The sequence below is a fragment of the Bacteroidales bacterium genome (genome assembly GCA_035342335.1).
Taxonomy (GTDB): Bacteria; Bacteroidota; Bacteroidia; order Bacteroidales; family JAGONC01; genus JAGONC01.
In genome coordinates this window covers 1-57,671 of the sequence record DAOQWY010000016.1, presented here as the reverse complement: position 1 = coordinate 57,671, position 57,671 = coordinate 1, and the positions used below count along the sequence as shown (strand labels likewise).

The following is a 57,671-nucleotide window of genomic DNA, read 5'->3' as shown; positions in this document are numbered from 1 at the left end:
GCTTCTGCTTTGAAAGTGAGATTGATGGATATGATCAGGAAGAAGATGGAAACGACCGAGGCCAGGCCAAGGATGATGGCGAACCGTCTGGCTCTGGCAAGCTCTCTTTTCTGGTGTTCCTCTTTGCGTGCAACGGCCAGCTCCGCTTCTTTCTGGCTGTAGTTCAGAAACTGGATGGCCCTGTCGAAAGCAGGATCGTACCGGCTGGCCCATGCCTGGTTCGGCTTGATGTTCTCTTTCCATTTAACGGCAAGGTGCAGCTCAGGATCCACCCAGAGCCCTGTTTTGCCCTGCTGGTAAAGTTCGGCGGACTTGGAAAGCCGCTGATAGAGCTGAGCTGACTGAGTCTCCTCTTCAACCCACACCCGGAGCCTTTTCCAGATGCGCATCAGGCTCTCGTGGGTGATGTCGATGATCGAGTCCTCATTTAAGGAGACTCCCGGGGGTGGCATCAGGAACGATCGGCCAGGACTGCGGAAGCTTTCGACCACCTCAATGACCTCCTGGGATTTGACGCCGGCAATGCTGCATATTTCCCCCAGCTGTGTCGGCCTGCGTGTGCCCCTGTTGTCTTCTCCCACCACCACCAGCGCCTTGAAGAGTTTTTCCGCCAGAACCTGCTGCCTTGCATCACTCATTGACAGGAAGATCTCCTCGGCATGAAGCGATAGGGCATCCTGCATCGTCCCGATGGATTCGTAATGATGTTCATCGATCACGGGCTCACTGGTGCGTTTCTGGAGCCATTTTTCCCAGGTCCTCATCAGCGCGTGCTGCAGGATGGGAAGTTGGTCTGGTTCAGTGCTGACCTCTTCCAGCAAACGGCCGACAAGCTTTTCGGATATCTGTGCACCACCCACGCCGACAGGACCGGTTATGGCCTGGCGGATATCCTCCCGGGTCATTCGGGGGATCAGGTAATATCCGTGGTTGATCTTTTCTGTCAGACCCGGGTAATCTGTGCACCGGTCAATGAAATCGGACCGGAGCGACAGGATGACGTAGACCGGAAAACCCTTCTGTTCCAGCGCATAAAGTAACAATTCAACCAAATGGTCAGCGTCAGCAGTGACAACTGAATCCGTGAAATTGCTTTTGAACCGGAACAACTCCTCAAACTGATCAATGACAAGAAGCAGGTTACTGTTTCGAAAAAATGTGTGCATCTTTTCAAATACGTCAACGAACCCTTCCCTGCCCGAGCGCAGGATCTTCTCAATCTCTTGTGCTTCTTTGTAAGGACTTTCATTCCCTGTCCCTTTTCTCACCGTTGTAAACAATGCATCAGCCATTTGTCCGATAGGATCATCCCCGGGCCTGAAAATGGCATATTCCCACCGGCCGGTGTCTTCACCGGCCGTTTGCTTCACCAGTGCGGGGATCAGACCTGCTTTGATCAGGGAAGATTTCCCGCTTCCGGAAGCCCCGGTGAGTGCAATAAAATGCGTGTCAGACAACATGGTGACCAATTCCCTGATAAGATGATCCCTTCCGAAGAATAGAAAGTCTTCCTCTATTTCGTAGCTGCGGATGCCTGGAAAGGGATTTAAGGGTATTCTGCTCTCATTCATGCTGGTGAAATTTACAAAATTTGAACATACACAATGAAGAGAATCTTCACAAGATCACCTTCTGGCCTAAATAATTCCATCTTTTGGTAAATATCCACCTAATTTATTTACTTTACCCATAAAATCTAAAAAAACCTTACAAAACTTATTAACTTTACCGGATGAATAACGTATACACGTGCGGAATCATTGGGCTATCATGACAGCGGCTGATCTTATCATACATAATGATATACAGGAACTTGAGAGGATACGTGCGTTTGTTGAGAAGCAGGGAGAGGCATGGGATCTGACTTCCAGGGATATTTTTTCGTTGAACCTGGTACTGGAGGAACTGATCACCAATATTATCTTTTATGGGTTTGAAGACGATCTCGGCCATAATATCATGATTCGGATGTATCTCCGGAACGACTGGATTTTTCTGCAGATTGAAGATGATGGTAAAGCTTTTGATCCCTTCAGTGTCGATGTACCCGGTGACCTGAACAAATCGCCGGAGGAGAGAAAAATCGGAGGACTGGGGATCCATTTCGTTCGTGAGATCATGGATACCTATGCTTATGAGCGCGCCGGGAATCATAACAGACTGCTTTTATCGAAACAAGTCAAACAATAACTTCAATGGAAATAACCGACATTTTACAGGATGGTGTCATCATCCTTGAACTGAAAGGCAGATTAGACACCACCAACTACAGTTTTCTTGAGGAGAAAATCATGAAGCTGATCGATGACAACCAGCATAACCTTCTGGTAGATTGCAACGATTTGTCCTACATCAGCAGTTCCGGGCTGCGGATCATGCTGATGGGCCTCAAAAAGATCAATTCCGTCAAGGGAATGTTCGTCCTTTGCTGCCTGCAGGAAAACATCCGTGAGATTTTTGAGATTTCCGGATTCACCAGCATTTTTTCAATTTACCCCACGCGTGAGGAAGCCCTGAAACAATTCTGATGCATGGCTCAATGGATTCATGACAAGGATCCCCGGTCCGCCGGGATTGAACGGGTGCTTCAGGACGTGCCCAAATGCCCTGGAGTTTGCCTTTTCATTGATATTGTCGACTCTACCTGGATCAAATACCGTGAGCCCTTTACCAGGTGGGGGCAAAAACTGAACAACACGTTTAACTTCATCTCGCTTCTCAACGACTTCCCGGATAACATTGTCAAAGGAATCGGCGACGAGATCATGCTTTTTATCCCTGACCAGGAGCTTCACCGCAAGTCAACCTTTCATACGTGCTTTGCGTTACTGGAGGAAATTTATGCAACCCTCGACAACATAAAGAATTTTCCGGTAGAAGATCTCTTTCTCCCCTGTAAGGTGGCCATACATTATTGTACTGAGGTGTACAATGTGACCTTTCTGGAAGGATACAATGATTATTACGGAAAGGACGTGGACCTTTCGGCAAGGCTGATGTCGAAGGCCAAACCGTACCGGATTGTGATCAGCGAGAAATTTTTTCAAAAAGTCCAGGAAGATGTCACCTCAGAAAAGATTTCCCTGGACCAGGGCTGTCTGAAATTCGTTTCCGGTAAGTACCTTGAGGACTTCAAGGGGGTTCCCCGTCCTGTTGAGTACAGGATCATTCAGGTTTGACAGGTTATCTCTTTTTCGTCAACCGTACTGTGAGAAAAATCACCACCAGGCAAAAAATGATCGTCGCCCCGGAGGGGATATTCAGGTAATACGACAGGATCAATCCCCCGATGGTCCCTGAGAGCGCCAGCAGGATGGAATAGAGGATGATCCGGTCAAACCGTCTGGTCAGCAGGTTGGCCGCAGTCTGTGGGATCGTCAGCAATGAAATGACCAGGATGATGCCGACAATGCGGATGCTAAATACGATTGTTAGTGCTATAAGACTGATCATCAGGTACTTAATGAGTTGTACGGGAATCATGCGCGTCCGGGCAAATTCCTCATCGAATGCAACATAAAGAATCGGACGATAAAACACTGAAAAAATGACCCCGGTCAGAAGGGTCACACCCAGCAAAGCGATCAATTCGGCTGTTGATATGGTCAGGATGCTTCCGAACAGGTAACTCATCAGATTGGGCGCATATCCCGGTGTCAGATAGATGAAGGTGATCCCCACAGCCATTCCCAGCGCCCAAAAGATGGCGATCATGGAATCATGCCGGATATCGCCCTTTCGCGAAAAATATTCAATGCCAACGGCCGAGAGCAGACTGAAGACTGCGGCGCCGATCATGGGTTGTATGCCAAGAAAATACCCGATCCCTATCCCGCCGAAGGATGTGTGGGTAATGCCCCCGCTGATGAAGACCATTCTTTTGGAAACGATGTATGTCCCGATCATGCCGCAGAGTATGCTTGTCAGGACTGCAGCTGCCAGTGCATGTACAAAGAACCGGTAGGATAGGAGATCAAGGAATATCAGTTCCATGGGTCATGCTTTTTCAATACGGTGTGCGGCACATTCCCGTGCGTGATCAGCTGTATCGGACAATCATAGGCTGCCAGCTGCTGTTCGGTGATCATGTTCGAGGGGTGATAATGCAGGTTACGGTTCACGCAGGCGATCGTCTTGACATTAGCCGAGATGGTTCCCAGGTCGTGTGAGACCATGATTACAGCCATGCGGTCATTCAGTTCCCGGAGGATCCCGTAAAGATCATGCTCAAACCTGTTGTCGACAAACGTATCGGGCTCGTCAAGGATCAGCAGGCGGGGATTGGAAATGATCGACCGGCACAGGAACAACCGCTGCCTTTCTCCCCCCGACAGTTCACCAATGACCTTTTTCCGCAGATGAACTACACCCATCTGTTCCATCAGGTCCGTGGCCAGTTTTTTGTCATCCCCGGTGATTTTTTTAGCCAGCCGGTTTCCCGCCAGGATGCCTGATAAGACCACCTCCAGGGCAGTGATCGGGAATTTGTCATCATACTGCATGAGCTGGGGCAGATAACCCAGGAAGTTACACCGGTCCTTCCCCCCGGGAAAATACCGTACCGATCCTGACAAAGGGGCAAGCAGTCCGATGATCACCTTCAGCAGCGTCGTTTTTCCGCCGCCGTTCGGTCCGATCACCCCAATGAAATCCCGGTCAAGGATGGTAAGGCTGACATCCGCCAGGACCACCTGATTGCCGTAGCCTGCCGTTATTTTATTCAGCTCGACGAGTTTGTCCATAGATTGTCAGGATTGAAAAATACGGTTCAGTTTACGCGCAATCTCCCGGAGGTTATCCACCCACTGATAAGCCAGCGGATCAAGTACTTCGATCTTTCCGCCAATTTCGCCTGCCACGCCCTGAGCCATCGATCTGTCGAATTGTTGCTGGATAAAGATAGTTCTTATATTCATTTGCCTGGCAAGATCAATGATTTCTTTCATGTGATGGGCCGATGGACTTTTACCCCCTTCCTCCAGGGCTGCCTGGGAAAAACCATAATCCCGTGCAAGATAAGCCAGGATGGGGTGGTAGATGATCACGGTTTTCCCGTTTACCGATGCCAGCGTTTGTGCTAAAAAAGCCTCCAGCGTATCCAGCTCCTGCAGGAACCGGTCGCAGTTTTCCCGGTAAAGGTCCTCGTGTCCGGGATCCAGCCGGATGATCGGCTGAAGCATGCTTTTGATGATCTTCCGCACCTCAGCTACCGATAACCAGAAATGCGGGTCAACCCCGTTGTGACCGTCATCATCCTGGATCAGGGTGATATCTTCCGGCAATCCGATGATGTTCATCCGGGGATTGACCGATTGGAATTTATGAAGGTAACTCTGTTCAAAGTCAATGTATTCCAGGCTGAAATAGAGCGATGATTCCGAAAGTTGCTGCACATCTTTCGGTGAAGGTTCATACGTATGGGAGTCGGCCCCGGGCGGCACCATCACCCGTACGTCGAACCGGTCACCCGCAATCCGCTCCACCCAGTACTTCTGCGGCAAAATGCTGACAGTGATCGTTGATTTTTCAGGCTGTTTCCAGTCTGAACACCCCATCAGGGCCAACAGGATGATCACACTCAAAACCCAAACACCCCACCCTCCATCTCTCCTTTCTCCTCTCTCCTCTCTCCTCTCTCCTCTCATATCCCCGACGTATTAAGGTTCCCCAGGCTGGCTGTGATCGTCCGCATCTGCTTCCGGTCATCATCATTGTAAAGGTTGAGCGTGACCTGCAAATGCAGGTTGTAGATGTTCATCTCCGCTTCCTTCGACCGGATCTTGCCTATCTCAAGCACGTCCGAGTTGATGATCCCATACCTTCGCGAGGGTTCTCTCTCAAAGATCTCATCCTGACGTTTGGACAGAAAGTCCTTGTCATAATATTTATTGAACTCATATATATTGGCTACATCCTGTATGGTCAGGATCTGCAGGTTCTCAAGCCCATCGATGTTCAGGGTGAACCAGCGGAAGACGTTTTCGTCGATCAAACAGCGGTTGAGGTTGTCTTTCTGAAGAATGCGGGCATTGTTGATCACAGCCCTGCCATAATAATTGTCCTCAAAGGAATTGATCTTGTCATAGGTAATGGCATACCGTAAATTGATGGCCCCTATGATCCTTCTTAATTTGGGGTAATAATGGAACGAGTTGTAGATACGCAATATGACCGCAAGATTGCAGGCAAATACGAGTGAATGAAACGGTGTGTCAAAGATGAGAAATCCTCCGTCGCCTGTGCTGATAAAACTTTTTTCAATGTCTTCCTGGTTGTATTTCTGAAAGATATAGGGATGATTTTCCAGGCATAACTGGATGGTGCTTTTGAAGATGGTTTTAAATACGAAGGGGAGAAGGGTCTGTTCAAATTCACCGAAACCGCTGTACTGGAAAATGTCGATTCCCAGCACGGATTTGAATCCTATCCTGTCGTACTTTACATAGGACCGGAGCCGTTCATAGAGGTCATGGGATTCGGGGATGATGTTGGTCTTTTCGAACACCACGCGCCTGTCCAGTTCGGCAAGGATATTCTCTATTTCCTGGTCTTCAAGGATTTTAATTGACTTCAGCATAGCTATGGTTTATTGGTTAATGGATGGATTCAGGAGAAAGTTTTTGCCGCAGATAAAGGGCTGTATGGGTTCCGTTGGCAGTAACCATGTCTTCCGGAGTGCCCGTGAAGACAACGGTCCCGCCTTCATCGCCACCCTCCGGCCCGAGGTCAATGATCCAGTCGGCACATTTGATGACCTCCAGGTTATGTTCGATGACCAGAATGGTATGCCCGCGTTCGATCAATGCGTGAAATGCGTCCAGAAGTTTGTGGATGTCGTGAAAGTGAAGCCCGGTGGTGGGTTCATCAAAAATGAAAAAGGTGGGTACTTCGGTCGCTCCCTTTGCCAGGAAATAGGCCAGTTTTGTTCGTTGCGCCTCGCCTCCGCTCAACGTGCTGGAAGATTGCCCCAGCTTGAGATAACCCAGTCCGACATCTTCAAGTGGTTGCAGTTTGCCCACGATCCTGCTTTCGATCGAATTTTTCTTTTTATGGCTTCCGAAGAGATGGATCGCCTGGGAAACAGTCAGATCCAGAACGTCACTGATGGTATTGTCCCTGTACCTGACATCCAGCACTTCCTCGCGGAACCGTTTGCCATCACAGCTCTCACATTTCAGGTAAATGTCGGCCATGAACTGCATTTCGATCTTTACGGTGCCTTCACCCTCGCATTCTTCACAGCGCCCACCGGGGACATTGAACGAGAAGAAACCGGGTTTGTATCCCCTGATCCTGGCCAGTTGCTGATCAGCAAACAACTGGCGGATATCATCGTAGGCTTTCACGTACGTGGCCGGATTGGAACGCGTGGATCTTCCGATGGGATTCTGGTCCACCAGTTCAATGTTTCCTATGCGCTGAATGTCACCGTCAAGTTTATCGAATTTGCCCGTTTTTTCTGCATATCCGCCGTGGATTTTCTTCAATGCTGCAAAGAGGATTTTTTTGACCAGCGTTGTCTTTCCTGACCCGCTGACGCCGGTAACACAGGTAAATACCTGCAAGGGAAAACGGACCGAAATACCTTTCAGGTTATGTTCCCTGGCACCGGAAACCTCAATGAAATCTTTCCACGTTCTCCTGATCGCAGGCAACGGGATCATTTGCTTGTGGGAAAGGTATTGCCCGGTGAGGCTGCTGTTGTCGTGGAGGAGCTCATCGTAATCACCCTGAAACACGAGCTCACCTCCGTGGCTTCCGGCCATCGGGCCAATATCGATGATCTGGTCCGCTGCGCGGATGATGTCTTCATCATGTTCCACCACGATCACCGTGTTGCCAAGATCGCGCAGTTGCAGCAGAACGCGTATCAAACGATAGGTGTCACGCGGATGCAGGCCGATGCTGGGTTCGTCCAGGATGTACATGGAGCCTACCAGGTTGCTGCCCAGCGAGGTCGCCAGGTTGATACGCTGCGATTCCCCCCCTGACAGACTGGAGGCAAGGCGGTTCAGTGTCAGGTATCCAAGCCCCACATCCTCCAGGTATTGCAACCGGTTGGTGATCTCTGTCAGCAGGCGGTTTGCAGCAACCCTGTGGGTTGAGGCGAGCTTCAGGTTCCTGAAAAAGGAAAGTGCCTGGCTCACCGGCATCAATACGGTATCCGAGATGGATTTTCCTCCAACCTTCACATAGTTGGCATCCATCCTCAACCGGGTTCCCTTGCACTCGGGGCAGACCGTCTTTCCCCGGTAACGGCTCAGCATGACACGGTACTGGATCTTGTAGGTCTGTTCTTCCACATAGTTGAAAAAATCATTCAAACCGCTGAAATATTCATTCCCTGTCCACAAGAGTTCTTTCTGTTCATCGGTCAGCTCGTAGAAGGGTTTGTAGATAGGGAATCCGAACCGGTAGGCATTCATCACGAGAACATCCTTCCACTCACTCATCTTTTCTCCCCTCCAGCAGGCAATGGCATCCTCATAAACCGACAGGCTCTTGTTGGGAATGACCAGGTCCTCATCGATGCCGATGATGCTTCCGAATCCCTCGCACCGTTTGCAGGCTCCATAGGGATTGTTGAAACTGAACAGGTTGGGGCTGGGTTCTTCAAACGTCATTCCGTCCAGCTCAAAACGATTCGTGAAAACAACCACCTTCCTTTCATCTTCACCGATGGACTCCACCACGCAGCATCCATCCCCTTCATAGAATGCCAGCTCTGCCGAGTCAGCAATGCGGGCCAGCAGATCTTCTTTACCATGCTGGCATACCATCCTGTCGATCACCAGGTAGCAAGTGTCAGGCACCGGCCCGGCGTAGGAATCCGAAAGAAAATCTTCAATCCTGATCATTTCCTGCTGGATGGAAATCTTGTTGAATCCCTGCTGCAATAAGACAGACAGCTGTTCTTTGAGCGTCCTCTTCGCTTTGATGATCAGCGGGCATTGGATCAAAAACCTTGTTCCAGGCTCAAGGGTCTGAACATGATCAACGACATCCGTAACCGTATGTCGTTTGACCTGGTTGCCGGAAACCGGGGAGAACGTTGTTCCGATACGGGCATACAACAGCTTGAGGTATTCATAGATTTCCGTGGATGTTCCAACCGTTGAGCGGGGATTCCGGTTATTGACTTTCTGTTCGATGGCTATGGCCGGGGCGATCCCCCTGATGAAATCCACCTCCGGTTTGCTCATCCTGCCCAGAAACTGCCGGGCGTAGGAGCTCAGACTTTCTACATAGCGTCGCTGTCCATCGGCGTAGAGGGTGTCGAAGGCGAGTGATGATTTGCCTGAACCGGAGAGACCCGTTATGACAATAAGCTTATTGCGTGGAAGAGCAACAGAGAGGTTTTTCAGGTTATGAACCCGTGCTCCCTTGATGAGGATAAAATCATGCGGATCAAGGTTTTCCAGTGAATCGAACAACATTTTTTAAAAATAATTTGCAAAATTACAAAATCTATTTGCAATTTTGCCAACAGAGGCCTATATTTGCGGGGCTTTTAGCTTTGAAACCTTTCATCATTCATCACGTAAAACCCGGGAAACCGGGCAATCAAAAATAGGAGGAACATTATCGGATAAAATCTACCCTTAACCAAAAACAAGGGTGCTTATGCAAACTAGCGAAATTAGCGATCAGGAGCTAATCGGCGCGTATTTATCCGGTAATGAGACCAGCCTCGAAATCCTTATCCACCGTCACAAGAAGCGTGTTTACGCCTATATCCTGATGGTAGTCAAGGATCCGGAACTTGCCGATGATATTTTCCAGGATACCTTCATTAAAGTGATCAACACCCTCCGGACGGGAACCTACAAGGAGGAGGGGAAATTTATCCAGTGGGTGATGCGGATTGCCCATAACCTGGTCATCGATCATTTTAGAAAATCCAGGCGGATACCGGTTGTTGACAATTGCCATGATGATTTTGACATCTTTGATACGCTGCGTTATGGTGATGCTTCCGTGGAGGAGAGGATCATCACCGAACAGGTGCATGCCGATCTCCGGAAACTCGTCGACTGCCTACCAAAAGAACAGCGGGAAGTGCTGATCATGCGTCATTATGCCGACATGAGCTTCAAGGACATTGCCGAGCAGACCGACGTCAGTATCAACACAGCACTGGGCAGGATGCGCTATGCACTGATCAACCTGCGGAAAATGATCAGGGAAAAAGATCTCATCAGCTAATTTTTGCACTTCAAAATCAAATCCAACGGTATTTTTATAATTTAGCAGAGAAAAAACAGGCTCTTCGCTTTCAAGGTGATGAATCCAGGTGAGCTAATTTGCTTTTTGCCAGTTGCTAGTTGATTTTTACTATTTGAACCATGCCCGCCGGAAGACCGAAGAATGAAATAAGAACGCAGCCCAGGCAGAAAATGACCAAAAAGGAAGCCCGCCGGCAGATGCTTCGGCAGTTCCTGCCCCTTTTTTACGCCATTTTGTCGTGGGCCGCCGTGATGTTCATCCTCCATCTGCCCTCCATCCAGTATGACATCATCGGTTTTTTCGTTCGGTTTACCATCCAGAGCGCTGTTCTGTTTGGCAAGATCTTTTTCATTCCTATTGAAAGCCCTGAATTCCCTCTGTTGAGGGTCGGTGGTTTTCAAATGGCCGTCATCATGGAATGTACCGCCTACAATTTTTATATTTTTACGATCTTCCTGAGTCTTTTTTCACCAGTCAGCTGGAAACAACGATTGATCACCCTGGCCATCTTTATGCCCTCGATCTTTGTGATCAATAACCTCAGGTTTGTCAGCATGGGATACATCGGAAAGTATTACCCGGCCCAGTTTGATCAGGTACACGATTATATATGGAATATTCTTTTTGGATTCCTGATTTTTCTGATCTGGTTATGGCGATATTACCGTAACCTTCCGGGAGGCAGCCAGGTTGCCCGCAAACCTTCAGATGGCGTTACTGACCCAGCCTCGTCAGGAACATCCTGATCATTCTTCATTAATGATTGCTTGATCATGAGATTATTGAATTCAAACAGAAATAAGATCATTTTTCTGCTGATCATCACACTGCTGATTTTCATCGGTTGGCAGATCGGATATGAGGCAATTCATGCCCGGATCCTCGCCTGGTTCACCAATGGTTTATTGAAAATATCAGGCAGCCATAAAATCATAAAATACGAGATCAGTGACCGTGTACCCATTTTTATGGTTTATGAACTGATCAGGGGCAAAGGGACTCGCTTTCCCCAGGAGATTGGCCCTATACTGCAACCAACGGTCATTTTACTTGCCTGGCAGTTATTTCTTTTTTTTGTTCTATCACTGAAACAGGCATTCCGGTTGGTGCTGATCAATTTCGGGATCTTTTTGGCGCTGCAGGTCTTTTTCCTTGTTCAGCTGACCGGTTATCATGCTTCCTCCGTCCACAAGTTTCTGTATTCACTCATGGTGGATAGTTTTTATATCATCGCACTCATCCTGGTGATTAAGGACACCCTGTTTTACCCGGTGTTCAGGAAGAAATAGAGCGAAGAGCTTCCTGGTAGATTATTATAGTTCAATACATTGCAATTCCATGACGGTATATGGAAATTCATTATCTTTGTGCAGGTATTTTGTTTTTACAAGCCACACAGGCATCCAGGGGATTATTTTTGACCTTTACTGTATAAAATGCTGACCCAGGAGAATTTAATCGTTTCTCTCTATGCCTTGCCTGTCTATCAGTCACTGTTCTATACGTTGCAGCTGATCACCTTCAAGAGAGCTTTCCCATCCCGCAAGTATATCGGTTTGGTGCTTCTGATCATGTCGGTCGTTTTAATCCTGAATGCCGTTCACAATCTGGGCTATGTCCATCTGACGACAGTCCTTTCTGTTTTTTTTACCCCCCTTCTGTTAAGCATACTGCCAGTTTTTTTCCTCTATATTTACTCGCTAACGAATGAGAATCAAGAAGTCACGGGCTGGTCGCGCCATATCCTTTTCATTTTTCCTGTTTTGGGGTTATTGGTGAACATTTCAGCATTCGGACTGCTTCCGGTGAATGAAAGGATTCTGATCATCACAGGGAAAGTTCCTATGGCAGGCGAAGCAATCACGGATACCTTTTGGATGGCCAGGGCGATCTGTCGTTGGGCAGGACCGGTGCTCATCGTTCTGCAGGGAATTGTGGCGTTTATGAACGCGAGGTCACTCATTAGGTCTGAAAAACTGGCCCGGCAAAAGGATCCTGGCCGCTCTGCCTACCTTCAACCCGCCTGGATCAGGATGGAGACCATCAGCATTGTTCTGTTCATACTGGCGATTGCAATACCCTTGCTTTTGACTAAAGTCGATCCTATGGCAAAAGCGATTTTTTCAAACATCCTGTTGCTTACGGGTGGCGGACTGACCGGTTACTATGCATTGCGACAGGATACCCTTCTGGTTCAGGTCACTGCCCTTGAGAAGGCCATTTCCATCCCGGGGGGTGGACGGACTGCTGCGTCCGGCGGAGTTGATGCGGATCAATACGCTCAGCATTCCCGCTCCAAACCGGTGATTGCCCCCGGAGAATCCGAAAGGATCATTCATCAGATCGGTGAGTTGATGTCGAAGGATAAACCGTATTTGAATGCGAACTATTCAATGAGCGACCTGTGCCATCAGTTGCATATCCCGCGGCGCCAGCTTACCTACGTACTCAATGAGGTCATGGGGAAGAATTTTTACGGTGTTGTGAACGAGTACAGGATGAAGGAAGCCATCAGGATCATGGAAGAAAGCGTAAAGAAATACACCATGGAAGCCATCGCTGAAATGGCCGGATTCCAATCCAAATCATCCTTCTATGCTTGTTTTAAAAAATATACGGGTACTTCGCCCAAGGAGTACCTGGAGACTAAATCATAATTTGCGTTCGTTAAGTTTCTTCCGGAAAAATTTTTCATCCTTCCATAATAATTGACTTCTGATCTCCGTTTGACTTGTAAATTAACTCATTTTTAATCAACTAGAATGCGTATGATGAAATCCTTTACGTTTGAAGATTTTTTTAACCACACGTTCGATGAGCTTAAAGCTGACGGTCTGTTTGATGCAGAATTGGAATGTAAAATGTCCCAGCCAAAGCCCTCTGTGATCAGCCTGATCATGAACTACTCGCGGGCGCTTTCGGTTCAAAACACGAAAACCATTGGTAGCATCCGCTTTATGCTGAACTGACCTCATCCCTATGACGAGGAAGGAACGATTTGAGGGGGTGATCGGGTATTTCACCGTGCATCAGCCCGTTGCAGAGACCGAGCTCATCTACACAAGTCCCTATGAACTGATGGTGGCTGTCATCCTGTCGGGCCAGTGTACTGATAAGAGGGTGAACCTGATCACACCCTTATTCTTCAGGCGGTTCCCTTCCATCGAATCCCTTGCAGAGGGGGAGGTGAGCGATGTTTTTGAGCTGATCCGGAGCTGTTCATATCCTAACAATAAATCCCGCCACCTGGTTGGCATGGCAAGGAAACTGCGTGACGAGTATGCCTGCCAGGTGCCTTCCGAACCGGAGGAGCTTCAGAAGCTACCAGGCATAGGACGCAAGAGTGCCAACGTCATTGCTTCCGTTGTTTTCCATAAACCGGCCCTGGCCGTCGACACTCATGTTTTCCGTGTGTCTGCCCGTCTGGGACTCACGTATCATGCAAAAAACCCTCTTGAAGCGGAAAAACAACTCGTGCAGCATATTCCGGAAGCGCTGATCCCGATCGCCCACCACTGGCTGATCCTGCATGGCAGATACATCTGCCAGGCGCGGAGGCCCCGGTGCGAAGCGTGCGGTTTGACGCAGTGGTGCCGATATTACAACAGATTCTTGCTTACGCCGGGATGACGCATGGTTTACAAAGGGAAAAAGATCCCGGCTTACGCCGGGATGACGCATGGTTTACAAAGGGAAAAAGATCCCGGCTTACGCCGGGATGACGCATGGTTTACAAAGGGAAAAAGATCCCGGCTTACGCCGGGATGACGCATGCCAAGGGGAGAGAATGAGTGGGCGATAAAATTGGTAAGCCAATTTTATCGCCCACTCCCTTAACTCCACAGCGATCGTCATCCCTGCGAAAGCAGGGATCTCAAAGAAAGAGACACGCTTTAAAATGAAATTTTAATCAAAGATCAAAGAGCAAAAATCAAAAATATTTATGATCTTTGATCTTTACTATTTGCTTTTTGATCTTATAAAGAATCATATGATGACAACACTGAAAACCGGTGACAAGGCTCCAGCCTTCACCGCCACAGACCAGAACGGCAACAGGGTGGCACTTGAGGATTTCAAGGGAAAGAAGGTCGTTCTTTATTTCTACCCCAAGGACGACACACCCGGTTGTACGGCGGAAGCCTGCAACCTGCGCGACAATCATCAGCAACTGCTCGGCCAGGGGTACCAGGTCATCGGGGTGAGCGCCGATCCTCTCAAGTCGCACCAGAAATTCAGTGCCAAATTCAACCTCCCTTTCCCCCTCATCCCTGACACTGAACGAACCATCATCAACGCCTACGGTGTCTGGGGCCCGAAAAAATTCATGGGCAGATCCTACGATGGCATTCACCGGGTGACCTTTGTGATCGATAAGGATGGCACCATCGAACAAATCATCACAAAGGTCGATACGCAAAACCATACCGAGCAGATCCTGTCCCGGGGATAAGTTCAAAGAGCAAAGAGCAAAAAGCAAGATCAAAAGTAAGCGTCCATCGACCTTTACCTGCAATCTGCAACCTGTAACCTGTGACAAAAACAACATTTGATTTTTGCTCTTTGCTCTGTGAAATTTGATTTTGCGTACTTTTATGCAGATTTTTTTTTAAACCGGGTAACATTTTACCCCATTTCCGGATTAACTGGAAAGGACCGTTTTGAACATTTAAACTACCTGGATCTATGGCATCAGATGAAAACGTGAACAACAGGGAAAAGCTGAAGGCTCTGCAGCTGGTTATTGATAAGATGGAAAAGGAATATGGCAAAGGTACCATCATGAAGCTGGGTGACAATGTAGTCGTTCAGGTGGGCATAATTTCCACCGGCTCCATTGCCCTGGATAATGCACTGGGGATCGGAGGGTTGCCCCGGGGGAGGGTCATCGAGATCTACGGACCCGAATCCTCCGGCAAGACGACCCTGGCACTCCACGCCATCGCCGAGGCTCAAAAAGCCGGTGGCATTGCTGCCTTCATCGATGCCGAACATGCCTTCGACCGTTTTTATGCCCAAAAACTGGGTGTGGATATTGAAAACCTGTTGATCTCCCAGCCGGATAACGGTGAACAGGCCCTGGAGATCACCGAGAACCTGATACGGAGCGGCGCCATCGATATCATTGTCATCGATTCTGTGGCTGCCCTTACCCCAAAAAGTGAGATCGAAGGCGAAATGGGCGACTCAAAACTGGGCCTGCAGGCCCGTCTGATGTCACAAGCCCTTCGGAAACTAACGGCCACCATCAGCAAGACCCATACAAGCTGCGTTTTTATCAATCAGTTACGCGAAAAGATCGGGGTGATGTTCGGTAACCCGGAAACGACAACAGGAGGGAATGCCCTGAAATTTTATGCCTCTGTCCGTCTCGACATCCGAAAGACCACCCAGATCAAGGATGGGGAGAACATCACCGGTAACCGGGCCAGGGTGAAGGTCGTCAAGAATAAACTGGCCCCTCCTTTCCGTATCGCTGAGTTCGATATCATCTACGGAGAAGGGATCTCAAAAATGGGCGAGATCATCGACCTTGGTACCGACCACAATATCATCAAGAAAAGCGGTACCTGGTTCAGCTACGGGGAAACCAGGCTCGGCCAGGGAAGAGACACCGTGAAGAAACTGCTGATGGACAATCCCGAACTGGCACAGGAACTTGAAAAAAAGGTCAGGGAGGCCCTCACAGCCACTGCCTGACAGGAACTCACCAATGGCCCTGCCCTAAGATGAAAGATCTTTTCCTGGCGCTCCTTTTACCGCTTGTCGTGCTGTCAGCCTGTCATAACCGGACTCCACCCGATGACATCCCTCACCAGGCAACGGCATCCGTTTCCCTGACTGCCGGGTCCCTCAACGACAGCGCCCGTTTATTGCTGGCGGAGGATCGGATCAACGAAGCCCTGAGCACCATCAGCCAGGCTCTGACACTTGACCCGGACAATCCCGGGCTTTTTGTTACACTATCGGATATCTATCTGGGAATGAACAATCCAGTCAAGGCAAAAGATGCACTGAACAAGGCAACCGATCTGGATCCTCTTCATCCGGTAGCTTGCTTCAAAATGGGTTATCTGCACCTGGTGCTTCAGGACCACGGCCTGGCCAGGGAATATTTTAAAAAGGCAGCGGCACTCCGGCCAGTGTATCCCGAGGCCTGTTTTCACCTGGGCCTCTCGTACCTTGAAACCGGTGACACAAGCCTTGCCATTGAGTCCTTTCAGAAGGCCGTCCAGCAGGATCAGTATTACAGGGATGCTTATGTCATGCTTGGCTCCCTCCTTGCGCCGAAAAGTACCGAGATTGCCGCCGGCTACTACCAGAACGCGATCAGGATCGATTCAACAAACACCCAGGTGCTTTACAACCTGGGGATGCTTATGCAGGAATCTGGAAACGATCAACGGGCGGAGGAAATGTACCACCGGATCCTGGCCCTGGATTCAAGTTACTTCCTGGCTTCCTATAATCTTGGATACATCTGTCTTGTCAGACGGGAGGACTACCGCATGGCCATTCATTTTTTTGACCTTACGCTACGGATGAATCCCTCCTACGTGGATGCATTATACAACAGGGGGCTGTGTCATGAAATCCTGAATGAGAAGGTCAAAGCCAGGCTGGATTACCAGGAGGCACTGCGCCTGTCACCAAATTATCCCCGCGCAGTGGAGGGATTGAACCGCCTGGACGAATGACGATCGGGATTTATAGAATGATTGAGCCGATCTGATGGATCAGGAATGCCATCAGCCAGGCAAGTGAAGTGGAATACACCACGGTAAATGCACCCCATTTCCACGAACCGGCTACCTTTGAGATCGTAGCAATGGTTCCGATGCAGGGAAAATAGATCAGGATGAAGACCATGAATCCAAAAGCCACCAGGGGAGTGAATACCGGCTGCCCGGTCCTGGATCCCGTCGGGTAAACCTGGTTTTGCAATTTTTCAACCAGGGAAGAAGATGAACGATCGCTCTGATCCTGACCGGCCTGGTATAATACCCCCATGGTGCTCACGACAATTTCCTTGGCAGGGATTCCCGATAGCAGGCTGATCCCCATCTTCCAGTCGAATCCCAGGGGGCGCAGCGCCGGTTCGATCCACTTACCGATCTGTCCAATATAGGATTTTTCGTGTTGTTCAGCATTCTGCTGAAGCGAAAGTTGCCTTGTCTGCTCCTCACGGCTTCTCCGCAGTTCTTTCAGCCGGTCCCGATCGTTCGGATCAGTCAGCCGGATTTCTGATTCATATTTTTTATTCAATTCGGCCAGCTGAGTCCCATAATCCGCTGAATGGTCCCTGTTTCTTGGAAAGTAACCCAGTGCCCAAATCACCATGGTGGCGATCAGGATCACACCGCTGATCTTTTTCAGGTACGCCACGCCGTTGTCCCACATACTTTGCAGTGTTCGCTTCAGTCCAGGTACACGGAAGGGGGGGAGATCCTTTTGATATGGCAGGTGCTCCGACGTGAAAAGGGTTCGCTTCAGGATTAGTGCCGTGATGATGGCAAGTACGATTCCGATTAGATAGATCAGGAACAGCATGGTCCCGGCGCGAGAAGGGAAAAAGGCACTGATGAGCAACACGTAAACAGGTAAGCGTGCACTGCAGGAAAAAAACGGATTGATCAGCACGGTGATCAGGCGGCTATCCCGGTTCTCAACGGAACGTGCGGCAAGGATCGCCGGTACGTTGCACCCGAAGCCCATGATCATGGGAATGAAGGAACGGCCGTGCAGCCCTAACTGGTGCATGATCGGATCCATGATGTACACCGACCGGGCCATGTAACCTGTTTCTTCCATCAGGGATATGAAGAAGAACAGGAGAAGGATGTTGGGAAGAAATACGATGACACCGCCTATGCCGCTGATGATCCCATTGATCAGCAAATCTTTCAGCATGCTCTCCGCCATCAGGGTGTTTAAAAAAGCAGAAAGCGCCGTGACACCCGACTCGATCCAGTGCATTGGAAAGGCACCGATGCGGAAGGTGCCCACAAACATGATCCAGAGGGTGACAAAAAAGACAGGAAATCCCCAGATCCTGTGTGTAAATATCCAGTCCAGCTTTTCGGTCAGTCCCCTTTTGCCCTGAGTGCTTTTCGACAATGACATCGTTCGGTGCGGTCCGGTGATTTTGGTTTAGAGGATTAAAATTTATTTGGATTAAATAAATTAAATGCAAAAATAACTATTTCTTTGAAAACAAAATCATCCAACACATTTTTCCTGTCAAATTCCGGAAAGCAACTCCTTCAGTTCTTCACTGCCTTCATCCGGTTCTCCATGGAGTAGGGAATGCACGTGGCGCTGTATCTGCGCGATACGGATGCCCCAGTGCGAGGAAAAAAGCAGCCTGATCTCACTGGCTGCAATTTCTTGTGAATTGCGCAGGTTTTTCTGGTAAAGAAGCACAAAGTCCTTCATGTCCTGATAGATGTCAGCCAGGTGTTCAGCCAGGCTTGCTTTGACAAGGGCAACCTGTCCATCGCTTTCCGGGGTCGCATACCAGAAAAGGTCATCCGCTCCCAGGGTTTCATGCAACATCAGAAAAAGGGTCTGCCAATGTTCTTGCGTCACGAAGCGTTCACCTGCTCCTGGTTCCCCGGTTTCTGCCGGCGGTAAAAGAGTTCCCTTGAGATAAAGCAACGGACTGATTTTGCTGGTAAAGTCGAGCAATTTCTCTTTTCCATATCCCTGTGCCTTTTCCAGAAACAGGCAATATTCATTGGCAACGGTCAGGAATTCGATGACCTGGCGGGATCTGTAGGCTTCTTCCGGGTGGTTGTTCATGGTAGTGGATTGAGACGGCAGCTTGTCTCCGCGAGTGAAACGAAACGGGGATCAGCAGTCAGCAATTTAATGTACCCCACCCCTGCACCCTCCCCTGCCAGCAGGGGAGGGGACGGGGGTGGGGTAAATGGGTAAATTCCCCGGGGCTTGCCCCGGAATTAAGGTCCAGGGCTTGCCCTGGGGTTCATACCAGTGATCACTTTAACAATTGAACAAATTTACCCTTTTTCCCTCTAACACCGATTTTTTGGTAATTATTTGTAAACCCAAGGCTAATTTTATATTTTAGCACAAATTTGCGCAATGGACCGTGAAGATTTTAAAAAGAGGCTGATCGCGAGGTGCAGGCAGCTGCAGCAGGCGAGTATTGATAATACACGGTCTGAAATGGAAGATGCCCAGGACAGTGCCTATGAACATCAGCCCCGTGATCAGTATGATTCCTACCGGGATCAGATGATGGGAAAGCGCGATATGTTTGCCAAACAGCTCCGGCAGTCACTCGACCAGCTGAAGATGCTCGATAAGGTCGATCCTTCCAAAAAGCTTGATAGTGTGGATGTTGGTGCTGTGATCATCACCGGGGACCAAAAAATATTTGTTTCTGTTGGCATCGGGAAGTTCGAGTACGAGAATGAAACCTGGCTGGCGATCTCTCCCTTTGTGCCCTTCTTCCACGCCCTGCACGGTCATAAAAAGGGTGATACCGTGCTGTTCCGGGATAAGAAGATCGAGATTCTGGACGTGTTTTAATGAGAGGAGAGAGGAGAGAGGAGAGAGGAGATATATATTTCTCATTTCTCATTTCTCCTTTCTCCTTTCAAGATAGGCCCAAAGAACGCGATATCGCTTCTATTCGCATTTCAAGTTTCCTGTCGGTTTCCTCAAATTCTTCCGCCTTCCCAAGTGGCGCTTTGATCCCGAAGTAAAACTTGATCTTGGGTTCGGTGCCTGATGGACGTACGGTGATCTTGCTGCCATCCTCCAGGAAGAATTGAAGCACATTTGATTGCGGTAGCAGAATCTTCTTCAGGATTCCTGTCAGACAGTCTTTTTCAGTCTGTTTCAGATAATCCATGATCCGGATCACCCGTGAGCCATCCAGTTCTGCCGGAGGATGATTCCGGAACCGGTCCATCATCTTTTGGATCTCCTCAGCGCCGGCTTTTCCTTTTTTGGTGACCGAGATCTGTTTTTCCTTCGATAATCCAAAGCGGACATAGATGTCGATGAGCAGTTCGAAGAGGGTTTTCCCCTGGCTGGAAGCCCAGGCAGCCGTCTCGGCGATCATGCAGCAAGAGGTCACGGCATCCTTGTCCCTGACAAAATCACCGATCATGTAGCCATAGCTTTCTTCACCGCCGCCGATGTAAACGCGTTCCCCTTCCAGGTTGCGGATCAGCTCGGCGATGTATTTGAAGCCGGTCAGCACATCAAAGGTCTCCACACCGAAATGGGTGGCAATGTCCTTGAGCAACTCGGTGGTGACGATCGTTTTGGCAATGTATTCGCGGCCGGTAAGCTTCTTTTTTTCCGACCATTTGCCGAGTATGTAATACAGGATCAGGCAGGCGGTTTGATTGCCGTTGAGCAGGATAAATTCACCTTCCCTGTTTCTGACGGCAACGCCCACCCGGTCGCCATCCGGGTCGGTACCCATCACCAGTGAGGCTCCTGTTTCCACGGCTTTCTGAATGGCCATCGCCAGTGCAGCTCCTTCCTCCGGATTGGGTGAATGAACCGTGGGGAAATCCCCGCTGATCACATTCTGCTCCTCCACCCCGATGATCTGCGTAAATCCAAAGGCTTTCAGAGCCATTGGAATAAGGTGTACACCTGTTCCGTGGAGAGGAGTGTAAACGATCTTCAGATCGTGATGATCCCTGATGATCTCCGGTGACAGCGACTGCTGGCAGCTCTTCTCCAGGAACGCCCTGTCAACCTCTGCACCGATCGTGTTGATCAGGGCGGGATTTCCTTCAAATTTCACCTCATCAACCGAATTGATCCGGAGCACTTCCTGGATGACGTTCCTGTCGTGAGGCGTGAGCAACTGGCCGCCATCGGTCCAGTATACTTTGTAACCGTTGTATTCCTTCGGGTTGTGCGAGGCGGTGATCACGATTCCTGTCTGGCATTTGAGATGCCTCACTGCAAAAGAGAGTTCCGGGGTTGGGCGGAGGCGGTCAAACAGAAAGACCCTGATCCCGTTGGCTGAGAGTACATTCGCCGTGATCTGCGCAAAAAGCGTGTTATTGTTCCTGGAGTCATAGGCAATGGCTGCACTGATCTCCGCCCGGTCACCGTGCACCTTTTTAAGGTAATTGGCCAGGCCCTGGGTTGCCATGCCAACGGTGTACCTGTTCATCCGGTTGGTTCCCACGCCCATGATCCCGCGCAGGCCACCGGTGCCAAACTCAAGATCACGGTAAAATGCATCGGTAAGGCCCACCGGATCCTTCTCCATGAGATCCCTTACCTGTTGCTTGGTCATTTCATCAAAGTTTCCTGTCAGCCATGCATTGGCCCTGTCGAGGATTTGCTGATCGATATTCATGATTAGTGGTTTTAAGCTGCAAGTCAAAAATGATAATTAATCAATATGACAATGTATAACTATAAATGACTATAAATAACTATAAATGACTATAAATGACTATAAATGACTATGAATTACTATGAATGACTATAAATGACTATGAATGACTATGAATGACTACTCCACTGCCTTCCCCCTCCCGGATACACTCCTTCAAACTCGTTTTCCAGTGTGGGATCTCAATTTCGAAGTCCCGCTTGATTTTTCCCTTATCCAGCACACTGTAAAAGGGGCGAAGGGCTGCAGTCGGGAATTCTGAGGTCGTGACCGGGATGATCCGGCAGGAGAGTCCGGCTGTTTCCATGATTTCCGCTGCAAAATCGTACCAGGAACAAACTCCCTCATCGGAATAATGATAGATCCTCTTTGCGTTCCATCTGAAGAGGGGAATGATTTTCAGGATGGCGCGGGCCAGGTCGGCCGTCCAGGTAGGTGTTCCAACCTGGTCGCAAACCACCCTGAGCTCTTTTTTTTCCCGGCCGAGTCTGACCATGGTCTTCAGGAAGTTGTTCCCAAACTGGGAGTAGAGCCAGGAAGTACGGATGATCAATGCTTTATTCGCATGCATCAACACCTGGCGTTCCCCCTCGAGCTTGGTTTGTCCGTACCACGAAAGGGGATTTTCCCTGTCCGTCTCCAGGTAGGGCCTGTGGTGATGACCGTCAAAAACGTAGTCGGTCGACAGGTGAACGAGCAGGGAGTCCTGTTCACTGGCTGACATGGCCAGGTTCCTGACTGCTGAAACATTCACCCGGCTGGCGGCTTCGCGTTCCGTTTCTGCCTTATCCACCGCGGTGTAACCGGCGCAGTTGATGATGCAATCATACCTTCCGGCCGAAGTAAAGTCGTCTACGGCTTTTGGGCAAGTGATATCCAACTCGCCGACATCGGTGAAGGTGAACCGAACATCGGACCGGGCAGGGGCGATTTTCCGGAATTCGCTCCCGAGCTGTCCGTTGGCACCGGTGATGAGGATGTTGTACATTTTATTTTACAAAGATAGATCTTTGACTGGAAAAGATTTGTATTTTTACTGGCGCTAAGCTGGAAAGGATACCTTATTAATTTGAAGATTTACACGCGAAAGGATTAAAGAAGCATCCGTAATGGTTCCTGTAAAAGTTATCAACACGGGAAAAAAGGGAATAGCCGGAAAAGCAGGTATTAACAATTTCGCAAAAACGATTTAATTAATTGACATATAGTATTTTAAGATTAATGAAACCTTGAAAGCCTGATTTACGTTAAAAAAATAGATTCGTTTTCATTGGAAAGAGAGGGTTGCGATGAGGTTATTAACAATAATTATATGAAAAAAGAATAGATTAATTTGCATATTCATTTGATTAATGCTTACTTTGCATACATAACACTTAACAAGTTATCATTGGACCAGGTTTATTATAACAGAAAATATTCGGAAGCTAAACAGGTGAACAGAAAGAAATAAGCCTTTTGTGAAACTTTTTTTTGAAAAAAAGGTTTAAAAAGAGAATGAATTAATTTGCGAATTAGTTAATTTTGTTTTTATTTTGCCGTATGATTCCAAAACCAAACATTGATATCCGATTGGAGATTGCCAGATTCATCAGGCAGAGTTTCATCAATTACAAATAGAAAATGAGAATTTTCATACATTATATATATATAATCACTTAAATTTATCACTCATCAAAAACAAAAGGTAAACAATTTCGAAACTAAAAATTTAATGATCAGGGAAAAAATGAAAGTGGAGTTTACAGGGGTCAGCGAAAGAAAGGTTCCAATGATTTTCAGCAGTCCAGCCGTTTTGAAAGGATGCTGTCTTTCATCTTTGCGGAACCTGTCGGCTCCTGATTTCAGTTTCATCCTCTCGATATAATAATTTTTTGCGAAACAATTATTCATTAAACAACTTATTTTTTATGGAAACAATTTACAAACCAAAAAGATTGAGACGTGCCGGAGCGGTTATCGCAGCCCTTTTCACGATACTGCTTCTTAGCTCTTATGTTGCCGAGGCTCAGCTTCAAACCAGTCTCTATGTAGACATTGAGTGCTATGGCATCGTTAAAGCCAAGAATCCCGGTGACATTGAGGTTGTCGACGGGTACTTTAACGGGCCCTCGATCTGTGACGCTCCTCTGCTGGGCGAAAACGACGAGATCTGGGCACTGAAACCTGTTGCTTCAACCGGGTATTCTTTTGTCGGTTGGGCAACAACAGGGTATGACACCCCCCTGCCATACACGTTGGGTCCGCCACCTTATCCCCTGACCGGTAACCCCGATCCGGAAGGATTTACGTGGGCCATTACGATGGCAGGCGACAAACACGTCAAAGCAATTTTCGAAATGAATGATCTCCCGGATCCGGGTATGTTTATGTCCGACGGTTTTTCGATCAGGACCATACCGGGAACCGATGATGATGCGAAAGGTACACCTCTCATTGTGCCTTTGACAGCAACTTATCCCACCATCCCTGACAATGCCTATCCGGGTGTCAGGGCAGATGCCTTGTTAAGTACCGACCGCGAAGGCGGTTTCTCCGGTCTGAGAATACTGGATATCTCCCCTGCACCGGGAGTGGTTGGAACCATTGACCTGGGTACTGTAGCAGGTGTATATGGTGTATATGGAAATGATATCCTGCTCAGTGATATTTTTGATCTTGTAACGGTACCAAGCGACTTCATCGCTCCATTGCTTGAAGATGAAAGTGGTAAGACCATCAACTGGGTATTTACATTCGATGGGTTCATGGAAGCGGAAACCTTTACCGTAACCGTTTCTACCATAGCCTATAAGGATGCTGCTCTTGAATTCGGGGATGAATTGTGCGAGACCGTACTTGCATCCAGCGAATTCGATATCGAAGTGGCTGATGTTGAACAAACATTCACACCAGAACTTTCACCGATCATAGAATGTGGTGGTCCGTTCGAATTCTCCACTACCATCACCTATCCCACCATCTATAAGGTTGACCTGGCAGGCGAAATCCTGGCCAACGCCATTCTGAAGACCGACAAGGCCATTCCTGCCGGTGCAACGATCACCTGGACCTACACCCAGACCCCCGGCGGAAGCTTCGGTCCGGCAGTCTTTACAGTTGGTGTCGGAGGTATTCCGGCGAACACGCCTGTTTATTTGTCGAATGTTGTTGTGAACTCAGTTCCTGCCGGAGTGGCGCCAACACCGCTGCTTGGCCATAGTGAACTCGATATTGAATGGGAGTTTTCCATTGCCAACCTGCCATCGGGCAGCTACAACCTGACGGTACAGCCCATTGTTCAGCTGAATGCCGTTGATTATCCCTACGGTGAAGTGCTGAGCGTTGAGCTGATCAACCTGGATATCACTGCAAGTGTGAACATTGGCCCAACCGCGATCAGTGCCGTGACCAAGGCCCCGATCATTGTACCGGTCACCACGACGTTGGCTGCTCCTTTTTCAGCAGACCACGCGGGTATCATGCTCGATGGAAGAATTACCAAAACATCGGGTAACTTCCCATCAGGAATGGTGCTTTTGGGAGCCAGGTATGGTGCAACCAATCCTCCGACCAACACTATCACGATTATCGATGGTGTCCTCGGCGGAACATCCGGTAAGAAGTTCAGCCAGATGTTTGGTAGTCCGTTGATCTACCCGTACGATCTGACTGCAATTTCAGGTACGACTCTTTACTGGGAATTCGATATCGAAGGAGTTTCAGCTCCGGTTACCTTTGACATGGATGTTGAGCTGTTTACCTACTATGGCACCTCGCCCATCTGTATCGTTGGTACCGACAATGTTGACATTACCTTTGCCAATGCATCCTTTACGGCTACAACGCCCAATGACTATGTGTGCCTGAACGATATCATTCCCATAACGGTTACCTTCGATTTCCCGGCCATCGCCAGTATCGAACCCACAGCGTATGATATCTATACGGATGTCGTGATCAAGAATACGGCCCACGAAATTCCGGCCGGAACAACGATTGACTGGCACTATGGCGCCACCGCCAGTGGACTCTTCACGGTGGGAACAGCCCTGCCCGTGAATACGGAAACGATGTTGTCAGCCATCATCGCAGGCTCCACCAGCAAGGTGGGTACGGTACCTGACAAACTGATCAATGCAGTGGATGTTGCCTGGACCTTCAACTTCGTCATCCCCGGCAACTATGATCCGCCAACGGATCTGACCGGCGCAGCGAACAAGGGCGACTATACCCTGAACTTCAAGCCGATCGTCAAGCTGTTCGCGTATCCGAATTTCGTATACATGACCTCTCCTGACAGCAGGAATGTCAGCTTCACCATTGGTACCTATGCACTGACGATGGCGGCGGAACCCGATTATGCCGGAACAACAAATCCGGAAATTCCGGGACCTTACAACATTGGCTGTGGTACCCTGGTAAAAGTAATCGCAACACCTTCGGTGCTCGGTGGCTATTTCTTCGATGAATGGACGAGCGAAACGGACTGCGAAGAACCAGAAGGCCGTGACATACCTGCCTATGATAATTTTGCCGACTATGAAGCCAACCCGACCTGGTACAGGATGCCTCCGTGCAATGCCGAGGTAACCGCCCACTTCGACCAGGAAGAATATGAATTCGTTATCGGAGTTGCAGGTTGCGGACAGAAAGTGATCGTGTGGACCGACGGCGGAAGCACACCGTTCGAATTGACCGGTAACCGCGAGTGCGCCGATATCGAGCCCACCAGCGGCACCTTCCTCACCTTCACCCACGGTGAAACCGTTCTCCTCGAAGTCATCCCCACCACAGGCTGGACCTGGGGCGAATGGATCTTCTGCGATCCGGCTGATGACGGAGAACCCTTGGGGGATCCCGACTTTACCTATATAGGTTTGAACGATGCCGGACATCATGTTTATGAACTGGTGTTCCGCAGCGATAAGGAACTGAAGGCCCTCTTCCGTAAGAACCTTACGGCAAACATCGTCATCAACAACAAGATCTATGACGGAACGACTACTGCAACCATTGACCAGGAAGCCAGTACACTTACCGGTTATTCGACAACCTGCCCTGGCTATGACTGTACGGTTGATTTCGACTGGGTTGGCGTTGTGGCAAACTTTATTGATGAAAATACCACCTGGAACGGAACGATCTATCTCACCAAACAGGTGAACATCACAGGTCTGGAGCTCACAGGTATCGATGATTGCTACTACATCCTTGGCGCTACCACCTATGATCCGTTAACGGGTTATGGTGTTCCCGGCAGCACAGCGACCTCCGCAGCCAAGATCTTCCGCAAATGTGTGGATGTTTATGCAAAAGCTGATAATAAGATCTACGACGGAAATACCAATGCCGTTGTCAGCAAGAATGAACCTACACCTTATGATGGAGTAAACGATGGCTTCAAGGGATTCCTGGCTGGCGATAACGTTTCAGGTACCATTAATCCGGCCGGCACCTTTGCCAGCAAGAACATTGGTACGTGGAACGTAACTTACTCAGCCACCCTGAGCGGAACAGACGCTCCGAACTATGTGCTCAACTGTCCGGAAGGCGCCGGATATCCGGTGATACAGGCTACGATCAGCTGCAAATGGCTGACACTGCCCAACATCGTGATCGCCGACAAGCAATTTAACGGACAGGTTGAAGCAACTGTGTTATCCTATGGTGCATTGTCAGGACTCATTGCGGGTGAAACACTGGTTTACGTGACTCCGGCCGATCCGGCTGACGCGGAAGCCTACTTTGTGAATCCCTGGGTTGAAGATGACAAGGATGTTGAGATTGTAAACCTCGGACTATCCGGGGCACAATCGGGCAACTACTGCATCGGTGATCAAGGCGATGATGATGCCGACATTGTTGCGCCACCTTACGCGATGTTCGATCCGAGCTATCAGCTGAGCTGCGATCCGGAATGCGAACCCGACATTGTTGAAGTCCCCGTTGAAAGGACCTTTACCATTACGTTCAACCAGGATGTCTACAACTATATGGGTCAGCCCCTGCCAACCTCCGGCACCGGTCTGGGTAATTTCATCCGTCTTGAGAAGTACATCGTTGCGGGTGAACCTCCGTGCCACGAGTACATCTATCCTGATCCGGACAATTGGGCAACCGTTCCTTTCTGGTCCATCAGGGCAGGTCGGGTCATCACGGTCTACCCGGGTACACCGGAAAATGAAGTACGTGTTGATCTTCAGTGGAATAACTATTACAGGATCGTGTTTGGCGACATCTGGGCCCATAACAACATAACAGGTGATTTCCAGAGAGTAGAATACCGTCTTGATCAGGATGATTATGAGTTTGACGAAGAAGCCGCGTGTGCTTTCGAGCTTTCACGTCAGATCATCTTCAAGACCATTCCGCAGCTGATCTCACCAGTGGTTGAACCATCAGGGTGTGAAGATGTTGAAATTGCATACAATGCACCGATCAAGATCACCTTTGTGAATCCTGTGAAGTACACCAACGGGAATATGATCTCTGACCAGGTAGGTGAACCCACCCATAAGTTCGAGATTTGGGCAAGTCCGAAATACGGTCCGGAAGTATGGAAAAAGGTGATGTTCAAGGCCACTGCCTCTGAGTATGAAGAAGCTCTGCCTGGTTACCCGGGTACTTTTGGCCCGACGGTGATCACCCTTGTCCCGGAAGCCTTTGCAGGCAATGAAGAGTACTGGACGCATCCGTACAACCAGATGCTGCACTGCTATAATTATTATGTCCTGTTCCGCGACGGATTCATGGATAACGGAGCCGGCTTCATCGACATGACGGATGGAGGCAGAGTGGCAAGCGACGGACCAGGCGGTGGAGCAGACCTTGTCTGGTCGTGGTGCACCACCTGTAAGTTTGACATCACTGTTAGCTACTCGGCCAACAGCGGGCTGAAATTCCCGCCGAGCTGGGGTGCAGGCGATATCAACAATCTGTTCCTGAAAGAAGGTTCGGCAACACTGAAGAACCTGAACGTGGATGGCAGTGCGTATGGATCCTATGGAAAACAGCTGACCTACAAGGTCAATATGCTGCCTTATCCGCACGTGTATACGTTCAAGTCCAACATTGGTCAGGGGTACCATATCAATAACTGGACAAGAAACCTGACCACCTCGGTGTATTATAAATCCGGTTCAGGATGGAAATATCAGAACACCCTACCCGGTTTGGGATGGGAACTGTTCACCAACCAGAACCAGACACCTGCTGCACCGGCCTGGCCGACATCACATCCGTTCATTGACTGGACAGCCGATCCGGCAGTGCCGTTTGAAGGCTACAGGTTCAATGTGGATTATAACATCAACACCTACAACATCTATGCAAAAGCGGTCCCGTACCAGGACCCCAGCACCAGCGGTGTATCCTGGACAGGCAATACCAATTCATGGGTTGATTATGATACAAAGAACTATACCCACGGCAGTGCTGTTATGATCAAGGCAAAGGCAATGGATGGCTATTACAATACAAGCTGGTCGTATGCACCACCGTCCAGTGGTAAACAGCTGCCCGCTTCCGTACTGGCCACCATCGGACCAAACGATGTGACCAATTACACCTATGATCCTGAACTGCCAGCCAAACCGAACTTTGTAACTCCAAAAGAAGGTTTCATCACCTTTGATATGGTTGGCACGGATCCGGTACACGGCTACACCTATACAGTGGAAGCCAACTTTGCCAAGTTCTACCCGAGAATTGACGTTACGGTCGTTCCGGAAAGCCCTGACTGCAATTATGTAACCTATACGGCACAGTTCGTACAGGGACAGGATTGGGGCATCGTGTTTGCAGCACAGAATTATGCTGTCTTCAAATACGGGACACCTGTGACGCTCGAAACACACGAATGCGAATGCGGATGGATGTTCGATCATTTCGAGGTATGGGATGGAACCATGGTGGGCAGCGAGCGGCACTATGTGCTTTTCACGCCGACCGAATGGATGCCGGTCGAATCGAACCTCGACATCAAGGCCGTCTTCGTAAAGAAGCCGTACCACATCACCGCCGTTACAGATCCTAACACCAAGGGTTCAGTTTTGATCGAAGGTGAAAATTCCGATGGTGACTTTGTACAGCTGATTGATGCTGAAGCTACAGCAGGTGATTACTTCGACTTTGATACACCGCTGACACTGACCGTTTATCCTGAACCAGGATGGGAATGCGTTGGTTTCAACAACGATAATGTCTATCTGGTCGAGGAATACATTGACAGAAGTGTATGGAGCTACATAGTAGGTGACAACGACTGCGAACAGCCCTATGATCTGGTTGCAGAACTGGCATTGAGACAGTATGTGATCAAGGGATTGCCGTATTATAACAATACGCAGAATACGACCGGAGGTAAAGTGACCGGAGCGCCTGCTGGCACAGGATTGAACAAGTTCACAAACAATTCAACCGCTGGCACTGCAATCGGAACGTTCGAGCACTTCCAGCATCCGACGCCATTTACCCTTACAGCTACTGCGAATACCTATTATAAATTATCTCATTGGTATGATGTTGAAAATGGTGTCAGCCTCGGATCAGCCAATCCGCTGAGCCTGCCGATGGTCAATGCTGATCGCACGATCAGGGCAATCTTTGTCGTTGATCTGCCGACCTACGCGCTCACCGTGACGCATGATCCGGAAGTTGCTGGTGATGAATCCGTAACACAGAATGGTTATACAGCTTACGAACCCTATGCGTTCTACAAGCACAACCAGCTGAGCGGATTCCCGTCAGTCATTTCAGTGACAGCCATACCGGAGATCGGTTGGGAATTCGACTACTGGACATCTTCACTGTTCACGGGTAAGAATTATTCGAATCCGTATGTATTCAACATGCCGAACACTGCAGTGACGATGGTAGCCCATTACAAGAAGATCGATTACGAACTTGATCTTGTATGCCGCACATATCTGCGCCCTGTTGATCCGTGCAACTGCAACATCGTTGATTATGGCCTGCTGCTTGAGGATGTGACTCCTGGAAGCGATGGCATCTATAATTTCGGTGATGTTGTCACCCTGAAGGCAACCCCGATCCCCGGCTTCACGTTTGTGAACTGGATGGTCGGTACGCTGAGTGACCTGCCGGGTTGTGGCGAATTAGACAGAGACGGTGGGAACTGCATCCTGACCGGATGGCAGATCGACCCGGTACATGCACCGCGTCCATACCCGCAGACGATGACCTTTACGTACACCATTCCGGCACAGTGGGAAGAAACGGTTGTATTCTATGCTCTTGCAGTTGAAACCGCCTTCCCGCAGTATCCGATCTACTCCCTGACCACATCAGACAATCCTGATGGTTTTGGTAACACCTGGGGTGATGGAAACTATCCGGAAACCGTTGTTGCAATGGTCGATCAGGAGGAAACTACTCCGGGCTGGGGCTTCATGCACTGGGATGTGAATTATACCACTCAAGCTGAAGGTGTTAGCCCACTTGGCATCTACATGGATGAAAATAAGGTTGCCGTTGCTCATTATGAGCTGATCGAGTATGAACTTAACCTTGTTGCCATAGGTTGCGGTTCTGTCTATGCACAGGATTGGGACTATATGTACAATATCGAAGACGACCCGCTGCCAATCTCAGCAGAAGAAGATTGCTGCAACTATGAATTCGTGGGTTGGTTCTATGATTATAACTGCAATGTTCCTGTAACGGATGCTACCGGTACGCCTATCACGGCTCCGAATTTCGGCTGGATTCCTCAGCCTTATGACGTAACCATCTATGGCTTGTTCGAGGAAACCTACTTCGACGTTGAAATAACGATGGCGCGTGATGAGTGCGAAAGCGGACTGCTTCCCGCAGGATGTACTGCCGAAGTCATTTCCGGTTCCGGTCCTTATGCTCTGGATGAGGTTATCACTCTGCTGGCTACCCCGGGACCCGGATATGTATTCGATTACTGGGCAAATCCAATGTGCGAAGTTCTTGTTGAAGATGAGCAGTTCAATCATACGATCCTGTGCGAATGGAATGACTTCGTAGCAGTATTCGATGCCATACCTTATAATGTTACACTGACAGCGAATCCTACTGCCGGTGGTACGGTTGCAGGTGGCGGAATCTATTACATTGGCGACAATGTAACCGTAACTGCTACCCCAACGGTAGGCTGGGTATTCAATGGATGGTATCAGGGAACGACGCTTGTCTCCCCAAATCTGGCGTATAGCTTTGTCATGCCAGCTGCTAACGTAGCGCTTGAGGCGAAGTTTACGATCACTACGGTTACTTTGACTGTGACCATTGATGGACCGTCTTCATGCTCGGTGGTGGTAAAGAATGGTGCGACCGTTCTGACTCCTCCGTACACCGTTAATTACGGAACCGTGTTGACACTCGATCCGGAACCAAACGGACTGTTCCTGAACTGGACCGGTGACCTGACAGGTACGGCAAATCCTGCAAGCCTGACGATGAATGGCAACAAGACCGTTGTCGCTCACTTTGCAGCCTGCGATCCTGTCACCAACCTGGCTTCGACTACGACTGCCAAGACGGCTGAGGTGACCTGGACGACACCTGCCGGACAGACTGCCGAACTTCGCTACAAGAAAGCGGTAGGTGGAACCTGGACGGCATGGGCGGTTGCTGCTTCACCAAAGACGATCACAGGACTCACTCCGGGTACATTGTATAACGTTGAAGTTCGTACTGTTTGTGGTACAGGCATCTATGCTGAAGTAGTTGCAGGTACCTTCACCACCAAACTCCTGGGTGATGTGAACTGCGACGGCTTCCTCACCGTACTTGACGTTCAGATCCTGACCAACTACATCATGGGCAGTCAGGCCTGGACACAGTGTATCGGTGATGGTGGCGATATCAACGGCGACGGACAGATCAACGTACTCGATATTGTTGCCTTGATCAACATCATACTCGGACAGACAGGAAAGGCATCTGTGATGTCGATCCCGGCTGATATCTATCTGGCTTCCGACGGCATCATGTTCAACAGCGACGGAACCGTTTCCGGTCTGCAGTTCGAACTTGAAGGACCGCAGGTCAGCAATCTTAAGCTCACACTGGCCCTTGCAGGCTATGAACTTACTTACTCCGTGGAAGGCAATACCCTTACCGGTATGATCTATAACCTTGACAATGAACCCATACCGGCCGGCATGATCAATCTGATCAGCATGGCAGCGGAAGGAACCATTGAATGGGGTAATGTGATCGGTGCCAACTACGGCGAAAACGAAGTTCAGGTGACCAAGCACGGTGCTCTCAGCGATGCATTCAGCCTGATGGCGTACCCGAACCCCACCAGGGGCGAGATCAACGCACTGTTCAATGTACCGGCCAATGCAAAGGTGAACATTCGTCTGCTCGACTTCTCCGGAAGAGTGATCAGTGAACTTACTGATGCCATCTATGACTACGGTGAGCACCTGATCAACTGGACCGATGCCCAGACCCTGACCACAGGGCTGTACATTCTACAAATGAATGCTATAACAGAAGACGCTTCTCACCAGGTTTACAGGCAGGAAGTGAAAGTAGTAATCATTAAGTAGTTGATAATGAGTCATGTTCCTGATCTTTAATACCTAGATCAAATACCAGTCTGCCGGCCGCCCGCTTCGCGGAGGCCGGCACGCTGGTTCTTAGACCTCTTGAAATCATATAATCCAATTGTGCAGGAACAAGTCAATTCCATAACCTAAGAAACAATTAACACAATAGCCATGAAGATAATACGACTATTATTGATCACCTTGCTTTCATTTAGCAGCTTATTACTGCTGAGCCAAAGCAATGTGTTGAGTCTCAACGACGTTGAAACGGACTGTGGGAGTCCTTTGACGGTGGAAGTCGAGATCACCAATACTGATGCTTTTGCCGGTTTTCAGTTTGACCTTGTCCTGCCAACTGGATTCTCACTCCAGCCAGGTTCACTTGTCCTCTACCGAAATGTTCCTGGCGTTCATAGCGGACTTGCCAACCAAATTGGGAGCAGGGTCCGGGTGCTGGTCTATTCATTTCCAGCCACCGCTTTCAGCGGTAACTCGGGTATCGTTGCTACGTTTATTTTAAATACACCAGCGATTCCCGGAACCTATCCCCTGGAGATCTACGATGTTCCAGGGGCCTATATGCCGACCATCAGTAACCTGCTTGGCCAGAACATCATCACCGGCTGGGAGGACGGCACAGCAACTTTAATCTGTGAACCTCAGGGTTTTGATGTTTCGGTTGGAGTATCACCGGTAGGAGCAGGTACGGTTACAGGTGCAGGTGAATACGATGCAGGTGAACAGGTGACCGTTGCTGCAACTGCAGCTGCAGGTTATCTTTTCGTAAACTGGACCGATGGTGGTGACGTAGTCAGCACCAGCAGCACGTACACCTTTATGATGCCGGCCGAAGACGTAGCCCTGACTGCCAACTTCACTCCTATCCCGACCTATACGGTCACCGTGAACGTGGTCCCGGCAGGAGCCGGATCAGTTACCGGTTCAGGCGTCTATGAAGAGGGTGATCCGGTGACACTGACTGCCTCAGCGGCCGTGGGTTACCTTTTTGTAAACTGGACGGATTCCGAAGGAGTGGTCAGCACGGCCAACCCTTATGCGTTCGCAATGCCCGCCGAGAATCTTGTCCTGACGGCAAATTTTGCAACCGTTCCCACCTTTACGGTCGTCGTCGATATTGTTCCGGTGGGTGCAGGGACAGTAACAGGTGCAGGCGCCTATGAAGAGGGTGAGCAGGTCACGCTGACAGCCTCAGCCGGAACGGGCTACAGCTTTGTAAACTGGACCGAGGATGGAGGAGTCGTCAGTACCGCCAACCCGTATGTATTCGACATGCCGGCTGAGAACCTGTTTCTCACGGCCAATTTTGCTGTCATCCCAACCTACGAAGTGATCCTTGGAGTTGATCCGGCTGGTGCCGGAACTGCCCTGGGCGCAGGGATGTACCAGGAAAATCAGTCTGTTACGGTCATGGCCATGGCCAATCCGGGATATCAGTTCGTGAACTGGACAGATGAAGCGGACATCGTTGTCAGTGCCGCCAATCCGTACGTCTTTCCCATGCCGGACGAAGCCGTAGAACTTACTGCGAATTTTACGGAAGTCACAGAGACATTCGATGTTACGTTCAACATAGATATGACCGGTGCTGCCGGATTCAACCCTGCCACCGATGATGTGTACCTGAGCGGGACATTCAATGGATGGACTGTACCTCCGACTGATCCGGAATATGAAATGTTCCCGGAATCTGCCGGATCGTGGATCTACACACTGACTCTGCAACTTCCCTTTGGAACTTACGAGTACAAGTATTATTATATGGATGGGACCACACCTGTACCAGAAACACTTGTGAATGACAGGATAGCTGTCGTTGAAGATGATATAGAGCTCAATGATGTATGGGGTGCCCTTTCCAATATTGCCATTCTGCACGATGCATCCGTTTACACGGATGCAGACGACATTACGGTCGATCTAGAGATCCTCAACAGCAGTGTATTTGTCGCTTTCCAGTTCGATATTCCCCTGCCGGCCGGTTTCACGTATCAGGCGGGTAGTATAGAATTTTCGGGACGTGAGGCGGATCATACCATAAACGCTGCAGTTCTGGGGGGAAATGTTCTCCGGATCCTGGCTTCCTCGCTGACACAGGCTCCGTTCACAGGCAACAACGGGAATGTATGTTCCTTTGTCCTTGATTTTACGGCAGGCCCGGGGGCCTATCCCATCACGTTCGACCAGGCCATCATCAGTGATGCCCTGATGAACAACGTGCTTACCGGTACGGACAACGGAGTGCTGACGATCCTGCCCCACGTGAATGTGATCCAGGTCGTGGATACCGAGGTGCTGACCGGAAATCCTATGACAGTTCCCGTGGCGATCAACAACACACAGGAATTTGTGGCCTTCCAGTGCACCATTCAGTTGCCTGTTGGGTTCTCCTATGTAACCGGAAGCGTCGTCCTGGATCCTGACAGAGTCGTGGATCATACAATTGTCCCATCCTATAACGGTGCTACGAGGCAATTGACGTTACTAGCCACTTCTCTGACGAATACGCCATTTTTGGGCAATGAAGGTAACATTGCCACGTTCATTGTCAACACACCTCCGAATCCCGGCCCCGATCCCGATTTGTACGATGCTACGATCAGTAATCCCTTCATTTCGGATGCCGATGCCCAGAACATTTGTTCAGGTGTGGACAATGGCGTGCTGACCATTCTGGCACAACAGAATATCATTGAGATCCTGGATGCCTCAGGTCTGTGTAACAGAGACCTCACCATCGAGGTGGCGATCACCAACAGCCAGGAGTTTGCCGGTTTCCAGCTGGATGTTCCTTTACCAGCCGGATTCACATATGTTCCTGGCAGCGTTGCCCTTGATCCTGACCGAAAGGGTGTCAACCATACCATCGTTGGCTCGGTCCTCCCTGGCAACATCCTGCGCATCATCAGCTTTGCGAATCCCAATGAGCTCTTCCTGGGAAATTCGGGAACCATCGCCACTTTTGTGGTCCATACATCCACGATCCCGGGTACCTACCCGGCTCCTGTTGTGAATGGCCACATCAGCGATATAACCGGATTGCTGGAACTGATCACCGGAACCATTGACGGAGAGATTACCATCGAAAACCAGAACCTGTTTATCCTGCACGATGCTTCACAGCTGGTGGATCATCCCGTGACCATTGAAGCAGAAATCGACAATACCCAGGATTTTGTGGCCTTCCAGGCCGACATTGCCATTCCGGCCGGATTTACCTATGTGAACGGAAGCGCAGTGCTGGATGCTGACCGTAAGGTTGATCATGAGATCTTCGCACAGGTCATGCCAGGCAATATTCTCAGGGTGATTGCCTCTTCTCTGACGAATGAACCGTTCTTGGGCTTTAACGGCACAATCTTTACGTTTGTGCTGAACACACCCAATTTGCCCGGTCCCTACAACCTGAATTTCAACACCGTTGCTCCCTATAATATTGTCATTATCAGCAGCCCGGCACCTCCGGTCAACTTGCTGACGGGGACCGACAACGGTGTGATCACACTTTTACCGGATGTCAACTGTCCGGACGATTTCGAAGTGTGTATCGATGCAGAACCGTTCATTTTGACGGGAGGTACACCGGTGGGCGGTATATACACGGGTCCCGGCGTTTCCGGCGGGATGTTCTATCCGGCCATAGCAGGAGCAGGGATCCACGAGATCACCTATACTTATACCTATCCGAACCTGATCAGCGGGTCCTGTACCTTTGAAATCACCGTGAATCCATTACCGGTCGTCACCTGTCCGGAGAATTTCTCCGTATGCCTGGAGGCTGAGCCGTGGATGCTTTACGGCGGACTGCCTGAAGGTGGTGAGTATACTGGCACAGGAGTGAGTGGCGGGATGTTTGATCCGGAAGTGGCAGGCCCGGGTGACCACGTGATCACCTATACCTACACTGATGAAAACACATGCGTCAATTTCTGTACCTTCACCATTCACGTATATGAACTATTTGAAGCCAGCATTGCTGCCGACCAGACCATCTGTTACGATTCTGTTCCGGAAGCTCTGACTTCAACCGTCACTGGTGGAGCAGGGATTTATACGTACCAGTGGTGGATCTATGACGAAGAACCTGTTGAAGAAATCGAAGGGGCCACCGAAGCCACCTATCAGCCTCCGGCATTGTTCGAGACCACGAGCTATGTACTGCAAGTCTTCGACGAATGCGGCATGATCATCACCGATCCGGTGACCATCACGGTCTATGGTGAGTTGCTGGTGACTATTGCTGCTGATCAGACCATTTGTTACGACAGCATTCCGGCTGCACTCACCTCCGTGGTGAGCGGTGGAGCTGAAAACTATATCTATCAGTGGTGGACATACGATGACGGTCCGTTAGCGCCTATCGAAGGAGCCACGGAAGATACGTATCAGCCTCCGGCGTTGCAGGAAACCACAAGCTATGTGCTTCAACTGTTTGACGACTGTGGGATGATCATATCGGATCCTGTGACTATCACAGTATACGATGAGTTCCTGGTGAGCATTGCAGAAGATCAGACCATCTGTTACGATAGCATTCCGGAAGCCCTTACTTCCATCGTCAGCGGTGGTGCGGGTAATTATACCTACCAGTGGTGGATCTATGATGACGGTCCGTTAGCGCCCATTGAGGATGCCACGGAAGATACGTATCAGCCTCCGGCGTTGCAGGAAACCACAAGCTATGTGCTCCAGGTGTTTGACGACTGCGGAATGATCATTACCAATCCGGTAACGATTACCGTATATGAAGAATTGCTCAGTACCATTGCCGCTGACCAGGTCATCTGTTATAATACGGTTCCTGAATTACTGACATCGACCACCACAGGTGGTAATGGCGAATATTTGTATCACTGGGAGCATTCAACCGACGGTGTTGAGTTCCAGGTGATCGAAGGGGCTCATGCTTCAACCTATCAGCCCTCCGCATTGACCCAAACCACTTATTACAGGCTTCTTGTTGACGACACATACGATTGCGGACCCATAACCACCAATATCGTGACCATCACAGTATTGGAGGATCTGGCGGTTACGATTGCCGCTGACCAGGAGATCTGCAATGCATCGCAGCCGGAACCACTGACCTCCGAGGTAACAGGCGGTGACGGTGAATATACCTATCAATGGCAGATGTCCGAGAATGGTGAAGTATGGACAGCCATTGGCGGAGCCGTGAGCCCTACTTACCAGCCTGGCATTTTGATTGGGACAACCTATTATAATGTTGTCGTTGATGACGGACACGGTTGCGGCCCCGTAACCAGCAATGCTGTTACGATCACCGTGTACGATGTCATCGAAGTTACCATTGCCGCTGACCAGGAGATCTGCAATGCCACGCAGCCAGAACCACTGACCTCTGTGGTGACCGGCGGTGACGGTGCCTATACCTATCTATGGCAGATGTCGGAGGATGGCGAAGTCTGGACAGCCATTGGTGGAGCCATCAGCCCCACTTACGAACCTGGCATTCTGATCGGGACTACCTATTATAATGTCGTTGTTGACGACGGACACGGTTGCGGTCCTGTAATCAGCAATACCGTTACGATTATCGTATATGACGTTCTGGCAGGCAGTATCGCGGAAGATCAGGTCATCTGCTACAATACGGCACCAGAGCTTCTTACCTCTACGGTAACCGGTGGTGCGGGCGACTACGAGTATCAGTGGCAGGTGTTCATCGAAGGTGAAGAGGAATTTGAAGATGACTACAGCTATGGCTATCCTGACCTGACAGATCCTTATGCCTATGAGTCCGATTCGTGGATTGAAATCGGATGGGCGCAGAATGTAGTCCCGCCGGCAGAAGATGTGGTTGTTGCCAATGTTAAGGTAACGGCCGACCAGATCTGTTCCGATTACTGGTACAGCGAAGTTTCCATGTACCTGAAATCCCCTGCGGGAACATCAGTCCTGATCTGGAGTGGTTTTGCCAATAACGGATGCACCACTGATTTCGTCTTCACGACTGACGCATTCGATGGCGAGCAATCTGCCGGACAATGGCTGGTCTACTTTATTGACAGCTATGGTGATGGCGGTGGCACAGCCGTTGGTGTGGAGGTGACCATTGAGTACACCTATATCATCAGCGGTGTCTGGATGGATATCACCGGTGCCACAGGAGCAACTTACCAGCCTGGCGTACTGACCGACACAACCATGTACAAATTGTACGTGACGGATTATTGTGGAGAGATCTTCACCGAGCCGGTGACGATCAGCGTAACTCCGCTGCCAACAGCCGATGCCGGTGAAGATGACGAATTCTGTGAAAACCAGTCCTACACACTGAACGGAACAGCCACCAACTACAGTTCGGTGCTGTGGACGACAGCAGGTGACGGTACGTTTGACGACGCCACGCTGCTTGCTGCGACCTATACACCAGGTGATGCCGATATCGTTGACGGTGAAGTGGTGCTGACCCTGACTGCGTTTGCAATGAATGAGTGCCCGGATGTAGCTATAGATCAAGTTACTCTTGAAATCGGATTGCTTCCCACTGTGAATGCCGGAGATGACGGAGTTGCCTGTGAAGACGGCTACTATCAGACACTGGGTTGGACAACCAATGCATGGACCACACTCTGGACAACTTCAGGAGACGGTTATTTTGTCGATCCGACTTCCACCTTTACGCAGTACTGGCCCGGCAGTGCGGACATTGCCGCCGGATCTGCCGTTCTGACGCTGACAGCAAATCCTGTTCCTCCGTGTACAGAACCCGTGAGCGATCAGGTTGTTGTTACCTTTGTTGAGCAGCCAACCGCCAATGCTGGTCCGAATGCCACAATCTGTGGCACAGGAACGCATACGCTCAATGGCACTGCAGCGAATTACAGCAGTCTTACCTGGACGACATCGGGAGATGGCACCTTCAGCAATACGCATATTCTGAATCCTGTCTATACACCGGGTGCCGGTGATATTGCCAGCGGTTCAGCCACGCTGACACTGACGGCTTATGCGATTGCCCCGTGCTCCAATAATGCAACGGATGCCATGACCCTGACCATCATCGGCGTGCCTCAGGCCTTTGCAGGCCCGGACGGCGCTGTTTGCGCGGGCAATGACTATGTGCTGAACGGAGCCACTGCTTCAGGTTATGGCTCCCTGCTGTGGACAACAAGCGGTTCAGGTACCTTTGTCAATCCGAACATGATCGTGGCAACCTATCAGCCGAGTGCGGGTGATATTGCCGACGGCGTGGTCGTTTTGACACTGACTGCCTATGCACAGCCTCCATGCGGAGGTATGGCAACCGATGCCATGACACTGACGATCACCACAGCACCGTCAGCCTTTGCGGGTGACGATTTCGCCATCTGTTCAACGGAAGAAGCACAACTGGAAGGTACAGCGGATAATTACGCATCCTTGAAATGGACCTCTTCAGGCGACGGAACCTTCAGCAATGCCAATATTCTGGATCCGGTCTACACACCGGGTACCCTTGACTTGCTGGCAGGAACGGTTGACCTGACGCTGACAGCTTACGCCGAGGCACCTTGCGGTGAAGACGCTACGGATCAGCTTGTCCTGACCATCGCAGCAGCAGCGTTTGCCAATGCGGGTCCCGATGATAAGATCTGTGCAAATGAACTGTATCAGCTTAGCGGAGTGGCCGGTGGCTTCTTCTACACAGAATGGACTTCTTCAGGCGACGGTAAGTTCAACGACAACACGTTGCTGAACGCCACCTATGAACCCGGTACAAGCGATATCCTTCTGGGTTATGTCAATCTGACGCTGACTGCCTGGCCGATTGATCCGTGTCCGGATCCTGCCAGCGACATGATGGTATTGCTCATTGATCCTATACCGGCTATCCCCGGAATCCCGTCGGGAGCTGATACCGTCTGCGTCCTCACAACGGATACCACCTGGTATCAAACCATCGGAGCCGCAAATGCCCTGTCCTATGTGTGGGATATCTTCCCGGCAGAAGCAGGTACGATCTCCGGGGAGGGTACCATTGGCGTTGTGGATTGGAGCGGTGAATATTTCGGACCGGTCTTCATCAAGGTGAAGGGCGTGAACGATTGCGGTGAGGGTGACTACAGCGATGCCTTGATTGTTGTGGCAGATCCCTGCCCGGGAATTCCAGGCAAACCTGCAGCCGAACTTACCGTGAATGTCTATCCCAACCCGTCGGATGCGAAGTTCAATGTGAAGATAACGAACATCACAGGCAAACTGGAGCTGTCGTTGATGGACATCACCGGTCAGATCCTGAAACAGGAAACGGTCGAAAGCATCAACGGCTTCTACAAGACCGAAATTGACATTGCAACTTATCCCAAGGGAGTTTACTTCCTGAGACTCTACGGAGATGATATCTCCAAGGTGGAGCGTCTCATCCTGCGGTAAGACCGCAAAAAATAAAAAAAGAAGGCATCCGTTCGGGTGCCTTCTTTTTTTATTGTGATCCAGCCGGGATTCGAACCCGGGACCCACGGCTTAAAAGGCCGTTGCTCTACCTGCTGAGCTACTGAATCTCCTTTTTAGAAAAGGTTTGCAAAATTAGAATATATTCCTGGATATTACAACCTTAAATTTTCCCCTTTCCTTCCCTGATCACCCAAACCTCCTCACCCGTACAGTCAAGGATGGTCGATGGCTGATTGTCGCCGTAGCCACCATCAATCACGATATCGACAAGATCCTTGAATTTTTCATGGATCAGCTCGGGATCGGTTGTATATTCAAGGATTTCGTCTTCATCATACACAGAGGTGGATAAGATCGGATGGCCGAGCTCCTTTACAATCTCAACCGGGATCTTGTTGTCGGGTACCCTGATGCCAACCGTCTTTTTCTTACTTTGAAAAATCTTCGGGACATTGCTGTTGGCATTGAGAATGAACGTAAAGGGACCGGGCAGGGTTGCCTTCATCAACTTATATACGGAATTGTTCAATGGCCTGGCATAATCAGCCAGGTTACTGAGATCGTGGCAGATGAACGAGAAGTTGGCCTTTTCTTTTTTGATCCCCTTTATCCGTGCAACTCGTTCGATAGCCTTGCTTTGGTAAATGTCACAGCCAAGGCCATAGACCGTATCGGTGGGAAAAATGACCACTCCAGCGTCATTCAGGCAGTCCACCACCATTTTAATTTGCCTGGCACTCGGATTTTCAGGATGAATATGCAGTAACATTGGCAAGATTTTGTGAAAAAGGGTAAGCTCCTTATATCGCACCGCTCAACCACCTACCCTTGCTTCCTTCCGAACCTGGGGGAGTTCAGTAGGAGCTGGCCGTATAAGACTTACCCGGTACAAAGATACGATTTCCGGAGGGAATTTTATTAAACAATAGAAATTTTATATGGCATGAAGTTTTTTACCTTTGTTTAAAAAATGGTTGAGAGATGAAGGTTAAGATGTCGGTTTGGTTTAGAGGTGAAGTTCAGGGCCACTCTAAACATAACCCCTAATCCAAACAGGCCGCCTTACCCTTACCCCTAAACCACAAAAAAATATCAACCTTAAGAACGAAAACATGGAAACACAACCCCGCTCTTTGCTTGTTCATTCCCTGATCTATGGTCTGATCCTGGGTGCGCTGCTCATTGTCGTCAGCCTGATCTATTACATTTTGGATGTCAATATGTTTGGCTTGGGCTTCATATTCCTGAACCTGTTCATCATGCTCGCTGTCGTGATCGTTGTCATGCTCCTGGGAGCAAAATCCTTCCGCGACAAGTACCTTGGGGGAAAGATCGATTTCAAACAGTGTTTTTTCATCGGATTGATCATTGGACTGGTAGGTTTTATCATTTCCGTTTTGTATAACTTTATTTTCATGTCGTATATCGAACCTGGGATGATGGAAGAGAGCGTCAACCAATTCATCGAAAAGTGGGGTGACAAGATGACGGAGGAGCAACTGGACGATGCCATCAATAAGATGCAGAGCCGGCTGACCCCGGCATCCCAGATCCGTAGCGGCGCGACCAGCGGCATCATCATGTCGGTGCTGTTCTCCCTGATCGTATCCTTGTTTGTGAAAAAAGACACAGCAGCCAGCGATTTAACCTGATTATTCCGGCGAACATGGACCTGTCAGTCATCATCCCTCTTTACAACGAACAGGACTCGTTAAGCGAGCTGGCCTCCTGGATCACCTCAGCGCTCCGGGACCGAAAACTTTCTTACGAGGTCCTGTTCATAGATGACGGGAGCACGGACCGGTCCTGGGAGATCATCGAGCGGCTCAGCACCGGCGATGAACATTTCAAAGGGATCCGGTTCCGGCGGAATTATGGTAAGTCAGCCGCACTGAATCAGGGATTCCAGGCATGTTCGGGCGATGTGGTCATAACGATGGATGCTGATCTGCAGGACTCTCCCGATGAGATTCCGGCGTTATACGCCATGATTGCGACCCAGGGGTACGATCTGGTTTCCGGGTGGAAAAAGCGGAGATATGATCCTTTCATAAAACGGATGTCATCCAGGCTATACAATTGGACCACGCGGAGAATGTCGGGATTGAAACTGCATGATATGAACTGCGGACTGAAAGCGTATCATAAGGACGTGATCAAGAACATTGAAGTTCATGGTGACATGCACCGGTATATTCCGGTCATTGCCTACTGGGCTGGATTTCGCAGGATAGGGGAGAAGGTGGTGGCTCATCGCAAACGAAAGTATGGGGTAACCAAATTCGGCGTGGATCGTTTCATGAAAGGTTACCTCGACCTGCTTTCCATAACGTTTGTATCACGGTTTGGACGCAGACCCATGCACCTGTTCGGAACCATCGGAACGATCATGTTCGTGGTTGGTTTGCTGGCAGCCATCTATCTTGGAGCCCAGAAGATCTATAACCTGAACCATGGCATCCGGTCCATGCTGATCGCCGACAGTCCCTATTTTTTCATTTCTCTGGCCGCCATGATCATCGGAACTCAGTTGTTTCTGACCGGTTTTCTTGCGGAGATGCTTTCAAGAAGTACCAGCGAAAAAAAAACTTACCTGATTAAAGAAAAAACCGGTTATACGGATAAATCGTAGCTGGTTTTCCACAAAACTCCTGTTTGTATGAAATCAGGTAAAAAAATAATCATCATCGGTTCAGCACACCCTTTACGGGGAGGAGGGATTTCCACCTTCAATGAGCGCCTTGCACAGGCTTTCATGGAACGGGGAGATGAGACAGTGATCTTTTCGTTTCGGTTACAATATCCGTCCATTTTTTTTCCCGGAAAGACTCAATGGACGACCGAGCCACCCCCGGAAGGACTGGATATCCGGGCCAGGATCAACTCGGTGAATCCGTTCAACTGGATACGTACAGGGAGGGAGATCAGCCGGTTGCGTCCCGACCTTGTCATCATCCGTTTTTGGCTGCCCTTCCTTGGCCCCTGTCTGGGAGTCCTGGCACGCATTATTAAACGGAACAGGATCACCCGGATCATAACCATTGCTGATAACATCATCCCACATGAACGGAAACTCTTCGACCAGTTCCTGACAGCCTTTTATGTCAAAAGCTCCGATGGATTTGTCTTCATGTCGCGTTCAGTTATGCAGGACCTGGATCGCTTTGACAGGAATAAACCCCGAAGATATTGTCCTCACCCGCTCTATGATGTCTATGGAACCTGTTTTAACAGGCAAACGGCTTGTGAGATGCTGGGTATCGATCAGAAATACCATTATTTGCTGTTTTTTGGCTTTATCAGAGAATATAAAGGGTTGGACATACTTTTACATGCCCTGGGGAACAAGCGTCTTAAATCGCTTCCTGTTCGCTTGCTCCTTGCCGGGGAGTATTATACCGATCCTGAACCGTATGAGCAGATCATTGAGCAGCATCAGATTGGTGACAGGATCTTGAAATTTACCCAATTTATCCCCAATAGCGAAGTTGGTACGTATTTTTGTGCTGCCGATCTGGTTGTTCAACCTTATAAAAGTGCAACCCAAAGTGGTGTAACTCAGGTAGCCTATTATTTTGATAAACCGATGATCATTACCAATGTGGGAGGGTTGGCAGAGATGGTTCCTGACCGTAAGGCTGGGTATGTGGTTGATCCCGATCCTGACAAGGTTGCCGAAGCGATCGAGGATTTTTTTGTAAACAAGCGGGAAAAAGAATTTGTGCCGTTTGTCAGGGAAGCGAAAAAGAAGTATTCATGGGAAAACATGCTCTTGTCCATTACCGAACTTGAGAAAGAGATTGAAAACCGAAAAGACCCTGGTTCATGATCCGAAGTAAGGCACCTCTGCGCATAAGCCTGGCAGGCGGTGGCACCGACCTTGAAGCGTACGCTGAACGCTATGGAGGAGCCGTCCTGAACGCTACGATCAGCATGTATGCCTATGCAACCATTCTGCCCAGAGCTGACGGTCGCATCGTGATCCGTGCCATCGACAGAAACATTGAGCTGGACACCGCAATGGCTGAAGAGATCGAAACGAAGGAAGGACTTTACCTGCATGCTGGTGTCTATCACCGGATCGTAAAGGAGTTCACAAAGAGGCCGCTTGGATTTGAGCTCACTACGCTTGTTGATGCTCCTCCTGGCTCCGGGCTGGGATCTTCGTCGACCCTCGTGGTGACCATTCTCGGGGCATTTACCCAATGGCTGCGGCTTCCTCTGGGAGAATATGACATCGCACAAATGGCCTATGAGATCGAACGCATCGACCTGAAACTATCCGGCGGCAAGCAGGACCAGTATGCCGCAACCTTTGGAGGCGTCAACTTCATGGAGTTTTATAAAGATAATAAAGTGATCGTCAATCCATTACGTATCAATGAGTCCTACCTGAACGAGCTGTCTTATAACCTCATTCTGTATAACACTGAAGTATCCCGGCTTTCCTCACAGATCATCGAAACACAGCAGAAGAATGTGCTGGAGAATAAAGTGTCGGCCATTGAGGCCATGCATGGGATCAAGGAGCAGGCGATCATGATGAAAGAAGTCCTGCTCAGGGGAGAATTCGAGAAGATCGGGGAGATCCTTGATTTTGGCTGGCATCACAAGAAAAAAATGGCTTCAGGGATAACGAATCCCTACCTTGATGAGATCTATGACACTGCCATGAAATCGGGTGCTACGGGAGGGAAGATCTCGGGCGCAGGGGGCGGGGGATTTATGGTACTTTACTGTCCCAACAATACACGGGGAGAGGTTATCCGTGCCCTCCAGCGTTTTGGCGGGCAGGTAAAACGATACGAGTACACAACATCGGGACTGACGACTTGGAGGAGTCAATGAAACAGCGATTCATTAATACGCACAATATGCTGATCAGCAACATCATACAGGAATCCATTCAAGTCAAGGAACGGATCCTTGGGGATTCCCGGCTTTTAAATACAATTGGTGAAGTAGCTACCGTTTGCACAACTACCCTGCGGGAGGGAGGTAAGGTATTTTTTTGCGGGAATGGTGGCAGCGCAGCCGATGCACAGCACCTCGCTGCTGAACTTTCCGGACGGTTCTATTATGACAGGCCACCTCTGCCCGCCGAAGCGCTCAGCGTCAACACTTCCTACCTGACGGCGGTCGCCAATGATTATTCGTTCGATGAGGTATTTTCCCGCCTTCTCAAGGGTTCAGGCAGGCCAGGCGATCTTCTTGTTGCCCTGTCAACATCCGGAAATTCGGGGAATGTGATCAATGCTTTGCTTACAGCAAGGGAATCGGGAATGATCACGGTAGGACTGACCGGTGCTACCGGTGGTAAAATGAAGCTGCTGTGCGATTACCTGATCAACGTGCCGTCGGATGATACACCCCGTATCCAGGAAGCCCATATTCTGATTGGTCATATCCTCTGTCAGCTGATTGAATCAAGCCTGTTTCCCCGATGATCCCTGAAGTCATCATTCTTGCCGGCGGACTGGGAACACGGCTTAAACCAATTCTTCAGGATACGCCCAAGCCCATGGCACTGATCCGGGGGAAGCCCTTTCTGGGTTACATCCTGGATCAGATCCGGGAATGGGGAATCCACAGGGTCATCCTTTCCGTGGGATATCAATACCAGGATATCCAGTCCTTTTTTTCAACGAGACAGGGAGAGGTTGAGATTATTTATTCCATAGAAAATGAGTTACTTGGAACCGGTGGCGGAATCCTGAACGCCCTGGACCGGACCATTGGGAACGATGTTTTGGTATTGAATGGGGATTCGATGTACAGGATCGGCCTGCAGTCATTTGTTGAGTTTCACACGGCCAGGCACGCCTCGATGAGCATTGCTCTTCTCCACAAGGCGGAAACGCATCGATACGGCTTGGTTGAATTGAATGATCAGCAGCAGGTGACCGGATTTACAGAGAAGAACAGGATCTCTGGTGGCGGATGGATCAATGGAGGCATCTATATGATCAACAGAGACTTTTTCCGGCAGCACAGTCCGGGAGAACGATTCTCGCTGGAAAAGGACTTTTTTCCCCGTTGCGTGCATACGAAACAAATCTACGGTTACCCTGCCAATGGATATTTCATTGATATCGGCACACCTGAATCCTTGAAAAGGGCACAGCATGAGTTTGAGCAATTTGAACATTGACAGGGGATGGACCCTTTTTCTCGACCGTGACGGGATCATCAACCGGCTCCGGGTGGATGATTATGTCAAAAGCTGGGATGAGTTTGAGTTTCTGCCCGGCGTTCTCAAAGCAATACCCGTATTGAATGCCCTTTTTGAACGTCTCATCATCATCACCAACCAGCAGGGGATCGGTAAAGGCGTTGTCAAGCAATCAGCGGTGGAAGAGGTGCACAAAAAGATGCTGAAGATGATCCTGAAAGCGGGAGGAAAGATCCACGGGATCTATGTTTGTCCGTATCTTGAAAGGGAACATCACCCGTGCCGTAAACCCGACACGGGTATGGCTCTTCAGGCGAAGAGCGATTTTCCCCGGATTGATTTCAAACGAAGCATCATGCTGGGTGATTCGGCAAGCGATATGGAACTTGGCCGAAGGTTGGGAATGATTAATATATTGATTGTTAATAATATACAAAATACAATCATCAATAAGAATCTGTATGACTTCACCTATCCGGATCTTTTTTCATTTAGCGAGGAGATTAAAAAATATTACCTTTGACATTTGAAGAACTCGTTTTACCGTAAATTTCCCGCCCCGGTTTGAAGCCTGTTATCATATTCCTGATCTTTCTTGCTTATACGGCATTGTTGTTCTTTGTCACCTGGCTGACGGCAAGACGTGCCACGAACCGTGCCTTTTACATCGGGAACAAGGAATCCCCCTGGTATGTGGTTGCCTACGGTATGATCGGGGCATCCCTTTCAGGCGTGACCTTTATGTCGATACCGGGTTATGTCGGGGATACACAGTTCTCCTATATGATGGTGGTATTTGGATACCTCATAGGTTATTTCACCATTGCCACAGTTTTGTTGCCGTTGTATTACCGACTCAATCTGACCTCCATTTATACCTATCTGGAACAGCGTTTCGGATTCTGGTCCTACAAAACCGGGGCTTTTTTTTTCCTGTTATCCCGGACGATCGGTGCATCCTTTCGTATGTTTTTGGTTGTCAATGTATTGCAAATATTTGTCTTTGATGCATGGGGCATTCCATTTGCGGTGACCACAGCGATTTTTATCATCCTTATCCTTCTGTATACCTTCAAGGGAGGCATAAAAACCATTATCTGGACGGATACGGTACAGACCACCTTCATGCTCCTGGCGCTTATGGTATCCATTTATTTGATCATGAAGAGCATGAACCTGGATCTGGGATCCATGATCCGGAAGGTAACCGGGAGTGATTACAGCCAGATGGTTTTCCACGACTGGCATGACCGCCGTAATTTCATGAAGCAGTTTTTGAGCGGGATCTTCATTGCCATCTGCATGACGGGGCTCGATCAGGAAATGATGCAAAAGAACCTGAGCTGCCGGTCGTTGAAGGAGGCTCAGAAAAACATGTTTTCTTTCAGTTTTTCAGTGGTCTTCATCAACCTGGTTTTTCTGTTCCTGGGTGCCTCCCTGTACCTTTATTCGACCTATAAGGGGATTGCACTTCCTCTAAGGTCGGATGATCTGTTCCCCACCATCGCCATCAATCATCTGGGACCAGTTGCGGGCATTGTATTCGTCATTGGATTGATCTCGGCCGCGTATCCAAGTGCTGACGGAGCCCTCACATCGCTGACCACATCCTTCAGCATTGATTTCCTGGGTTTACCGAAGAAGCAGGATCTCAGTGAGAGGCAAAAAGAACGGATACGGTATCTGGTTCATTTCTGTTTTGCCCTCCTGTTGCTTACGGTGATCGTGGTTTTCCGTGCGATCAACGACCGTGCGGTGATTGACAAGCTCTTCACCATTGCGGGTTACACCTATGGCCCGTTGCTGGGTCTCTTTGCATTTGGCCTGTTCACCCCCTTTGCGGTGAGGGATCGCTGGGTGCCGTGGATTGCCCTTGCCTCCCCTGTCATCTGTTATGTGCTCAGCTCCAACTCGGTCGAATGGCTCAGTGGTTATAAGTTTGGTTTTGAATTACTTATACTTAACGGATTGATCACCTTCTGCGGATTATTGCTTGTTCATAAAGGTAAGGCAGCGGTGACGGGTAAAGGAGCGTGATTCTGATTTCCCCTACATCTTAAGCAGTGTCGGCTTCAGGGTGATCATCAGGTAGAACCAGTGGGAAAACTCTGCACTTCCACTTTTGATGTTGATTTTTTCCAGCGTTTCTTTCGGCAACATAGCTGAATAACCCAGATCGCAGGTCAGGAACTCATTTACTGTATATCTGTATAAAAAATCAAATTCTGATCCCAGCGGTTTATCCCACTCAGCATTTACCTTTTGTGCAAGTGAAAAATAGTGGTAATCCAGCTGGAGGTCATGTTTTTCCGCCAGTTTATATTTTATGTTCAGGTAAATGTCCATCAGTCCGCCGTTGGCCGTACCTTTCGGGAAATTGGTGAAATAATCCATGTAGCCGTAATAGCTGTGACGCATTCCGTAAAACAGTTCGAAAAGATGGTCTTTTTCCGTGTAGGAATCAGAGGTCTCCGTAGCATCCTGGCCGGAAATATAATCCATGCCAGCTCCTACGGTGAATTTATCGAAGGTATAGGAGCCCACGAGGGAAGTCAGGTATGCCTGGACCTGTGTTCCTTTTCTATTGGCTCCATTCTGGTAATAGACGGTTGCTCTAAGTTTCAGGTTGTCTTTTTTGTAGTCGAGGTTGATCCCGTAGGTACCCCTGGTATAAAGAATATGGTAATTATCCGATTTTGTAAATCCGAAAGCGGTTGCGATTGCACCCAGGTTGAGCGATTTGCCGATCAGTTTGTGAAAGTGGGCAAACAGGATCATCTTAATTTTGTCTGATGGATAATCACTGTTGAAGTACAGGTTATCCACGGTGTTGTTCCAGGATCCACCCAGATCAATGTCCCATTTTTTTTCATTCTTATATTTCAACACCAGGGCATCGTAGGTTAGTGCTCCCTGTCCCCAGTTACGTGTTGCAAAGATCCGCCCATCGTCATATACCAGGAATTGCCGTCCTGCTTTGGCTGTCAGCGAGGGGGCGATATACAGTTCAAGCCATCCTTCCGAAAGGTTAATGGAAGCCGAGTTACCCGCGGTACCCGTGCTGGTGTATAGGTCATCGTTTCCCCAGACCCGTACATCCTGAATGGAAATACCGGCACCAAACACCTTGTGTACATAGATTGCTTTTAATCGTGTACGCTGTGAAATGAGAAAAACAGGGTCGTTTGAATCCGTGGCCAGATTTCTGTATCCATTCTGATACTCAAAGCGTGGCCGCAGCTCAGCGCTGAGGGTCAATTGAGCAAATAACTGATTGTCCGTGACCAGAAGTAACCCGACAAAAAAAAGGATTTTAATCGTTCTCATATCTCTGATGATTGATCTTTAATCTTTAATTAATGATTTATAATCATTAATTTACATCAGTACAGCCCTCCCATGATATAGGCTTTTGTCCTTTCTTCTTTCGGGTTGTTGAAGATTTCTTCGGCAGGTCCCTGTTCGATGACCTCACCCAGGTACATGAAGATGATGTTGTCGGCGATGCGTTTGGCCTGACGCAATATATGGGTAACGACAACAATGGTATAATGCTCTTTCAGTTCCATGAATTTTTGTTCAATGGTCTGAGAGGAAAGAGGGTCCAGTGCGGAGGTGGGTTCGTCGGCCAGGATGATCTCAGGATCCACGGCAAGCCCTCGTGCCAGGCAGAGGCGTTGTTGCTGGCCGATGGACAGGCCGGATGCGGGATCTTTCAGCCGGTCCTTGACTTCATCCCATAATCCGACCATTTGCAGGTAACGCTGAACGCGCCTTTCGATCCCTTTTCGGCTTTTCCTGCCACTGATCCTGAGCCCGTATGCTACATTTTTCTGAATACTCATCGGCAATGGAAAAGGACGTTGTGACAGCAGCCCCATTTTTTGCCTGATCTTGGTAATGTCTTCTTTGGGATGGAAGACATCCTCCCCGTCAATCAGGATCATTCCTGACACTTTCATTTCAGGATACAGGTCGGTCAACCGGTTCAGGCTTTTAAGCAGAGTGGTCTTGCCGCAACCCGAAGGGCCCATGATCACCGTGATCCTGTTGGGCGGGATCTTCACGTTAATGTTCTTCAGGATGTGTTGCTTCCCGATGTACAGGTTCAGGTTTTTGACTTCTATCTTGGTATCCTGCTGCATATCACTTGATTTGATTTTTATAAAATTTCCTGGCAAAAATCCTTGATAGTATACTGATGAGCAGAATGATAAAAACAAGAATGGCCGCAGAGGCATACGCCCGGTTCTGCACCTCCCGGATGGGGACGGAAAGTTGAAAAAATATGGCGAGGGGCAAGGTCGCAGTGGGTTGCAACAGAGAGGTTGGCATATGGTCGGTGTATCCGGTGGTAAACAGAACGGAGGCAGCGTCGCCAATGGCACGCCCGAACGACAGGAGTATGGCTGTGACGATTCCAGGTACGGTTTGTCTGAAGAAGATGCGGTAGGCTGTTTCCGACTTTGTGGATCCAAGTGAGTAGGAAGCCTCTACCAGTCCGATCGGGATGGTTTTTATCACCTCATCCATTGCACGGACCATGATAGGCAGGATGAACAGGGTGACTGTAATGATACCTGCCAACAGGGAAGTTTTTAATCCGAAGTAGATCATGAGGGTAAAACCAAAAGCACCATAAACGATGGATGGTATACCCCAAAGCAGGTCAAGGCAAAAACGGATGGCATTGACCCATTTTGTCTTCGACAGCAGGTGGATGTTCATGAAGAGAGCCAGCGGGAGACCGATGACCAGCGCCAGGAAGGTGGATCCTCCTGCAAGGTAGAGTGAGCCAACAATGGCATTCAGGATACCTCCCTCTTTTCCGAAATAAAAGCCTCCCTTGGGCGTCTGGGAAACCATATCCCATGATAACGAAGGCAATCCTTTATAGAAAATGCTGAAAATAATAAGAAAAAGAGTTGCAGCAATGATCATCGAGGAAATGAACATGATCACCCTGAAAAAGATCTCTTCTGTTCTTATGATCGTTCTTCGTTTCATCTTTCTCATCTATAGCGTTCGGTCCTGACGATCAAGACACGGGATGCCAGGTTAAAAATCAAAACTACGATCAGCAGGACAAAAGCTGCCAGCATCAACGCTGAATCATACAGGGGAATGGAGAGCATTTCACCGTAGTTGTTCGCAATCAGTGCAGGCAGTGGATATCCCGGTTCAAAGACGCCGCGGGGTATCTTGGCCACGTTTCCCACCACCATCAGTACGGCGATGGTTTCACCAAACGACCTGGATAATCCCAGTCCAAAGGCAGAGATGATGCCCGGGAAGGCTTTGCGGATATGGATGAATTTAATGGTTTGCCATTTGCTTGCCCCGACCGACAGGGATGCTTCGGTGAGTTCTATCGGTACCGTTCGGAATACTTCGATGAGAATATTCAGTACGAACGGAATGATCATCACTGCCAGCACAATTCCACCGGCCAATATGCTGTATCCTGAGGTCTCGGTGTTAAACAGTGGCGCTATGTGGTTGGAGATCAGGGGTACGATCACCAGTGTTCCCCAGACGCCATAGATCACACTGGGTATGCCCGCCAGGATGTCGATGACCGGGTGCATGATCTTCAAGACCCAGTTGTCGGCATACTGTGTGAGATGAATGGCCGTCAACAGGCAGATAGGTCCGGCAATGAGCAGGGATAGAATGGTGACCCACAAGGAACTGACGATGAACGGAAAAAAGCCGAATTTCCCTGAAAGGGGCTTCCATTGCGAGGAAAACAACAGCTCCCACAGGGAAACATCCTGCAGGATCAGCCTTGACTTAAGGAACAGTCCGATGCCAATCAGAAAGGGCAATATGATCACCAGGACCAGGGCAATCCACATCCAGGTACTGTGTAACCTGTTTCTAAGCTGGCGTGTTATGGAAAGTCCTCTCACCGGATGCAGGGATTATAATCTGGCAAGTTCGGACTGGATTTTTCCGCTGGAAAGTTCCACATAGCCGCACTCGTTTACGATCTTCTGTCCATCGGTCAGGATCCATTTCAGGAAGGCAATCGTGGCTTCATTGGCCGGTTTTCCTTTGGATACGAAATACAGGTCGCGCGCAGGCGGTGACGGGTAGACATCATTTTTAATGGCGGTGATCAGCTCGTCCTGGGTATCATAGAAATTTTCTTCCGGATCGATCAGTCCATTGGCGTTCAGGTCGATCGGTACAACCTCCAGTCCTTCGTATTGTATCCGTGTGGACATATCGTAGGCATAGTTGATGTTGTTAAATCCGATACCCAGCACATCATTTTTGATCGCTTCCGCCATTCCGGGATCACCATAAACGCCTACACCATTAAGGCTTTCCTGGTCCTGTCCCAGGTATTCACCCCAAATCTGGGCTGCCCCGCAGGCATCTGAACGGGTATAGACATTGATCTTTTTACCCACAGATTGAACATCAGGATAAATATCCCAGTACTGCAATTCCTGTGAAAGGTAGATCATCATGAAATGATCCCTGGAAAGACCCTTTGCCTTGATGGCCTGTATGACAGGATTGTTCGCGTTGATGGTCGGAACGACAGCATCTTTCACCACCGCAATGTACCAGGCTCCTTTATCCATTTCCGCCTTGGTGACTCCGCGTGAGAACATCCCCAAATCAACCATTCCTGAAAGGGCGTCGGTCATGCCTTTGCCGGCACCACCGGCAGAGATGTCGATCCGCACCTTCGGATTCAGCTCCATAAAGGCTTCTGCCCATTTAACCGTCATCGGATACAATGCAAATGCACCAGAGATGCTGATGGTACCCTTCAGTTTGCTTTTGGTACCATCATCCTGGGATTTATCCTGCCGCGGCTGGCAACTCAGGAAGAACGCCGGAAACACAGCTGAAATGAGTAAAAAGGTAAAAAAAGTCAATGATTTGTTCTTCATAGGTTCACATTAAGGTTTTTGAATGATAAGTGACTGGTTTTTTAACGTTGCTTCACTGGGAATGATGTATCCTGCATCCTGGATGGTCTGCATCCCGTTTTCATAGATCCAGATAATGAAATCGATGACAAGCTGATTTGCAGGTTTTTTATTGAAAGTCAGACAAAGGGTTGTTGCCGGTGGAAATGGATAAGTTCCATGTTTGATGGCAAAGGAGACCGCCTCCAGGTTATGATAACAGTTCTCAACCTTGTCCATTTTTCCGTTATTGTTCAGGTCAACCGGGATCACAGTCAGGTCATCCATGGGTTCAAGGGTCTTCCTGTCATAAAGATAGCGAATGCTGGCATAGCCGATCCCATAAGTGTTTTTCCTGACGGCCATGATCATTCCTGCCTCTCCGTACACACCGGTTCCAGTCATATTGGCCTGTTGCGTCCCAAGATAGGCTGACCAGATCTCACCTGCCTCGCAGATATCGGTACGGGTAAACGGAAAAATACGGGAGGAAGAATCCGTTCTGGTAAGCTGGCCCCAGTGAGACAGGGAAGCGTCGATGAAGATGTACCTGAACTGACTCTGAGTGATGCCCATGGCTCTGAGTTTTTTCAGGTACGGATTTCCTGCATTGCCAAAAGGAAGGACCGCATCGTAGGCCACCGTCAGTGATAAAAGGCCAGTATCAGGCGGACTATCGATCAGGTTGATCGAGCGCTTATTGCGATCCATGACCCGAAACAGGATATCCGATTGACCGTGCAATGAACTGATGGGTGAAACATCAATCCTTACGTCCGGGTAAATCCAGTTAAATTCAAAAGCCAGTTGTGAAATCAATGGATACAGTTCCTGCGAGCCTGTGATGGTTATGGAAGGAATGTTTTTTCCCGGTCTGTGTTTTCGCTCCTTTCCGGCTTGATCCGAACAGCTTGCCATCCACCAAATACACAGGCAGGACAGTGATAGGCTGATGACATTCAGGAAAGAAAGAGTATTTCTTTTCATCATAAGCAATGAGAAGCCAATAAGGCAAAGGTAAAAAAATCGTTTTGTTTTTGTTTCAATATTTTCTACTTTTGATATCCAATCCACTCATAAATGATGAAAAAGAGACATATAATCCTGATAGTTAGTCTGATACTTGTTTTTTTATCTTCAATTGAGGCTCAGGTGAACGTCACCAGGGTTACGGATGCGGCTGCTTTTACGTCAAAGGAAGGAGCATTTTATTACCTGCCGGGCACATATTTGATAATCGATGTTTGTTACGACCTCGTTGAAAAGACCAGGGGACCTTATGCTGAGTACGCTTTTAAATTTTTAGGACTGGACTCTGTAATCAAGGTAAATGAGACGCATTATGAAATCAAAGACGTACAGTGCCAGGCCCTGACCGGTTTGGATCCCGGTCAGATTTATTTTGTTGAATTCCTGCAGAAGCAGAGCAAAGATCCCCTTGAAATGAACATGATCCTTTCAGATGAGGGGTATCTTACAGAAGTCTCGATGGGAATGGAGCTCTCAGCGCAACCGTTTCCGGAGAAGACAGAAGAATTCAGCAGGCAGACCGTCTCTCAACGTGCAGGCGAGGATCTGCGGTTCAGATACTATGCAACGGACAACCAGATGGTCAAAATCGACACGATCATAAAAATGGTAACCATCGATACGTCTACTTTCAGGGATGTAAGCTACAAAAGATCAACGGCCTACAAGACCATGGAAGAAAGGGCATCGGAAGCGGCAGAATTCATTGCTTCCATTCGCAAGGACAGGTACAAATTGCTCACAGGTTACCAGGAGGTTAATTACAGTAAAGAAACGATGCAGTATATGGATTCCAGATTGCTGGAGATGGAAGATGCCTATCTGTCATTGTTCAAGGGTCATTGCCAGCGGGAATCCTACAGGGCGACCGTAGTGTATTTCCCATTGGCTGATGAAGCCGGTCAGGAAGAAATTGTTCTTTACGTATCCAATACGGAAGGAATTACACGGTCAGCTGCACCGCAGGGGACACCGGTCTTCATCAAAGTTGAACCGGCAGGCGAAATTACCCCTTCCTCCCTGCGTGAGTCGGCCGGACAAGCTGCGTCAGGTCAGGGATTCGTGTTGAGATTGCCCCGGTTATGCCACGTATCTGTGATCTATAAGGGCAGGGAATTGCTCACCAAGGATATGCCCATCCATCAGTTGGGTATCCTCAGTCATTATCCTGCCACTTCAAGGTTTCACTTCAAAATAAATCCAGCGGATGGTTCTGTAAAACATATTGGTATCCGATAAGCGTTTCACGGATGACCATTCAACATAGTGATCGTTTTTTTTAACTTTAAAAATTTGACAATATGAATTTAATTCAACGCGCCAAGAACATCCTGTTCAACCCAAAGGATGAATGGAAGGTTATTGCTGAAGAAACACCTAACGCACAGTCGGTTGTTTTTTCGTATGTATTGCCACTGGCACTGATCCCAGCCATTGCACGGTTCATCGGACTGGGAGTTTTCGGTTTTCATATGGGGCGGTTTGCTGGTATGAGCGGTATCGGATGGGGTCTCGCTTCCGGGATCATTTCATTGATCACCACCATCCTGGCTGTTTACGTAGCTGCTTTGATCATTGATCTCCTGGCACCCTCCTTTAAATCAGAGAAAAATTTCGGGCGCTCGATGCAACTGGTGGGTTATTCAATGACACCCATGTGGGTCGCCGGAATTCTTTACCTGATCCCAGTATTGGGCATTGTTGCTTCTCTTCTGGGTCTGTATGGTATTTATCTTATGTACCTTGGTCTCGGCGATATCAAGAAGACCCCGGAGGATAATAAAGTTGGTTACCTGGTGGTGAGCGCCATCGTTGCCATTGTAGTCATGTGGATCATTTCCGCCGTCCTGATGGTGATCGCAGGCTCCGTATTCTTTGCTGGTCATGCTGCGTACAGGATGTTCTGATGAGAGGAGAGAGGAGAGAGGAGAGAGGAGAAAGGAGAAAGGAGAGAGGAGAGAGGAGAG

General features: G+C 49.1%; 42 protein-coding genes, 1 tRNA gene and 1 other RNA gene (1 of these 44 running past the window's edge). 25 read left to right on the top strand and 19 right to left on the bottom strand.

What is annotated here, in order from left to right; genetic code table 11:
- Positions 1–1,571: the 5' portion of a hypothetical protein gene (locus PKI34_09215; GenBank protein ID HNS17985.1), read on the bottom strand. 1,552 nt of this gene lie to the left of the window's left edge; 1,571 of the gene's 3,123 nt are visible here — the first part of the coding sequence; it begins with the start codon at positions 1,569–1,571; its stop codon lies off the left edge, out of view.
- A gap of 199 nt (positions 1,572–1,770) precedes the next feature.
- Here PKI34_09215 and PKI34_09210 point away from each other — a divergent pair, with 199 nt between their 5' ends.
- The 3 genes from PKI34_09210 to PKI34_09200 are packed head-to-tail and all read left to right on the top strand — an operon-like array spanning position 1,771 to position 3,179.
- On the top strand, positions 1,771–2,190 hold the full coding sequence (locus PKI34_09210) for an ATP-binding protein (GenBank protein ID HNS17984.1): 420 nt from the start codon (positions 1,771–1,773) through the stop codon (positions 2,188–2,190).
- A gap of 5 nt (positions 2,191–2,195) precedes the next feature.
- On the top strand, positions 2,196–2,528 hold the full coding sequence (locus PKI34_09205; protein HNS17983.1) for an STAS domain-containing protein: 333 nt from the start codon (positions 2,196–2,198) through the stop codon (positions 2,526–2,528).
- Positions 2,529–2,531: 3 nt separating this feature from the next.
- Positions 2,532–3,179, top strand: a complete 648-nt coding sequence (locus PKI34_09200; GenBank protein HNS17982.1) for an adenylate/guanylate cyclase domain-containing protein — start codon at positions 2,532–2,534, stop codon at positions 3,177–3,179.
- A gap of 4 nt (positions 3,180–3,183) precedes the next feature.
- Here PKI34_09200 and PKI34_09195 read toward each other — a convergent pair whose 3' ends face one another.
- The 5 genes from PKI34_09195 to uvrA are packed head-to-tail and all read right to left on the bottom strand — an operon-like array spanning position 3,184 to position 9,437.
- Positions 3,184–3,993, bottom strand: coding sequence for a metal ABC transporter permease (locus PKI34_09195; protein HNS17981.1), 810 nt, complete (start codon positions 3,991–3,993; stop codon positions 3,184–3,186).
- Positions 3,984–4,742 carry an ABC transporter ATP-binding protein gene (locus tag PKI34_09190; protein ID HNS17980.1) on the bottom strand — a complete coding sequence of 253 codons (759 nt, stop codon included), beginning with the start codon at positions 4,740–4,742 and terminating at the stop codon, positions 3,984–3,986. The genes PKI34_09195 and PKI34_09190 overlap by 10 nt, the downstream gene beginning before the upstream one ends.
- A gap of 6 nt (positions 4,743–4,748) precedes the next feature.
- Entirely contained in the window at positions 4,749–5,645 is an 897-nt protein-coding gene (locus tag PKI34_09185) for a zinc ABC transporter substrate-binding protein (protein HNS17979.1), read from the bottom strand.
- Positions 5,642–6,577 (bottom strand): hypothetical protein, encoded by a 936-nt coding sequence (locus PKI34_09180; GenBank protein ID HNS17978.1) that lies wholly within the window; start codon positions 6,575–6,577, stop codon positions 5,642–5,644. Before PKI34_09180 ends, PKI34_09185 begins: the two co-directional genes overlap by 4 nt.
- 16 nt (positions 6,578–6,593) lie before the next feature.
- Positions 6,594–9,437, bottom strand: coding sequence for an excinuclease ABC subunit UvrA (uvrA, locus tag PKI34_09175; GenBank protein ID HNS17977.1), 2,844 nt, complete (start codon positions 9,435–9,437; stop codon positions 6,594–6,596).
- A gap of 187 nt (positions 9,438–9,624) precedes the next feature.
- Here uvrA and PKI34_09170 point away from each other — a divergent pair, with 187 nt between their 5' ends.
- The 9 genes from PKI34_09170 to PKI34_09130 all read left to right on the top strand — a co-directional run bounded on the left by PKI34_09170 (position 9,625) and on the right by PKI34_09130 (position 16,925).
- Positions 9,625–10,206 (top strand): sigma-70 family RNA polymerase sigma factor, encoded by a 582-nt coding sequence (locus tag PKI34_09170; protein HNS17976.1) that lies wholly within the window; start codon positions 9,625–9,627, stop codon positions 10,204–10,206.
- A 191-nt stretch (positions 10,207–10,397) separates the two neighbouring features.
- Positions 10,398–10,973 (top strand): archaeosortase/exosortase family protein, encoded by a 576-nt coding sequence (locus PKI34_09165; protein ID HNS17975.1) that lies wholly within the window; start codon positions 10,398–10,400, stop codon positions 10,971–10,973.
- A 27-nt stretch (positions 10,974–11,000) separates the two neighbouring features.
- Complete coding sequence (locus PKI34_09160) at positions 11,001–11,516, top strand: hypothetical protein (protein HNS17974.1); 516 nt, start codon at positions 11,001–11,003, stop codon at positions 11,514–11,516.
- Positions 11,517–11,663: 147 nt separating this feature from the next.
- On the top strand, positions 11,664–12,884 hold the full coding sequence (locus PKI34_09155; GenBank protein ID HNS17973.1) for a helix-turn-helix domain-containing protein: 1,221 nt from the start codon (positions 11,664–11,666) through the stop codon (positions 12,882–12,884).
- Between the two features lie 111 nt (positions 12,885–12,995).
- A complete protein-coding gene (locus PKI34_09150; protein ID HNS17972.1) occupies positions 12,996–13,196 on the top strand; it encodes a hypothetical protein in 201 nt (66 codons plus the stop codon).
- A 10-nt stretch (positions 13,197–13,206) separates the two neighbouring features.
- Positions 13,207–13,857, top strand: a complete 651-nt coding sequence (gene nth / locus PKI34_09145; protein HNS17971.1) for an endonuclease III — start codon at positions 13,207–13,209, stop codon at positions 13,855–13,857.
- A gap of 364 nt (positions 13,858–14,221) precedes the next feature.
- Positions 14,222–14,680: a thioredoxin-dependent thiol peroxidase gene (gene bcp / locus PKI34_09140; GenBank protein ID HNS17970.1), complete on the top strand. Its 459-nt coding sequence runs from the start codon at positions 14,222–14,224 to the stop codon at positions 14,678–14,680.
- A 233-nt stretch (positions 14,681–14,913) separates the two neighbouring features.
- Positions 14,914–15,927: a recombinase RecA gene (recA, locus tag PKI34_09135; GenBank protein ID HNS17969.1), complete on the top strand. Its 1,014-nt coding sequence runs from the start codon at positions 14,914–14,916 to the stop codon at positions 15,925–15,927.
- Positions 15,928–15,956: 29 nt separating this feature from the next.
- On the top strand, positions 15,957–16,925 hold the full coding sequence (locus tag PKI34_09130) for a tetratricopeptide repeat protein (GenBank protein HNS17968.1): 969 nt from the start codon (positions 15,957–15,959) through the stop codon (positions 16,923–16,925).
- A gap of 10 nt (positions 16,926–16,935) precedes the next feature.
- Here the strand turns inward: PKI34_09130 and feoB are convergent, their stop codons facing one another.
- Positions 16,936–18,345, bottom strand: coding sequence for a ferrous iron transport protein B (feoB, locus tag PKI34_09125; GenBank protein ID HNS17967.1), 1,410 nt, complete (start codon positions 18,343–18,345; stop codon positions 16,936–16,938).
- 123 nt (positions 18,346–18,468) lie between these two features.
- Positions 18,469–19,029 (bottom strand): DUF5063 domain-containing protein, encoded by a 561-nt coding sequence (locus PKI34_09120; GenBank protein ID HNS17966.1) that lies wholly within the window; start codon positions 19,027–19,029, stop codon positions 18,469–18,471.
- Positions 19,030–19,332: 303 nt separating this feature from the next.
- Between PKI34_09120 and PKI34_09115 the strand changes: the two genes are divergently transcribed.
- The gene (locus PKI34_09115; GenBank protein HNS17965.1) at positions 19,333–19,782 is read left to right on the top strand and encodes a hypothetical protein; all 450 of its coding nucleotides are present in this window, start codon (positions 19,333–19,335) and stop codon (positions 19,780–19,782) included.
- 67 nt (positions 19,783–19,849) lie between these two features.
- Here PKI34_09115 and PKI34_09110 read toward each other — a convergent pair whose 3' ends face one another.
- A complete protein-coding gene (locus PKI34_09110) occupies positions 19,850–21,586 on the bottom strand; it encodes a phospho-sugar mutase (protein ID HNS17964.1) in 1,737 nt (578 codons plus the stop codon).
- A 139-nt stretch (positions 21,587–21,725) separates the two neighbouring features.
- Positions 21,726–22,613, bottom strand: a complete 888-nt coding sequence (rfbD, locus tag PKI34_09105; protein ID HNS17963.1) for a dTDP-4-dehydrorhamnose reductase — start codon at positions 22,611–22,613, stop codon at positions 21,726–21,728.
- Positions 22,614–23,535: 922 nt separating this feature from the next.
- Here rfbD and PKI34_09100 point away from each other — a divergent pair.
- Both PKI34_09100 and PKI34_09095 read left to right on the top strand, forming a co-directional pair.
- Entirely contained in the window at positions 23,536–33,156 is a 9,621-nt protein-coding gene (locus PKI34_09100) for a YDG domain-containing protein (GenBank protein ID HNS17962.1), read from the top strand.
- 171 nt (positions 33,157–33,327) lie between these two features.
- A complete protein-coding gene (locus PKI34_09095; GenBank protein HNS17961.1) occupies positions 33,328–41,553 on the top strand; it encodes a T9SS type A sorting domain-containing protein in 8,226 nt (2,741 codons plus the stop codon).
- 55 nt (positions 41,554–41,608) lie between these two features.
- Here PKI34_09095 and PKI34_09090 read toward each other — a convergent pair.
- The 3 genes from PKI34_09090 to ffs all read right to left on the bottom strand — a co-directional run bounded on the left by PKI34_09090 (position 41,609) and on the right by ffs (position 42,459).
- Positions 41,609–41,681 (bottom strand) — tRNA-Lys (locus PKI34_09090).
- 53 nt (positions 41,682–41,734) lie between these two features.
- Positions 41,735–42,343, bottom strand: a complete 609-nt coding sequence (locus PKI34_09085) for an L-threonylcarbamoyladenylate synthase (protein ID HNS17960.1) — start codon at positions 42,341–42,343, stop codon at positions 41,735–41,737.
- A 17-nt stretch (positions 42,344–42,360) separates the two neighbouring features.
- Positions 42,361–42,459: signal recognition particle sRNA small type (gene ffs / locus PKI34_09080), an RNA gene on the bottom strand.
- 227 nt (positions 42,460–42,686) lie between these two features.
- On the opposite strand from ffs, the gene PKI34_09075 reads away from it, so the two are divergent.
- The 8 genes from PKI34_09075 to PKI34_09040 are packed head-to-tail and all read left to right on the top strand — an operon-like array spanning position 42,687 to position 49,783.
- Positions 42,687–43,226, top strand: a complete 540-nt coding sequence (locus PKI34_09075; GenBank protein HNS17959.1) for a DUF4199 domain-containing protein — start codon at positions 42,687–42,689, stop codon at positions 43,224–43,226.
- 14 nt (positions 43,227–43,240) lie between these two features.
- On the top strand, positions 43,241–44,206 hold the full coding sequence (locus PKI34_09070; protein HNS17958.1) for a glycosyltransferase family 2 protein: 966 nt from the start codon (positions 43,241–43,243) through the stop codon (positions 44,204–44,206).
- Positions 44,207–44,233: 27 nt separating this feature from the next.
- Positions 44,234–45,403 (top strand): glycosyltransferase, encoded by a 1,170-nt coding sequence (locus tag PKI34_09065; protein HNS17957.1) that lies wholly within the window; start codon positions 44,234–44,236, stop codon positions 45,401–45,403.
- A complete protein-coding gene (locus PKI34_09060; GenBank protein ID HNS17956.1) occupies positions 45,400–46,422 on the top strand; it encodes a dehydrogenase in 1,023 nt (340 codons plus the stop codon). Before PKI34_09065 ends, PKI34_09060 begins: the two co-directional genes overlap by 4 nt.
- 26 nt (positions 46,423–46,448) lie before the next feature.
- On the top strand, positions 46,449–47,021 hold the full coding sequence (locus PKI34_09055; protein ID HNS17955.1) for a D-sedoheptulose 7-phosphate isomerase: 573 nt from the start codon (positions 46,449–46,451) through the stop codon (positions 47,019–47,021).
- Complete coding sequence (locus PKI34_09050) at positions 47,018–47,725, top strand: nucleotidyltransferase family protein (protein ID HNS17954.1); 708 nt, start codon at positions 47,018–47,020, stop codon at positions 47,723–47,725. Before PKI34_09055 ends, PKI34_09050 begins: the two co-directional genes overlap by 4 nt.
- A complete protein-coding gene (locus tag PKI34_09045) occupies positions 47,700–48,269 on the top strand; it encodes an HAD family hydrolase (protein HNS17953.1) in 570 nt (189 codons plus the stop codon). The genes PKI34_09050 and PKI34_09045 overlap by 26 nt, the downstream gene beginning before the upstream one ends.
- Before the next feature lie 41 nt (positions 48,270–48,310).
- On the top strand, positions 48,311–49,783 hold the full coding sequence (locus PKI34_09040) for a sodium:solute symporter (GenBank protein HNS17952.1): 1,473 nt from the start codon (positions 48,311–48,313) through the stop codon (positions 49,781–49,783).
- A 12-nt stretch (positions 49,784–49,795) separates the two neighbouring features.
- Here the strand turns inward: PKI34_09040 and PKI34_09035 are convergent, their stop codons facing one another.
- Genes PKI34_09035 through PKI34_09010 form a run of 6 tightly spaced genes read right to left on the bottom strand, consistent with a single transcriptional unit; the run spans position 49,796 to position 55,662 of the window.
- Positions 49,796–51,073, bottom strand: a complete 1,278-nt coding sequence (locus tag PKI34_09035; protein HNS17951.1) for an alginate export family protein — start codon at positions 51,071–51,073, stop codon at positions 49,796–49,798.
- A gap of 56 nt (positions 51,074–51,129) precedes the next feature.
- Positions 51,130–51,891: a phosphate ABC transporter ATP-binding protein gene (locus PKI34_09030; protein ID HNS17950.1), complete on the bottom strand. Its 762-nt coding sequence runs from the start codon at positions 51,889–51,891 to the stop codon at positions 51,130–51,132.
- Position 51,892: 1 nt separating this feature from the next.
- The gene (gene pstA / locus PKI34_09025) at positions 51,893–52,753 is read right to left on the bottom strand and encodes a phosphate ABC transporter permease PstA (protein ID HNS17949.1); all 861 of its coding nucleotides are present in this window, start codon (positions 52,751–52,753) and stop codon (positions 51,893–51,895) included.
- 5 nt (positions 52,754–52,758) lie between these two features.
- A complete protein-coding gene (gene pstC, locus PKI34_09020; protein ID HNS17948.1) occupies positions 52,759–53,658 on the bottom strand; it encodes a phosphate ABC transporter permease subunit PstC in 900 nt (299 codons plus the stop codon).
- A gap of 12 nt (positions 53,659–53,670) precedes the next feature.
- Positions 53,671–54,657 (bottom strand): substrate-binding domain-containing protein, encoded by a 987-nt coding sequence (locus PKI34_09015; protein HNS17947.1) that lies wholly within the window; start codon positions 54,655–54,657, stop codon positions 53,671–53,673.
- Between the two features lie 9 nt (positions 54,658–54,666).
- Positions 54,667–55,662 (bottom strand): substrate-binding domain-containing protein, encoded by a 996-nt coding sequence (locus PKI34_09010; GenBank protein ID HNS17946.1) that lies wholly within the window; start codon positions 55,660–55,662, stop codon positions 54,667–54,669.
- Positions 55,663–55,827: 165 nt separating this feature from the next.
- On the opposite strand from PKI34_09010, the gene PKI34_09005 reads away from it, so the two are divergent.
- Complete coding sequence (locus PKI34_09005; protein ID HNS17945.1) at positions 55,828–56,943, top strand: DUF4831 family protein; 1,116 nt, start codon at positions 55,828–55,830, stop codon at positions 56,941–56,943.
- Between the two features lie 62 nt (positions 56,944–57,005).
- On the top strand, positions 57,006–57,611 hold the full coding sequence (locus PKI34_09000) for a Yip1 family protein (GenBank protein ID HNS17944.1): 606 nt from the start codon (positions 57,006–57,008) through the stop codon (positions 57,609–57,611).
- Positions 57,612–57,671 lie beyond the last annotated feature (60 nt).

Bases quoted from the DNA above. Each gene is read 5' to 3' on its own strand.
- PKI34_09185 (HNS17979.1), bottom strand. From the start codon at position 5,645: ATGAGAGGAGAGAGGAGAGAGGAGAGAGGAGAAAGGAGAGATGGAGGG.
- PKI34_09190 (HNS17980.1), bottom strand. From the start codon at position 4,742: ATGGACAAACTCGTCGAGCTGAATAAAATAACGGCAGGCTACGGCAAT.
- PKI34_09045 (HNS17953.1), top strand. From the start codon at position 47,700: ATGAGTTTGAGCAATTTGAACATTGACAGGGGATGGACCCTTTTTCTC.
- PKI34_09015 (HNS17947.1), bottom strand. From the start codon at position 54,657: ATGAAGAACAAATCATTGACTTTTTTTACCTTTTTACTCATTTCAGCT.
- pstA (HNS17949.1), bottom strand. From the start codon at position 52,753: ATGAAACGAAGAACGATCATAAGAACAGAAGAGATCTTTTTCAGGGTG.
- PKI34_09170 (HNS17976.1), top strand. From the start codon at position 9,625: ATGCAAACTAGCGAAATTAGCGATCAGGAGCTAATCGGCGCGTATTTA.
- PKI34_09055 (HNS17955.1), top strand. From the start codon at position 46,449: ATGCTGATCAGCAACATCATACAGGAATCCATTCAAGTCAAGGAACGG.
- PKI34_09180 (HNS17978.1), bottom strand. From the start codon at position 6,577: ATGCTGAAGTCAATTAAAATCCTTGAAGACCAGGAAATAGAGAATATC.
- PKI34_09165 (HNS17975.1), top strand. From the start codon at position 10,398: ATGACCAAAAAGGAAGCCCGCCGGCAGATGCTTCGGCAGTTCCTGCCC.
- PKI34_09065 (HNS17957.1), top strand. From the start codon at position 44,234: ATGAAATCAGGTAAAAAAATAATCATCATCGGTTCAGCACACCCTTTA.
- PKI34_09155 (HNS17973.1), top strand. From the start codon at position 11,664: ATGCTGACCCAGGAGAATTTAATCGTTTCTCTCTATGCCTTGCCTGTC.
- PKI34_09050 (HNS17954.1), top strand. From the start codon at position 47,018: ATGATCCCTGAAGTCATCATTCTTGCCGGCGGACTGGGAACACGGCTT.
- PKI34_09150 (HNS17972.1), top strand. From the start codon at position 12,996: ATGATGAAATCCTTTACGTTTGAAGATTTTTTTAACCACACGTTCGAT.
- PKI34_09100 (HNS17962.1), top strand. From the start codon at position 23,536: ATGGAAACAATTTACAAACCAAAAAGATTGAGACGTGCCGGAGCGGTT.
- PKI34_09110 (HNS17964.1), bottom strand. From the start codon at position 21,586: ATGAATATCGATCAGCAAATCCTCGACAGGGCCAATGCATGGCTGACA.
- PKI34_09120 (HNS17966.1), bottom strand. From the start codon at position 19,029: ATGAACAACCACCCGGAAGAAGCCTACAGATCCCGCCAGGTCATCGAA.
- PKI34_09035 (HNS17951.1), bottom strand. From the start codon at position 51,073: ATGAGAACGATTAAAATCCTTTTTTTTGTCGGGTTACTTCTGGTCACG.
- nth (HNS17971.1), top strand. From the start codon at position 13,207: ATGACGAGGAAGGAACGATTTGAGGGGGTGATCGGGTATTTCACCGTG.
- PKI34_09070 (HNS17958.1), top strand. From the start codon at position 43,241: ATGGACCTGTCAGTCATCATCCCTCTTTACAACGAACAGGACTCGTTA.
- recA (HNS17969.1), top strand. From the start codon at position 14,914: ATGGCATCAGATGAAAACGTGAACAACAGGGAAAAGCTGAAGGCTCTG.
- PKI34_09085 (HNS17960.1), bottom strand. From the start codon at position 42,343: ATGTTACTGCATATTCATCCTGAAAATCCGAGTGCCAGGCAAATTAAA.
- PKI34_09130 (HNS17968.1), top strand. From the start codon at position 15,957: ATGAAAGATCTTTTCCTGGCGCTCCTTTTACCGCTTGTCGTGCTGTCA.
- PKI34_09195 (HNS17981.1), bottom strand. From the start codon at position 3,993: ATGGAACTGATATTCCTTGATCTCCTATCCTACCGGTTCTTTGTACAT.
- PKI34_09210 (HNS17984.1), top strand. From the start codon at position 1,771: ATGACAGCGGCTGATCTTATCATACATAATGATATACAGGAACTTGAG.
- uvrA (HNS17977.1), bottom strand. From the start codon at position 9,437: ATGTTGTTCGATTCACTGGAAAACCTTGATCCGCATGATTTTATCCTC.
- PKI34_09200 (HNS17982.1), top strand. From the start codon at position 2,532: ATGGCTCAATGGATTCATGACAAGGATCCCCGGTCCGCCGGGATTGAA.
- PKI34_09095 (HNS17961.1), top strand. From the start codon at position 33,328: ATGAAGATAATACGACTATTATTGATCACCTTGCTTTCATTTAGCAGC.
- rfbD (HNS17963.1), bottom strand. From the start codon at position 22,613: ATGTACAACATCCTCATCACCGGTGCCAACGGACAGCTCGGGAGCGAA.
- PKI34_09205 (HNS17983.1), top strand. From the start codon at position 2,196: ATGGAAATAACCGACATTTTACAGGATGGTGTCATCATCCTTGAACTG.
- PKI34_09000 (HNS17944.1), top strand. From the start codon at position 57,006: ATGAATTTAATTCAACGCGCCAAGAACATCCTGTTCAACCCAAAGGAT.
- PKI34_09060 (HNS17956.1), top strand. From the start codon at position 45,400: ATGATCCGAAGTAAGGCACCTCTGCGCATAAGCCTGGCAGGCGGTGGC.
- PKI34_09030 (HNS17950.1), bottom strand. From the start codon at position 51,891: ATGCAGCAGGATACCAAGATAGAAGTCAAAAACCTGAACCTGTACATC.
- PKI34_09010 (HNS17946.1), bottom strand. From the start codon at position 55,662: ATGAAAAGAAATACTCTTTCTTTCCTGAATGTCATCAGCCTATCACTG.
- bcp (HNS17970.1), top strand. From the start codon at position 14,222: ATGACAACACTGAAAACCGGTGACAAGGCTCCAGCCTTCACCGCCACA.
- PKI34_09160 (HNS17974.1), top strand. From the start codon at position 11,001: ATGAGATTATTGAATTCAAACAGAAATAAGATCATTTTTCTGCTGATC.
- PKI34_09115 (HNS17965.1), top strand. From the start codon at position 19,333: ATGGACCGTGAAGATTTTAAAAAGAGGCTGATCGCGAGGTGCAGGCAG.
- PKI34_09075 (HNS17959.1), top strand. From the start codon at position 42,687: ATGGAAACACAACCCCGCTCTTTGCTTGTTCATTCCCTGATCTATGGT.